This is a genomic window from Burkholderia sp. ZZQ-2, from assembly GCF_050768715.1.
Lineage (GTDB): Bacteria > Pseudomonadota > Gammaproteobacteria > Burkholderiales > Burkholderiaceae > Burkholderia > Burkholderia cepacia.
The window spans coordinates 1-54942 of sequence record NZ_LDVA01000261.1 but is presented as its reverse complement, the minus strand read 5'-3'; the positions used below and the strand labels follow the sequence as shown (position 1 = coordinate 54942).

Below are 54942 nucleotides of genomic sequence, written 5' to 3'. Positions count from 1 at the left end.
GTCACGCGGCAGCCGGTCAGCACGCGCAGGTTCGGATGCCGCAGCGCGTCGGCGAGATAGGTGGCCGCGGTACTGCCGCGCCGGCCGTCGAAGATCGTCGTGTGGTAGAACCCGACGCCCTGTTGCGCGGCGCCGTTGAAATCGTCGTTGTAGGCGATGCCGGTTTCCTGCGCGGCTTTCACGAAGGCGAGGCTCAACGGATGCCTGAAGCGCGTGTCGCCGACCTTCAGCGGCCCGTCGGTGCCGTGAAACGGCTCGGAGAGGCGCAGGTGCGATTCGGCACGCCTGAACACGGGCAGCACGTCGTCCCAGCCCCAGCCCGTGCAGCCGAGCGCGGCCCAGTCGTCGTAGTCGTCGCGCGTGCCGCGCACGTACAGCATCGCGTTGACCGAACTGCCGCCCCCGAGCGTGCGGCCCTGCGGCACGTAGGTCCTGCGGCCCGCCGCACCGGCTTGCGGCTCGCTCTCGAACGTGACCGTGCGGCGCGTGCCGAGTACGCGGATGAACGTCGCCGGTATCCGGATGAACAGGCTGTCGTCCTTCGGGCCGTCCTCGAGCAGCAGCACGCGCCTGCCGGCCTTCACCAGCCGGTGCGCGACCGTGCAGCCGGCCGAGCCGCCGCCGACGACGATATGGTCGTACGTCTCCATCCCGCTTCTTCTCCTTGCTGTCGGGCGGCGAAACGAGTGCCGCCGCGCAGGAAGCCAGCTTAGCGGCCGCCATGCGGCCCCGTTTGACCGGGACGGACGTGGTGTTTGCCTCGCAGGGACGCGGCGGCGGGTGGACGGTGGCGGGCTACCGCGCGTCGGCCGGCGCCGGCGCCGACGCGCGCGACTCGCTCGGCGTCTCGCCGAAGCGCGCGCGATAGCTGCGGCTGAAGTGCGCGCTGTTGTTGAAGCCCCAGCGGAACGCGATTTCGCTGACCGTCAGGTGCTTCAGCGACCGGTCGCGCAAGTCGGCGCGGCAGCGTTCGAGCCGCCGCGCAAGGATGTAGCGCGTGAGCGGCGTTCCTTCGATCTCGAAGACGCGCGCGAGCTGGCGCGGCGACAGGTTGATCGCGCGGCTCACCGACTGGCTGTCGAGATCGTCGTCGGCGAGATGGCTGTCGATGAACGCTTTTGCGCGCGACAGCGTGTGGACGGTCGACTTGGTCGGCGACGCGTCGCCGTCGCGCAGCCGCAGCATCGACTGCACGAGATCGAGGATCGCGGCGGCGCGCCGTTCGCGCGCACCGGGCGTCGGCTCCTGCGGCGCGGCGAGCAGCGCATACACCTGCCGCACGGCCCACGATGCGACGCCGTCGTCACGGTCGATCTTGACGAGGCTGCGGTAGCGCCACGGGCCGACGCGCGCCTCGAACACGTCGCGCGGCACGTCGAGCACGGTCATCGCCATGTCGGCGGGAAAACCGTGGCCGTACGGCATCGACGTGTCGTAGAGCACGAGGTCGCCGGGCCCGTGCTGCATGCAGTCGACGTCCTGGAACGTATAGCCTTGCCCTGCGTGCATCAGGCAGATGAACACGGCATCGCGCTGGTCCGCATGGATGTTGTGCGGCGTGCGCACGACCGCGTGCCGGTTCGCGACGATGTCGCAGGCGCCGAACAGCCCGAGATCGCGCTTGCGCAGCGTCGCGTCGATGCCTTCCGACGACTTGCCGCTGCATTCGATCCGCACGAGCGTGCGCGCCACATGGTCGACCCAGAAGTCGACGCGTTCGTGGCCGCGCACGGCGCGCGTCGAGATCGTGGCGATCTCCGTGCTGGTGTCCGGCATGACGTTCTCCCGATGACCGCCTGAGCGGCGCAGTCTCGGGTACGTCGGAGCGCGTGGTCAATCCGTGAAAGACCCGGGACACGCCTGTGACGCCCTTGCAGCGGGGCATGGCGGGCGCAGGCGCGATCGATGTCCGGCCGAGTCAAGGGAAGCGGCCGTGTGAGTCAAGACACGTGTGCGATTTCGGGTTAGGTCGTGCCGGGTTACTTCGACGAAGACGACGGCAGCCCGAGCGACACGTCCTGCTCGTAGCCCATCTTGCCGCCGCGGTATTCGACACTGACGTAGCCGGCCCGCCGCGCGTCGGCGACGTTCGCGTAGATAGACGTCATCACCATTCCGGCGTCGCAGTCGAGCGCGATCGTGCGGTCGATGCGGCCCGTCGCGATGTTCACGGCCCGCAGCGACTGCATCGCGAGGCCGCACTTGTCAGACAGCGCATAGACGCCGACCAGCATGTGCGTCTTCGTGCGATACCACATCGGAATATCGACGGTGCCGTCGAGCCGGACGTGATCCTGATCGTTGTCGTTCAGTCGCCCGACTTCATTCAGCGTGACGGGTAATGTCTTGCGGCCGTCGTCCCAGGTGCCGGTTGCCGTTTGACCGGCGACGTTCAGCGCGATCGGGCAGGGCTTCGGCCGCGACGGCGATGCGGCGGGCACGACCGGCGAGTCGGCGTTCGATGCCGGCGGCGATGCTTCGCACAGCGTCATGCGGCCATCGGGCTCACGGCGGCCCTGCAACGGAATCGGCTTGCGATGCGCATCGTAGTAGTAGCTGCCGTCGACGCGCCAGCGGCCCGCGTCGTTGCGGTTGATTGCGTCGTAGGTCTGCAGCGACACGTGGACCGGCGCGGTGCCGATCGTGCCGGTGTAGTTGACGACCTCGTACCAGCCTGCATAAGACGCGGCCGACGCGCAGGCGAGCGGCACGGCGAGCATGGCGGCGAACGGGCAGGCGTAGCGGGCGCGACGGGTGTTCCGGGGCATGGGCGCTTTTTGTGCGTGGTGTGGGTCCGGGCGTCACGGATATCGGTCCGGCCGTGTCGAGCCGTGCGGCGGGCCGCCCGTGCGCCGCCATTGTATCCATCCGCCCCACCCGAATGCCCTGCCTCCGCGCATGCGGTGACAAGGGCGCGTACGCGACACGCGCCGGTCGCGGAACCGCGCAGGCCGCGCGATCCGGTCGACCGGCCCGCTGCCGACGACTTCAGGCCGCGCTGGCCTCGTCGATCCGGCGGATGTCGTCCTGATCGAGCGTGACGCGGATCGCGTCGCCGAGCGATTCCAGCTGCGCCAGCGACGTCGCGCTTGCGATCGGTGCGGTGATTGTCGGCCGCGCGATCTGCCAGGCGAGCGCGATCGCGGCCGGCTGCGTGCCGTGTTTCGCGGCTACCGCATCGAGTGCCGCGAGGATGCGCAGCCCGCGTTCATTCAGGTAGCCGGCGACGCGGTCGCCGCGCACGCTCTTCTTCAGGTCGGCCTCGCTGCGGTACTTGCCCGACAGGAAGCCGCTCGCGAGCGCGTAGTAATTGACGACACCGAGCTTCAGGTCGCGCACGACCGGTTCGAGATCGCGTTCGTAGTCGGCGCGGTCGAACAGGTTGTATTCGGGCTGGATGACCTGGTACGCGGGCAGGCCGTCGCGCTGGCTGATGTCGGCGGCTTCGCGCAGCCGCGCGCCGCTGTAGTTCGATGCGCCGATGATCCGCACCTTGCCCGCTTCGATCAGCGTTTGATACGCGCCGAGCGTTTCCTCGAGCGGGGCCGTATCGGCGAGATCGCTGTGCGAGAAATACAGGTCGATGTAGTCGGTCTGCAGGCGGCGCAGCGAATCGTCGGCGGCTTTCAGGATGTTGTCTTTCGTCAGCCCCGCGCGCGCGGCCAGCAGGCCGACCTTGGTCGAGATCACGACCTGTTCGCGTTTGCCGGAGCGCTTGAGCCACTTGCCGATGATCGTTTCCGACTCGCCGCCGCTGTTGCCGGGGGCCCAGGCCGAGTAGACATCGGCCGTGTCGATGAAGTTGATGCCGGTGTCGGCGAGCGCGTCGAGCAGCGCAAACGACGTGTTCTCGTCGACGGTCCAGCCGAAGACGTTGCCGCCGAACGCGAGCGGCGAAACCTGGATGTTCGATGTGCCGAGGGGGCGGTGTGCCATGTTCTGCTCCGATTTCTGCGGGATGACGGAATTGAACTGCGGGATGGGCCGAATCGATCACCGCGAGACGATGGGTGCGTGCGGTCACGCCGTTGTCGCGGGACGCCGGACATTCTCGCCGATCGCTCCGATTCGTGCAGGCGGTGCGCCGTCGCGATGGTGGACGGCTTGACGCGCATGACGAACACGTCGTCCGTTTCGTGAGCGCTTTATATGGCTGCGTTCGATCGGGAACCGATTTTTGTTGCCGCTGGCGCAGTGGGGTGCGCAACGGCGTGTGGGTGGAAACTGGCGGGAGGGCGCGAAGGTGGATGTGCCGGCGCTGCGCCGGCGCGGGCGGGAACACGGGCGACAAGCGGCCGCCCGTGCGTCGGTGAGCCGGTCAGCGCAACTGCACGGCCGCGAGAAACAGCACCATGCTGCCGATCGCGCCGTCCAGCACGCGCCACGCAACGGCCTTGCGGAACCACGGCGCGAGCAATCGTGCCCCGTAACCGAGCCCGAGGAACCACACGACGCTGACCGACATCGCGCCGATCGCGAACGCGAGCCGCGCGCCTTCCGGTTCACGCGCGCCGGCCGTGCCGATCAGCAGGAACGTGTCGAGATACACGTGCGGGTTGAGCCACGTGAACGCGAGCGTCATCAGCACGATCGCGAGCCCGCTCTGCGGCGGCGGGGCGACCGCATCGCCGCGCACGTCGAGCGTTTCGTGGCCCGGCTTGAACGCGCGGCGCAGCGCGTTGATGCCGAACCACGCGAGATAGGCGAGGCCCACATACAGCACCGCATGGACGAAGGTCGGATAGCGTTCGACGAGCGCCGATGCGCCGCCGACGCCTGCGCCGATCAGGATCATGTCGGACAGTGCGCACAGCAGCACGATCTTGCCGACATGCGAGCGCATGATGCCCTGCCGCAGCACGAATGCGTTCTGTGCGCCGATGGTGACGATGAGCGACCCGCAGAGCGCGGCGCCGTGGGAAAAAGCGAGCCAGTTCATGATGGATGACAGCAGGAGAAGCAGTAGACGGATGAATCGGGTAGCGCTAGTCTGCGGTCAGCATGAAAATAAGAGAAGCTAAATCACCTAATGCAGATTAAGGAAATCTAATGCTCGACTACGCGTTGCTCGATGCCCTCGCGGCGGTGATCCGGCACGGTTCGTTCGAGCGTGCGGCCAAGGAGCTGAATGTCACGCCGTCGGCCGTGTCGCAGCGCGTGAAATTGCTGGAGGAGCGGGTCGGCAGCGTGCTCGTCAAGCGCGGGCAGCCGTGCGTCGCGACGACGTCGGGTGCGCTGCTGTGCCGTCACACCGAGCGCGTGCAGCTGCTCGAGGCCGAGCTGGGCGGGCGGATGCCCGCACTGCCGGGCCAGATCGCGAGCGCATGGCCGACGTTGCGCGTGGCCGTCAACGACGACAGCGTTGCGACGTGGTTCATCGACGCGGTCGGGCCGTTCTGCACGGAGCGCGAAACGTTGCTCGATCTCGTGATCGACGATCAGGATTACACGGCTTCGCGTATTCGCGACGGCAGCGTGCAGGGCGCCGTGACCGCGCAGGCCGAACCGATCCAGGGGTGCCGATCGGAGCGGCTCGGGCGGATCCGCTATCGCGCGGTATGCTCGCCGGCGTTTTACGAACGCTACTTCGGCGCGGGCATTACCCGCGATGCGCTGCGTCGTGCGCCGTGTGTGATGTTCAATCCGAAGGACGGGCTGCAGGCGCGTTTCATCCGGCGCGTGACGCGCGCGGATCTCGATCCGCCGCAGCACTGGATACCGCACGTCGCGGGCTATCTGCGCGCATGCGAGACGGGATTGGGATGGGGGATGTGTCCGGACCGGATGGTCGATCGCCAGCTGGCGGCGGGTGAACTGGTCGACATGTCGCGCGGGCGAACGATCGATATCGACCTTTACTGGCAGAGCTGGCGTTTGTCGATCGGCTGGCTCGACGATTTCAGCGCGGCGCTGAAGGCGCGCGCCGCGCTGTTCCTCGATTGACCGATCGCGTGACGCGGGCGGCGCGGCGCGCGAGATGCGCGCCGTGCGGGAGCACGTCAGACGTGGTGCAGGCCGTCGAAATCGACGATCTGGACGTGGCGGCCCTGCATTTCGATCAGGCCGCGCTTCTGGAATTTCGACAGCGTGCGGCTGACCGTTTCGAGCGTCATGCCGAGGTAGCTGCCGATGTCTTCGCGCGTCATCCGCAGGTTGAATTCCGACGGCGAGTAGCCGCGCTTCAGGTAACGCGACGATACGTCGAGCAGGAACGCGGCGACGCGCTCTTCGGCATTCAGCGAACCGAGCAGCATCGTTTGCGACGTTTCGCGCACGATCTGTTCGCTCATCAGCTTGTGCATGCGCAACTGCATCGAACCGGCTTCCGAGCACAATGCCTTGAGCGCGCTGTACGGAATCACGCAGACGGAGCTGTCTTCCAGCGCGACCGCGGTGCGCGGATGCGTGTCGTCGCAGATGCCGTCGAGGCCGAGCGCTTCGCCGGCGAGATGCAGGCCGGTGACCTGCTCGCGGCCGTCGTGGCGCGTCGCGACGGTTTTCAGCGAACCCGAGCGCACCGCGTACAGGTTGTCGAACGCGTCGCCTTCGCGGAACAACGCTTCGCCGCGCTTGACGGGACGCGCCGCGCAGATGACCGATTCGAGGCGACTGAGCGCTTCGGGCGCCAGCCCCTGCGGCATGCACAGGTGCCGCATCGCGCACGTCGAGCAGTGTGCGGCCTGGCGAGGCGCCCAGCTACCGGCATGAGGCGTGGCGGCGGGACGTGTGGCGACGGGCGTCAGCATGATCGTTTACTCCGGCGTTGAATCGACGGAATCATTGTCCCACCGCAACTTGCCGCTGTCGGGTGACAAAACGTCGCGACCGGCCGGGTATGCCGAACGCCGTTCACGCGGCCGGCTCGTCGACGTTGGCGGCCGCCGGGATCAGCAGCACAGGCAGCGTCGCGTGGCGCACGCATTGCTCGGCGATGCTGCCGAGCACGAGACGGCGGAACCCGCGGCGGCCGTGCGTGCCGAGCACCAGCAGATCGGCGCCGAACGCTTTCGCGCCGTCCAGGATCAGCGACGATACGTCGTTGAGCGACGTCGCTTCGCTCCGACGCGTCTCGCCCTTCACGCCCGCTGCCTGCATCAGCGTCGCGAAATCCTTCGCGAGCGCGTCGCCCTGCGCGACGAGCTGGTCGCGCAGCACGGACGGATCGTAGCCGGGGACGTTGTAGTAGATCGCGGCGTTCTCGACGACGTAGAACGGTTGCAGCTCGGCGCCGTGCGATTTCGCGAGCGCCAGCGCGGCATCGAACGCATGGCGGGACGTGTCGCTGCCGTCGACGGCAACCAGAATACGCTTGTACATAGTGTCTCCGAGTGGCGGGTTGAAACGAAGTCGGCCGGATGGCCGATCGGGCTGGGCGATGCGCGATGCTGCGAGGCAGGGTAAACCAATGGCCGGGACTTTGCAGCGAGGTGCCGGTCGTGCCGCGCGGCGGTGCCGCCTCCGATTTGCGGCGCATGCCATGCACGGGGTGCATGCAGTGACGTGCGGGACGTGTCGTGCGGCGTGGCCGCCGCCGTCGTCCGCATCGTCGGTGGACATGCATGCGCGGGCAGCGTTGTCGCGCGCGGCACATGCGCATGCATGTGCATCGCCACGCGCGCTGATCGAAGCGACACCGCGCGACGGTCACGCGGATGCATCGCCCGCATCGCCATTCAATCGCAATCGCGCCGTTTCGACATGACCTCGATCAACGCATCTGCATCGGCGCGATTCACGGCGTGCATGAGACCGCCGGCGCCGTCGCGCGGAATCGTTCGTTCCTGCATCGCGCGGTTGCCGGCCCATGGTCGGCGCACCGTCGCGTGCGCCGATCCTCGGCCATCGGCTGTCGGCCGATACCGGTTGGCAAACGAACGATCGATTCAAACGCCGCGCCGGCTATCTCGGGACGGCCGTCAGCTCGAATACGCGCTCCGGCCGCCGCTGGTGGCCGGGCCAGTACGTGCTGCCGTACATCCGGTGGACGGGGCCGAACGGCGCATCGCTCATCGCCGGCGGTGCGTCGAAGCCTTTCTCGATCACCATGTATCCGGCACGCAGCGCGAACGCCGGATGGTTGCCGCCGGGGCGGCTGTCGAACCCGGCGAAGCCGTCGCCGGCTTCCGGCATCGCATTGACGAGCGACGCGTTGCTGCGCGTGATCTGGTCGGGCGAGATCGGCCCGCCGCCGGCGAGGCGCGACGCCTCGCGGTTCTTGCCGTCGGTGTCGACCGTGCTGTCGTGCGTGTCGTCGTTGTCGAGCTCGATGCTGCGTGGGCGCAAGCGCTCGGTTTGACCGGATGATTCCATCGCGGCTCTCCTCGCGGCGAAGCGTTCCGGATCGAAGCAAATCCCGTTCCGGACATGACGGGAAAAGGCGCGCGGGCGATCGCCGCGGTCGCGCGACGCGCACTGATTTGTCGTGATTTATTTCAGCTAGAAGACGCGTTTTCTACAGAGTATGATTCTTTTCCTGCGAAGCGGCGACAGGGGATTGAGTCGCGCCGCCTCTGCCCGCGCCGGGGCGCTGCAGCACCCTTAAAGACGGGCAGTGAACAACAAAGCAAGGGACTAGAGGTGGCGGATTCATGCAAGCGACTACTGCCTTCACGCACCGCGGTTATCTGTTGAACTGTGCACCCGCGCGTGCCAGCGACGGTTCGTTCAAGCCCTACGTCGTGATCTCCCGATCGAGCGACGGAGAGCTCGTTGCGAACCGCTTTTTCCCGATCGAGCTCCAGTTCAACGACGAAGGCGACGCGATCGCGCACGCGCGCGACTGGGCCGTGCGATGGATCGACGCCAGCAGCATCACGATCTGACGCCGCCGCGATTCGGTGCCCTCGGCCGTCCGGCCGATCCCCGGCGTGCCGCTGCCGGGCACAAAACGCGGTAATCTTGCGGAACCCGTCACTTTATTAGCGGCCGTGCGACCGAGCGCGGCCGCCTGCATTGATATATGTCGACATCACCCGCCCGTCAGTGGGGCCTGGAAGAAATCGTCGCCGGCTTGCGTGAGTCGCGCGAGGAACTCCATCGCACGCGCCATCCGCGCGGCATCCGCGAACTGCCGTCACGCGATGCGATCTGCAAGATTGTGACCGGCCTGCGCGCGTCGATGTTTCCGACGCACTACGGCGCACCGGATCTGACCGACGAAAGCGTCGATTTCTACGTCGGTCACACGCTCGAAAGCACGCTGCGCATCCTGTCCGAACAGATCCGCCGCGCGCTGCCGTTCCTGCCCGAACATGCCGATACGCCGTTCGCCGAGCTCGACGAACGCGCGTTCGAGATCGCGCGCGAATTTGGCCGGCAGTTGCCGGCGGTCCGCGCGCTGCTCGTCAGCGATATCCAGGCCGCCTATGCGGGCGATCCGGCCGCGCAGCACATCACCGAGATCCTGCTGTGCTACCCCGGCGTGCTGGCGATGATGCACCACCGGCTCGCACACGCGCTGCACCAGCTTGGCGTACCGCTGCTTGCGCGATTCATCAATGAAATCGCCCATTCGGCCACCGGCATCGACATCCACCCGGGCGCGCAGATCGGCCCGAGCTTCTTCATCGACCACGGCACGGGTGTCGTGATCGGCGAGACGGCGATCATCGGCGAGCGCGTGCGCGTGTACCAGGCCGTCACGCTCGGCGCGAAAAGCTTCCCGGCCGATGGCGACGGTGCGCTGGTCAAGGGCAACGCACGGCACCCGATCGTCGAGGACGACGTGGTGATCTACGCGGGCGCGACGATTCTCGGCCGCGTGACGATCGGGCGCGGTTCGGTGATTGGCGGCAACGTGTGGCTCACGCACAGCGTGCCGCCCGGCACGAGCGTCGCGCAGGGCAAGGTTCGCGAAGGCGGGAGCACCGAGAAGCCGTAACGCGGCGCGCGGGCACCGGCTGCCTGCTGCCGCGCGCGTTGGTCAGTGCTTGCTGTCGGGCGCGCGGTGCTTGTACAGCACGTCCTGGTCGACGCGGATCAGGTTCTGCCCCGCATCGACGACGAAATCCACGCCGTTGTACGCGTTGCCCGTCAGCATCAGGATCGCGCTCGCGACGTCGTCGGGGCCCGCGATGCGCGCGAGCGGCGTCGATGCGCGGCTCGCGTGTTCGAAGTCGGCCTGCGTCTGGTCGTCGCTCGGCAGCATCAGCCCGGGGAACACCGCGTTCACGCGCAGCACCGGCGCGGACGACAGCGCGAGCATCTGCGTAAGGTTGCCGAGCGCGGCCTTCGCGACCGTATAGCTGAAATGGTCGCGGTGAAAGTTTTCCTTGATCTTCTGGTCGACCACGTTCACGACGACACCCTGCGTGCCGGCCGCGCGGGCCCGTTCGTAGAACGCGCGCGTGAGCAGGATCGGCGCGCGGCAGTTGACGGCCCACGCCTGGTCGAACGCCGCGAGGTCGAAGCTCGGGAAATGATCCTGCCAGAATACCGACGCGTTGTTGACGAGCACGTCGAGGCGCCCGAAGCGCGCATACACCTGGTCGATCAGCGCGGTGATCTGTTCGGCATCCGACAGGTCAGCCTGCAACGCAACCGAATCGTGCCCGCGTTCGGCGATCGCGCGGGCCGCGGCCTGCGCCGCATCGGCCGAACGGTCGTAGTGCACCGCGGTGCGATAGCCGTGCGCGGCGAAATACTCGGCGAACGCGCGCCCGGCCCGGCGCGCGGCGCCGGTCACGAGCACGACGGGCGCGTGCGCCGTTTGCTTCGTCGACTCCATTACGTATTCGTCAGGTTGACTGAAGAAGGATTCGCGACGATCGACAGGAATTCGCGCCGCGTCGACGGATCGGTGCGGAACGTGCCGAGCATGCGCGACGTCACCATCTCGACGCCCGGCTTGTGCACGCCGCGCGTCGAGATGCACTGGTGCGCGGCTTCGAGGATCACGCCGACGCCCTTCGGCTGCAGCACGTCGAACAGCGTGTCGGCGATCTGCACGGTCATCTTTTCCTGGATCTGCAGGCGCTTCGCGAACGCGTCGACGAGGCGCGCGAGTTTCGAGATGCCGACCACGCGATGATTCGGCAGATACGCGACGTGCGCGCGGCCGATGATCGGCACCATGTGATGCTCGCAGTAGCTCTCGAAGCGGATGTCCTTCAGCACGATCATTTCGTCGTAGCCGTCGACTTCGCTGAACGTGCGCGCGAGGATGTCGCGCGGCTCCAGCGCGTAACCGGCGAAGAACTGCTCGTAGGCGCGCACGACGCGCGCGGGCGTGTCGATCAGGCCTTCGCGTGCGGGATCGTCGCCCGCCCAGCGCAACAGCACGCGAACGGCGTCTTCCGCTTCTTCGCGGCTCGGACGGGATGCGGCCGGCTCGGGCCGCGCGGACTTCTTTTTAGCCATCTATCTGCTCCATCGAATGCCGCCGCCGGGGCGGCGCGGAATCCGGGCATTGTTTCATGCTTTCGCAGGTCGCGTGCGCGGCCCGGCACTCACTTCGGCCATTCGTCCTGCTCGTCGTTGAACAGCGACGCGACGACGCCGCGCAGCCACGCGGTGCGCGGATCGTTGTGGTACTTGCGATGCCAGTGCTGCTTCAGGTCGAAGCGCGGCAGGGCGAGCGGCGGCTCGACGGGCACGATGAACGCGTGCTCGGCTGCATACGCATAGCCGATCGCATGCGGCACCGTTGCGATCAGGTCGGTGCGGCTCAGGATGAACGGCAGGCTCATGAAGTGCGGTGTCTCGAGCACCGCGCGGCGCTGCATGCGCTGCTTCGCGAGATATTTCTCGAGCACCTCCTGGCTGCGCCCTTCGGCACGCACCACCGCGTGCCCGCAGGTGAGGAACTGTTCGACCGTGAACGGCGGCGCCTGTTCGAACGGATGGCCGCGCCGCATGAGGCAGACGAACCGGTGCGTGAACAGCCGCTGCTGGAAGAAGTTGTTGCCGTCGAGATCGGGGAAGTAGCCGACCGCGAGATCGATCGACCCGGCTTCGAGGCCGCGACCGACTTCGTCGTGCGCGAGCGAGACCGAGCGCAGGTTCGCGTGCGGCGCGCGCATCGCGAACGCCTGCAGCAGCTTCGGCAGGAACACGATCTCGCCCACGTCCGACAGCGCGATCGAAAACGTATGCGTGCTCGCGGCCGGGTCGAAGTCGTGCGGCGCGACGAGGCCGCGCTCGATCTGCGCGAGCGCGTCGCGGGCGGCCGGCAGCAGCGCGAGCGCGCGCGGCGTCGGTTCCATCCCGCGCGACGTGCGCACGAACAGCGGATCGCCGAAGTACTCGCGCAGCCGGCCGAGCGCCGTGCTCACGCGCGGCTGGCTGACGCCGAGCAGGTCGCCGGCACGGCTCACGTTGCGCGTGTCGTCGAGCGCGACGAGGTAGGGAATGAGGTTCAGATCGAGCGCTTCCATCGCCGGGCCAGTATCTTGAAAACGTATACAACATATCTCCTGAATCGCGTTGCCGCATAGTCGGGAAAGCGCTCAAATGTGTTCGACGATTCGAATTAATGTTCAGGAGACGAACAATGCGCACCCAGGTCGCCATCATCGGCGCCGGCCCGTCCGGCCTTTTGCTTTCCCATCTGCTGCGCCTGCAAGGCGTCGATTCCATCCTCGTCGAAGCGCGTTCGCGCGAATACTGCGAGAACCGCATCCGCGCGGGCGTGCTGGAACAGGGCACGGTCGACACGCTGAACGAGGCCGGCCTCGGCGAGCGGATGCGCCGCGAGGGGCTCGAGCATCACGGCATCGAACTGCTGTTCTCCGGGCAGCGCCATCGCATCGACCTGTCCGAATTGACCGGCGGGCGCGCGATCACCGTCTACAGCCAGCATGAAGTCGTGCGCGACCTGATCGCGGCGGGCGTCGAGCATGGCCACCAGATGCATTTCGAAGTCAGCGACGTCGCGCTGCACGACGTCGAAGGCGAACACCCGTTCGTCACGTTCAAGCATGCCGACGGCCGAGAAGACCGCATCGACTGCGACTACATCGCCGGCTGCGACGGCTTCCACGGCATCGCGCGCCAGACGATCCCGGCCGAGCGGCTGAACACGTTCGAGCGCGTCTATCCGTTCGCGTGGCTCGGCATTCTCGCCGACGCGGCGCCGTCGCTCGACGAGCTCGTCTACGCGCATCACGACAACGGTTTCGCGCTGTTCTCGATGCGCTCGCCGACGGTCACGCGCCTGTACCTGCAGTGCAAGCCCGACGAGGACCTCACCGAATGGTCCGATGCGCGGATCTGGGACGAACTGCACACGCGCTTCTCGAACGACACGGGCTGGACGCCGACCGAGGGCCGGATCACGCAGAAAAGCGTGACGCCGATGCGCAGCTTCGTGTCGGAGACGATGCAGCACGGGCGCCTCTTCCTCGCCGGCGACGCCGCGCACATCGTGCCGCCGACCGGCGCGAAGGGGATGAACCTGGCGGTGGCCGACGTCCGCGCGCTGTCCCGCGCGCTCGGCGCGCGCTACCGCAACGGCGACGCGACGCTGCTCGACACGTATTCGGCGACTTGCCTCGAACGCGTGTGGCGCGCCGAGCACTTCTCGTACTTCATGACGAACATGCTGCACTCGTCGCCGGAGGATTCGCCGTTCGTCAATCGCCTGAAGTTTGCCGAGCTGAAATACGTGACGCGCTCGCGGGCCGCCGCGCAGTCGCTCGCCGAAAACTACGTCGGGCTGCCGTTCGACGACGCGACGGCCCCCGAGGGAACCCGCCTTGACAACGCGCTGTGCGCGACTCTATGATCGGCCCATCGTTCGCTAATCGAATCTAGGTTCGATTAGCGAACAAATACCGGGATCGAGATCGGCCCCGGCGCGACACGCGGCACGCGCGTGTCCCCTCGACAGGCCGCGCATCGAGCCGCGGGTTCGTATCAGGAAGAGACATGGTCAACAAGATTTTCGAATCGCTTCAGTCGGCGGTGGCCGACATCCACGACGGCGCGACAATCATGATCGGCGGCTTCGGCACGGCCGGCATGCCGTCCGAGCTGATCGACGCGCTGATCGAACAGGGCGCGCGCGACCTGACGATCGTCAACAACAACGCGGGCAACGGCGAGACGGGCCTCGCGGCGCTGCTGAAGGCGAAGCAGGTGCGCAAGATCATCTGCTCGTTCCCGCGCCAGAGCGATTCGCAGGTGTTCGACGGGCTGTACCGCGCCGGCGAGATCGAGCTGGAACTCGTGCCGCAGGGCAACCTCGCGGAGCGTATCCGCGCGGCGGGCGCCGGCATCGGCGGCTTCTTCACGCCGACGGGTTACGGCACCAAGCTCGCGGAAGGCAAGGAAACGCGCGTGATCGACGGCAAGCCGTATGTGTTCGAGACGCCGATCCACGCCGATTTCGCGCTCGTGAAGGCGTACAAGGGCGATCGCTGGGGCAATCTCGTGTATCGCAAGACCGCGCGCAACTTCGGGCCGATCATGGCCAGCGCCGCGAAGGTCGCGATCGTGCAGGTGTCGGAAGTCGTGCCGCTCGGCGCGCTGAACCCGGAACACATCGTGACGCCGGGCATTTTCGTCCAGCGCGTCGTCGAGGTGCCGCAGGCCGCGCATGCGGCCGAGCTGGCTGCCGAACATGCTGCATCGCAAGCCGCTTGAGGGAGATATTCAGATGAAACGACTGACCCGCGATGAAATGGCCAAGCGCGTCGCCCAGGACATCCCCGAAGGCGCGTACGTGAACCTCGGCATCGGCGTGCCGACGCTGGTGGCGAACCACCTCGACCCGAGCAAGGAAATCTTCCTGCACAGCGAGAACGGCCTGCTCGGCATGGGCCCCGCGCCCGCGCCGGGCGAGGAAGACGACGAACTGATCAACGCCGGCAAGCAGCATGTGACGCTGCTCACCGGCGGCGCATATTTCCACCATTCGGATTCGTTCGCGATGATGCGCGGCGGCCACCTCGATTACTGCGTGCTCGGCGCGTTCCAGGTATCGGCGAACGGCGACCTCGCGAACTGGCATACGGGCGCGCCCGATGCGATTCCGGCGGTCGGCGGCGCGATGGACCTCGCGATCGGCGCGAAGCAGGTGTTCGTGATGATGGAGCACCTGACGAAGCAGGGCGAGAGCAAGATCGTCGCGCAGTGCTCGTATCCGGTCACCGGCGTGCAATGCGTGAGCCGTATCTATACGGATCTCGCCGTACTCGACGTGACGGCCGACGGGCTGGCCGTGAGCGAGATCTTCACCGACCTGTCGTTCGACGAACTGCAGAAGCTGACCGGCGTGCCGCTGATCGACGCGACGCAAAAGGCGGCTGCCTGAACCGCAGGCGTGCCGGCGCGTCCGTTTGCGCGCATGCCGGCACGCTTGGGTGGACAATAGGCGCACGCCGTTTCCCCAATCTGATGCCATGCTCGAAGACAGCGCCCGCCTGACCTCCCTCATCTGCGGCACCGAGCCGCTCAACCGGATCTGGTCGCCCCGCGCGACGATCCAGCGGATGCTCGACGTCGAGGCCGCGCTCGCGCGTGCGCTCGCCGCGCAGCAGGTGATTCCCGCCGCCGCGGTCGCGCCGATCGAGCGCGCGTGCGACGCAAGCCGGCTCGACGCCGACGCGCTCGCGCACGGCGCGGCGCTCGGCGGCAATCTCGCGATTCCGCTCGTGAAGCAGCTCACCGCGCAGGTGAAGGCCGACGACCCCGAGGCCGCGAAGTTCGTGCACTGGGGGGCGACGAGCCAGGACATCATCGATACCGCCACCGTGCTGCAGCTGCGCGACACGCTCGACGTGCTCGAGCCGATGCTCGACGAAGCGTGTGCGTCGCTCGCGGCGCTCGCGCGCACGCATCGCGCGACGCCGATGATCGGCCGCACGTGGCTGCAGCAGGCGCTGCCGATCACGCTCGGCCTGAAATTCGCGCAATGGCTCGACGCGCTGCTGCGCCATCGCGCGCGTTTCGCCGAATTGCGCGAACGCGCGCTGGTGCTGCAGTTCGGCGGCGCGGCCGGCACGCTCGCGAGCCTGCGCGAGCACGCGGCCGGCGTCACGGCCGCGCTGGCGGCGGACCTGAAGCTCGCCGCACCGGCCGTGCCGTGGCACACGCAGCGCGACCGCATCGCGGAAGCCGCGTCCTGCTTCGGGATGCTGACGGGTACGCTCGGCAAGATCGCGCGCGACGTGTCGCTGCAGATGCAGACCGAAGTCGGTGAGCTCGGCGAACCGGCCGCCGCCGGCAAGGGCGGCTCGTCGACGATGCCGCACAAGCGCAACCCGGTCGGTTGCGCGGCGGTGCTCACCGCCGCGGTGCGCGCACCGAACCTCGTCGCGACGGTGTTCGCGGGCATGGTCCAGGAACATGAACGTGCGCTCGGCGGCTGGCAGGCCGAATGGGACGCGTTGCCCGATCTCGCGCGCCTGACCGGCGGCGCGCTTGCGCAGATCGCCCAGATCGTCGCGGGCCTCGACGTGAACACCGAACGCCTTGCCGCGAATCTCGAACTGACGCGCGGGCTGATTCTCGGCGAAGCGGTGATGCTCGCGCTCGGCGACAAGATCGGCCGCCTCGACGCGCATCACGTCGTCGAGCATGCGTCGAAGGAAGCCGTGCGCACGGGCTCGACGCTGTTCGATGTGCTCGCCGCCGATGCGACCGTGTCGGCGCACCTGTCGCGCGACGCGCTCGCGCGGCTGCTTGATCCCGCTCATTACGTCGGCGAGGCGCAGGCCTGCGTCGACGCCGTGCTCGCGCTGCACGCGGGCACGCAATAACCAGGAGAACCTCGATGCCTTTCGCCACTGTCAACGGCGTGAAACTGCATTACCGGATCGACCGTGCCGCGCGCGACGACGCGCCGTGGCTCGTCTTCTCGAATTCGCTCGGCGCCGACCTGCAGATGTGGGCACCGCAGATCCGTCCGCTCACGCAGCACTTCAACATCCTGCGCTACGACACGCGCGGCCACGGCCATTCCGACGCACCGGCGGGTTCGTACACGATCGAGCAGCTCGCCGGCGACGTGATCGGCCTGCTCGACCACGTCGGCATCGATCGCGCGCATTTCTGCGGGATCTCGATGGGCGGGCTGACGGGCGCGGCGCTGGCTGCACGCTTCCCGTCGCGCATCGTGCGCGCGGTGTTGTCGAACACCGCGGCAAAGATCGGTTCGCCGGAAGTGTGGGCCCCGCGCGCGCAGAAGGCACGCGCCGAAGGGATGGCCGCGCTCGCCGACGCCGTGCTGCCGCGCTGGTTCACCGACGCATTCGTCGAGCGTGAGCCGCGCCTGTTCGATGCGATCCGCGACACCTTCGTCCATACCGACAAGGACGGTTATGCGGCGAACTGCGACGCGCTGAATGCCGCCGACCTGCGCGAAGAGGTGAAAGGCATCGCGCTGCCGGTGCTCGTCGTGACCGGCGCGAAGGACATGTCGACGCCGCCCGACCAGGGCCGCGCGCTCGCCGCCGCGATTCCGGGTGCGCAGCACGTCGAATTCGACGCCGCGCATATTTCGAACATCGAGTGCACCGACGGCTTCAACCGCGCGCTGCTCGATTTCCTGACCGCGTGAGGCACCGGCGATGAACGACCAGGAACGTTACGAAGCAGGGATGACGGTGCGTCGCGCGGTGCTCGGTGACGCGCACGTCGATCGTTCGATCGAGAACCGTACCGAGGTGACCGACGAATTCCAGAACCTGATCACGCGTTATGCATGGGGCGAGATCTGGACGCGCGACGGCCTGCCGCGCCATACGCGCAGCCTGCTGACCATCGCGATGATGGTGGCGCTCAATCGCGGCGAGGAGCTTGCGCTCCATCTGCGCGCCGCGCGCAACAACGGCGTGACCCGCGACGAGATCAAGGAAGTGCTGCTGCAGACCGCGATCTATTGCGGCGTGCCGGCCACGAATTCCGCGTTCCATCTCGCGGACAAGATCTTCAAGGAACAGGACGCGGCCGCGTAAGACGGTCGGTCAGGCGCGGCCGGTTGAGGGCGGCCGCAACCGATCGCGTGGCCCGCTGTCGCAAGCGGGCCGTCGACGACGGAATCGATGAACGCGCCGGCAGAGCATCGGCGCACGGCACACCGGATGATTGGTGGACGAACAAAGGAAGGGCGCGGCTGCCATGCCGTATTGCTCATACATTATTAGCGTTGCTTGGGACCGGAGTAAGCGCTGACGCGCCAACGCCGGTCGACCACGACGCATGGGATCCAGGTAGGCGCCAAGGCGTCAGCTTGGATCGACACAGGAGACTAGCGATGAATCGCGCACCCGTGGTCGATGTCCAGACCTTCATCAACGAGCAGCCGTTCGGCGGCTTTCAATGGCTCGTGTTCCTCATGTGTTTCGTGATCGTGCTGCTCGACGGTTTCGATACGGCCGCGATCGGTTTTATCGCGCCGTCGCTGCTCGGCGAATGGAACCTCACCAAGCCCGATCTCGCACCGGTACTCAGCGCCGCGCTGTTCGGCCTCGCGTGCGGCGCGCTCGTGTCGGGCCCGCTGTCCGACCGGCTCGGCCGCCGTTCGCTGCTGCTCGGCTCGGTATTCCTGTTCGGCGTCGCATGCCTGATGTCCGCATTCTCGACGACCATCGGGCACCTGACGATCCTGCGTTTCATCACCGGCGTCGGGCTGGGCGCGGCGATGCCGAACGCGGTCACGATGATGGGCGAGTTCTGTCCGGACAAGCGCCGCGCGACCGTGATCAACCTGATGTTCTGCGGCTTCCCGCTCGGCGCCGCGTTCGGCGGTTTCCTGGCCGCGTGGATGATTCCGCATTTCGGCTGGCGCAGCGTGCTGATCCTCGGCGGCGTGACGCCGCTGCTGCTCGGCGTGCTGTTGCTGCTGAAGATGCCGGAATCGGTGCGCTTCATGGTCGCGAGCGGCCAGCATGTCGACAAGATCCGCGCAACGCTTGCGCGCATCTCGCGCGAAGCGCTGAACGCCGGTTCGTTCGCGATGACCGAAGCCGCGCCGCAGACCGGCAGCAAGGGCCTCGGCGTCGTGCTGTCGCGCTCGTACATCGTCGGCTCGGTGATGCTGTGGCTCGCGTACTTCATGGGGCTTGTGATCTTCTACGCGTCGATCAACTGGATGCCGATCCTGCTGAAGGATGCCGGGCTGACGCCGAAGAGCGCGACGCTGATCTCCGCGCTGTTCCCGCTCGGCGGTGTGGGTGCCGTGCTGTGCGGCGTGCTGATGGACCGCTTCAACGCGAACCGCGTGATCGCCGTGTGCTACGCGCTGACGGCCGTCAGCGTGTATGCGATCGGGCAGGCGGCCGGCAACGTCGGGCTGCTCGTGCTGGTCGTGTTCGTGGCCGGCGTGCTGATGAACACCGCGCAATCGTCGATGCCGGCGCTCGCCGCCGCGTTCTATCCGACCGAGGGGCGCGGCACGGGTGTCGCGTGGATGCTCGGCGTCGGCCGCTTCGGCGGGATTGCGGGATCGTTCCTCGTCGCCGAGCTGACGCGCCGGCATTTCTCGTTCGCGGGCGTGTTCGCGACGATCGCCGTCGCGGGCTTGCTCGCGTGTGTCGCGCTGCTGATCAAGCAGATGGCGCGGCCGCACGGCGTGACGCAGCCGGCAGGCAAGATCGAATCGCTCGGGCATTGAGCGAAGCGCGGGCCGATACGGCGGCCGTCGGGCCGCCGGTTATTCTTCCGCGTCGTGTTCCTTCACGAAGTTGCGCAGATACGCGCGCAGCGCGGCCTCCCGGCTGCGATGATCGGAGAGGTTCGCGGCGCCCATGTCTTCCTCTTCGCCGAACATCGTCGGCGGCGCGCAATAGATGCCGATCTCGATGTCTTCGCGCAACACACGAATCTCGTGCGTGAGCGGGCGATACTCTGCGATCCAGTGCATCCCCTCGATGTGTTCACCCGCCCTCAGCAGTGGCTTCATCGGCACTCTCCCGGCAGCAGCGGCGCAACCGGCGAAGCGGTTGCGCGCGCCCGTACCAAAAGGGTACGCCTGCATGGCACGAATCTCAACGGGCGCGCCGTGAGCGCTCACTGCGGCAGCAGGTGCGCGATCAGGGGGTACAGCGACAGGATCAGCAGCACGGCCATCGTCACGTTGAAGAGGCGCAGCGCGCGGGGATTCGACAGGAAGCGGCGCAGGCCGAGCCCGAACGCGGCCCACAGGCTGATGCACGGAAAGCCGATCAGAATGAATACGACGGCCATCCACGCGGCGTTCATCCCGTAGTCGCCGGACAGGCGGACCGTCGTCGCGGCGGTCAGCACCATCATCCATGCCTTCGGATTGATCCACTGGAAAGCGGCGGCTTCGATGAACGTCATCGGCCGCGGCTTGCCGCCGTGTGCCTTCACTTCGCCAGACGTGCCGATGCGCCACGCGAGGTACAGCAGGTACGCGACGCTCGCGACTTCGAGGATCGTATAGAGCAGCGGCAGGCGCTTGAATGCTTCGCCGAGGCCGAAGCCGACACAGAGCATCAGGATCGCGACGCCGGTGCTGATGCCGAACAGGTGCGGCATGGTGCGGCGGAAACCGAAATTGACGCCGGACGCGAGCAGCATCGTGTTGTTCGGGCCGGGCGTGATCGACGTGACGAGCGCAAACAGCATGCCGGCGGGCAGCGCGCTCAGGGTGAGGAATTCCATCGCGGATTCTCCATTCTGTTCTGGACTGGGATGGAGGTCAGTTTAGCGACGGTTTTCTGTACAGAACCGGTACAGTTTGATTGACGATTGCCGGTACGGGGTTTGATCGCCCGTGCGCTGACGCGAGATAGCGCTTGCATGGCCGTGGTATAGGGCGCATTCTCGTGACGTTCGATGTGCGTGACCGATGGTTTTGCTCTGACTCCTTACGCTTCCCCCTGTCCGCACAGCTAAGCAGAAGGCTCACCACGACGATCCTGCGCGCGAACGTCGAAGCTGCGAACTTCGCGCGTCAACCGAGCCTCCCTCCGAGGTTTGATCCGCCAGTTCCGTGCGCGAGAGATGCCGTCGGCGGCAAGCCCGCGGGTCGTCGTCCGGTCCTCGTATAGGGCGGCCGACGACGAAATTCAGTCACCGCGACGGTCCTGAAATTTGAAATTCTCTTTTAGGAACCGGCATGCCTAAGCAAACCGCACTGAAGCCAGCCACGCCCGCCAGCCACAGCGATTACGTTGACGTGAAAAAGGCGCGTGCCTTGGCACTGAAGCGCGCGGACAGCGAGCGTGCCGAGAAGCGGCGCGAAAATGACGCCCGCATCGATGTCAACGCGAGCAAGTGGCGTTATATCTGTCAGGAGAGTTAGATGGCGAATAGCACCGTGACGCTCAACTTTCCGAACCCCAGTCGCTCCTACGACGCTTCCAGACACTGTGTGTGTTTCTGGGGCTACGACAATTCTCGCGAGATTACCTTTCTGGTCGACGATGCGATGCTGGCGAAACTGAACTCCGACATGGATTCTGGCGAGCCCGCCTTGCTTGCGGCCTTCGACCGCAATCGCGACCGGATTCTGGGACTCGCCCGAGACCTTTACAAGGGGGGACCTCAGAACCGGTACACGATCTCGTGAGGTCGGCCCCCGTTTGCACGTGTACCCTACGTGCGTCTTCTTTCTGACCTGCACTCGCCGCGTGTGCGGGTGTTGAGGGGGCATGGATCGGTCGAAGGTTGCGCTGCTTGATTATTACGAACGCAGCAAGCACCGTTTCGACTTCTACGCTCCTGCCGGACCCGCATCCATGCCATCCCGCCCGTACGGCAGCGTACCGACTTCAGACGCTCGCACGCGCAGGCTGACACATGACGCACGGACTGCAGATCGGCCGCAGACTTCATCGAGATGTAAACGCCGTGATCGAAGTGGGCCGTCGCGATCCGTATCGCTTGCGCAGTTTTATCTCGACTCGGGCGGCGCGAGCCAATCAATGACGAAACCGGGGTTGTGGAGGGAGCATGTTGATGAACGATGACCCGAAATGGGAAAAAAACGCGAAGGACGAGCAGCAAGAACAGGCGGAGGCACGCGCGACCGACGATGGAATGCCCGTGGTTCACCCGGAGCGGCAGAGAAGCCGTGCCCATTCGTGGAAAGCCGTTACACCCAGGCAGCGTATTTCCGATGCAAGGAAACGTCTGGGCATGGGTTTTCTGCCGAACCTATAGCGTATGTGTAGCAAAACTCCTCGCTCTCAAACAGAACGTGGAGCCGCCCCAGCAAGGCGGAACTCGAAGCCGGCCAAACGCCGGCTTTTTACTTTGGCGTGTCGCTCGTGACGACAAACGGCGCATGCATCACTGTCCCGCATCGGTGAAGCGACGCAACCCGGGCAGATGAATTCGCCGAGTCGCGTTCGGCAGCTACGCCAACACAAGTTCGTGGCAGGAGGACCGCAACGCTGGGTGGCCAATTCCTTCCGTACACTCGGCCACCAACGCTTCGCGGCTCATATGGCGCGATTTCGCCACTGCACCGATCTTTTCGACGAGCTGCTTGGAGAGGCATGGCAAGACCAGCACCGAACACGACGTCGGCCGGGCGATATCAATGAACCTCCAGATGCAAAATTGGTGCCGCTACGCGGAGCAAAGCGATGTCACCGCCATCGACGATTTTTCGGACCGGATGCCTTCACAAACAGACCTCGTTTCGAATAGGCTGCTGAGCGCGCCGTCTGCAAGGAATGCGCACGTTGGTGCAGTCAGAGAGTCGCCAGTATCCGGAGTTGATGTTCGCTTTCGGCCCCGCGAACCAGTGCGTAGGCCCGCATCTCCGTGCGCTCAAGGAGCGAAATGGATTCCGAGCCGGAGAAGTCGCTCCATGCGTCGTCCGCGATCGAGGTCGGCGCGCCGCGGGCTCTCGCGAACGCTCGCAGGAGAGGGCTTGCCGCGCGGCGCAGCACGAGGCGGTCAGCGTTCAGAACATACGGTGGGCAGTCAGTCCGTAAGACGAGGTAGTACGGAATCGCATTGCGATCACTTTGCATGGTGGCGATACCAGTGAGGAAGAATGCGTGCGTTCAGCTTCTCGTGTCGTCGTGGCCGACCGCTGCGTTTGACCGAACTACATGTCGATGACCGAAGCTCCACTCACCTTTCCGTCGATGATGTCCTTTCCTTGCTGCCGGGCGGCACGCCTTGCCATACCAAAGTCGGAGTATGTATGCGGTTGGCCCAGCCTGAAAATACGGCTCGCGGCGGAGGTTGCTATCGCGCCCGGGCGGCATATCCGTACCGCGATGTCATACCCTTCGGCGTAACGGGAATGCCCGTCAAAGCGACTGAATGTACGGGCGAAGACGAGGGGATGAAGTTCGTACCCCTTGTAGAGAAGAAGCAGGTGTGTCGACATGATGGCCACTCCGCAGGGGGCGACTTGCTATACGCTCGAACGAGCTTTTCATTTCCGCCGCCGCAGCCGGCTTAGCAGGTCAAGCGCCACCGTGTCAGCGTCGTTGTTGATCATTTCCGCTCGCAACAGCAGACCGCCAACACGGACGGCTGCATCCCAACTGTCTTCCGTCATTGCCTGATGGTTGCGTGCAAGCTGCTCGGCAAGAGCCTGGAGCGCCGCCATCCTTGCCGATTCGCCGGAAGTCCGGCGCTCCTCCCTCCCGGCAATGAGCCGGAACAGGCCCAGGACCGACTCGGCGGTAACGGAGGGGATAGTCATTCGAACTTTATACGCCCTTTCGGTCCGCTCCGCCCATATATTCGCGCTGGCCCCCGAGCCTGCCTAGTACCGCCTCGCATATCCCTCGCGATACAGCGAGGCGCCGATCGACGTCAGAACTGCGATCTCATCCTCACTCAATCGACTCCATGCCTCCGCCAACCAGCCGGCGAATCCGGCACAAGCATGATCCAGATCGGCGGCCGCCTTTCCCTCTGCGTTCCTACGCTCGAAAATCATCATCACGTCATGTGGCGTCATAGTCGGCTCCTCGTGAGCTTCCAGCATAGGCGATCGGTGGCGTCTGCCCTTACTCCTTCGCACGCTCGATGTTCGCTCTCCGGCGTGCCCGCAGCAACAAGCCTAAGCCGGCCAGTAGCGGTTCGACCTGGTGTCCTGTTCCGTTGACGTCAACATGCTGCGCACATATGGATCGGTTAAGGCCTACGTGCGCCATGTCATCGCCCGCATCGCCGATGCATCCCGTGAACCGCGTCGGTCAGTTGCAGCCATGGGCCGTCGCTGGTCAGCTCCGCTCCAATATCTTCCGAGTGCATGGTCATATCAATTCGTATTCCTGCATGATAAGTCGGTCATGGACGGAATGTCATTTGACTGAGGTGGATTCAACCGATCAAATGTCATGGCGACGTAGGCAGCCAACGACAGCCGATGGCCGGCTGTTGCCTGCCGCAGCGACGCACGGCATTTGATTCGACGAATGAGCGCTTCGGTCACGACTCTCATGGTCGTAATGGGACTACACTGAAGACGCCATAGCAGGAGGAGGCAGCGATGACAGACTCCGACCCCCAAAGCACCTTCCGGGGCCTGCCGCTAACCGCGGAGCAGGACGCGGAAGTGAAACACTACATAAAGGTCCGAACCCGGCGTGGCCTGCCATGGGACACGCCGGAGCTGAGGGCGATGCTCAAGGACATGCTGCTACCCCCGGGTGACGGCAACAGCGATGTCGACTCCGCGGAGGACGAAACCAAAGCGGCCGCCGAGCGCGCAACGGCGTCGGTTGACGAAGCGATGGACCCTATCGAGGCGAGCGAGGAGTGGAATGCGGCCATGGAGTCGGAAAGCATGAAAGGACCCAGACGATAAAACTGCAGGTGATGACGCCTGTTTCCCGGTAGCGCCGTATGTGGGGGATCGTGAGGTATTCCACATGAGTTCGGTATGCATGATTTCAACGCTCGAACGCGTGCCGTCGGCCGCATGACATCGAGTCGCGCGACGTCTCCGCTGAACACGAGGGGGCCGGATATGCGGCTGATCGAACCGGATGAACACAGAGACTTTCTGGCGACCTTGGAGCGCCGTGGCTTGGCAGAGGGCGATTTCGATCTTCAGGAAACGGATACGACCGACCCGAAGGGTGATGAGAACCTCGGTCTGCAGGGCTATGTCACCATCACCAGGCTCTCGACGCAGATTACGAAGGAATACGTGATCGGCGACGAAAGCGACTGGCTACAGCATTTCAGGAAAGATCTCGAAGCGGGTGCCTTCGACGGGCTGGAATGATATCCCGACGCGACGTGCCGCACTTGGGAGGAAGTTCGGCTCACGAGAGTCGCGGACTTCGAGGATGCGGAACGCATGCGGCCCGATCTGGCGGTGATGAATCCGTTGGAGGGCGTGCTTGCTGCCTTGGTCTGCGGCCCTCCAGGGATGGCCATCCTCTCGACCGACCTTCGACACCGCGTCAACCTGATGTGGCAGCAGCATGTATTGCCGTCGGCCTCGATCCCGGCGACGCCCTGATTGCTCGGGCGGCTGGCGTGCCACCCGGATTTCAATTCGTCAACGCGGGGAGATCGTCGGCCAAATGCGCGTCGAGCCATTCGTGCGCCCAGTTTTTCGCAAAGGCAATCGCATCCTCGCGCACGTCGAAGCCAGCCAGGTCTCCGCTCAGTTGAACGTCGCACGTACTGCCGTCTGCACGATCGATGCTGATCCGCGCGTGTGCCATGTATTCCCCGTCGGCCCTGCGCGGTGTCGGGTCGATATGGAATCGGGTTGAGTCGAGTTGCATTTTCCTTCCTCCTTCAGTTGCCGCGTGGCCCGTGGCCACCGCGAAGCGTATCGTCGCGACCAGAACAGTCAAAGCTTGAGGCGTGCCATGATCCGGCCTGCTTCCTGGTCCGATTCGCAGCTCGCCGTTCCGCCTTTGCGCAACAGCGCGCGGATCGAGAAAAACATCAGGAAGGCATCCTCATCGATTTCATGACGACGATCGAGAATGACGCCATCCATCTCGGCGCGAGCGTCGTACGGCAGGAACTGTTCGATGACACCGGAACCATTGCGCTGAATCCACTTCAGCAGGTCATTCCTGTTCATATCCAGCCTCCCGACGTTGCCGGCGCGCCATGCGCCAGGCGTGTTTGAGTCTGTGGCGGCGCCGCGGACGCAGAAACAGGATGGACCGAGGAAGGGATCAGGACGCGTTATCCAACACGCTCGTGTCCTGTAGGCAGGCATCGATCAGGCGCTTCGCATACGCAGCCGATACGCGGCGCGCTCGTCCGCATTGCGCGGTTTAGATGAGAGGCCCAATCACGTTCGGAGGGAGAGCGCCTTGAGTGGCGCGGGAATCGGTAGTGAGTCAGTCAACGAACCCATCCTACGCCCATTGGCGAACTTGTACAGCGAAAGTTCTGCGCGAACCGCCGCACGGCATGCCGCCCCGATCGGGCGCGGGACGGACTGGCTCAGCCACGTGTGAACAATCGCCGATACGCGGGGAGATGCGGCCCTGACGGTATCGTCGACATTTCAATTAGACATTCGAAGCAAATCGAAGCCGCGGCGCCAAGGGTATACAACCGGGGCGAGCCTCGCCGGTCGCGGCGTGTTCTTGCGCTGCCACCCGAAATGCGCCGACCGAAACAGCTTGACACGGTGTTGGGCCCCGCGTAGGGTGGGTGTCCGAAGCCTTCAAGAAGCGCGATTGCTGCTCATCACTGACCGCGGAACGCGGTATTCGTTGTCCTCTCCCTCCTTGATCCTTTTTCGTGCTCCCCTATCGGGGCGCATACATTTGTCCAATATCAGGAGAATTTCCATGGATACCGGTACCGTCAAGTGGTTCAACGACAACAAGGGTTTTGGCTTCATCACGCCTGACAGCGGCGGCGATGATCTGTTCGCGCACTTCTCGGAGATTCGCGGCGATGGCTTCAAGACGCTGGCCGAAGGTCAAAAGGTCAGCTACGAGACTAAGAACGGGCCTAAGGGGCTGCAGGCCTCGAACATCATTCCTCAGTAATCCACATCATTCGTCGGTCCTGCGTGCAGGATCGGCCGCGCAGTCAACGTCGGGGATCTTTCGCATCCGCGCGCAGGCGCCCACAGTCCTGCTGAGGCTACCGTTTCGCCTCGAGACGTACACCCCAAGGAAGAAAGTGGGGGATGCCGCGCATCCGGTGGCGAACGATCGGACGGCTCATTCATCGTGAGATCGCGATCGACGCATACAGAGGTAACTTTGACCAAGAGTCAATCGCGCAACAAAAGATCACTCGCGAGACCACGGCGCGCCAGGGATTTGCCGGTGCTCGGCACGGCGCTGAACTGGGTGCCGCCGAATGCACCCTCTGCGCCCATCAAATCGAGCGGCAAGAAGCGCTCCACCGAGACGCGATAACGCGACACGTTAACGCCCGGACGAGGCGCGGCCCGCATGTCGCGTTGGCACGCGCCCCCCGCGCATGGGCGTTTTCGATATTTGCACTCAAACCGCTCCCTGTCGGGGACCGGATATCCGCACGCCGCTGCGATTGCGGCACGTCACATTGATTGGAGAAATTGATTTGGCAAAGGAAGAATTGCTGGAATTGGACGGCGTCGTGGATGAGGTGCTCCCGGACAGCAGGTTTCGCGTCACCCTGGAAAACGGCGCGGTCGTTGCGGCGTACGCATCGGGCCGCATGCGCAAACACCGCATCCGTATTCTCGCCGGCGACCGGGTCAAGCTGGAATTGTCGGTCTATGACCTCACCAAAGGGCGTATCAATTTCCGGCACAAAGACGAACGGGCTTCGCCCGGTGTGCCTCGGAACCGATTTGTTCGACGTTAACCATGTAGCGCCGATACAGGATTGATTGCGCTCGTCTACGCAATTCGTCGCCATCAATCACCAGGAGTTCATCATGAGTATGCGTACCTATCGCGGATTCGAAATATATCCGCTGATTTATCCTCACTTTCACACAGGCTCTGGCCGTGCTCACAACTACGAAGCCGGTTTCGACGCGGCGGTCAAGGTCTGCCTGCGCGGCACTGACGCCACGCTGACCCGGAGCCAGACCTTCAAGCTTGTCGATGGTTCACCGTTTGCCAGTGCCGGTGACGCACGCCGGGCTTCGCAACGTTACGCAGAAGACATCATCGATCAGAACCGAGGCGAACATGGGATGTTCGACGCAGTTCTTTGACACGGCTCGCTGTTGAACAGCAACGCATCGGAGCGCGCATCAATCGGAGACACGCGTCCCGATCTGAAATTGCGCGAGCCGAAGCCATGCTGCCGGTCAGCGGGAAACTCGCGTCGTAACACCGACATTCCTTTCTGTCCCGTGTTCTCAAGGCAAATCAACGGACGAGCGGCCGCATCGTGCGACTGGCGCGCTACGCGCTGATGGACGTCGCGTTGCCGATCAACGTTGCGTAACGACCAGGCCGCCGACGCAGATTCGATCGATGCCTCGCGCCTTTTCATACCCCTGGATTTGCTCTTCGAGCAATCGGCGTGCGAGCGTTCGTGCGGCGTCACGCGCCTCCACGTCCGATGCAAAATCCCCTTCGGTATCGTGTTGCTCAGAGGTGCCGGGATCCTCTCCGATGCGGTGCAAGTGGACGATTCCGAGGTAGCGCCCAGACGTGGTCTGCATTACGCGAAGGCGTGCCACGTGCGTGTGGGTCGTACACACTTCATCATCCATGATGCCTTCCTTGCCAGGACCCCTGGCGAGACAACGACATGGCAGACTTCACCCGCCTGCCTGCATCCGTGTGTTTGGCCCCCGGTAAACTTCGGCAAGGCGGGGTTTATCGCCGCCAGCGTCGAGAGGTCAATGTTTGCGGTGCATCCACCCCAAGTGATGGGAGTCCAGCCACTGAACGACTTCCTTACTTGAATGTTCGCTCTGGTAACGGCGCGCCAACGCGACTGCAACCACCGCGACCACCGCAAGACCAACCACCCAACCAATCATCGACTGAGTCATGACAGCCTCCTTGTGGATGTGGAATGCAGCCATGATTGAATTCTAGGCGTCTTGGGGGAAGGATTCACAAGTTTTGCGCCACGCTGCGCGGACGAATCGGCTCCACATGCACGATCCCTGGGGGAGGTACGCTCGGCCTTCACCTGATCGGTCTTGCCCCATATCCAAGGATCTGGGGCGCAAGCGATTTAGCTGGTCGTACACTGGAAAATGGTCGCGTCAGGCGTCTTGCGACAGGCTGCGTTTGATCAGCCGCAGGGCCGACAGGCGCCATCCGATCGCTTCGACGCGGCCGACATCCAGAACGGATCGCTGCTCTCAGGTCGCCCCGGTGATAGGGGCACATGCTCGGTCGAATCCGGGATCTCTGTCGCCATGCGTCAGGTGTCGAGGCGGAAATCCTGTTGACGTACGAGCCGCGGTGAGGCGCTGACCGTCGCGCGGCCCACGCATCAAATGATCATAGAGCTGTACTCATTGCGTGAAGCGCTCGAAGCCAAGGCGGCGAGCCTGGCAGCGCAGCATGCGTATATACCGCCCCACTTCGGACAAGACACCATATGGCCGGGTCCTGCGGCAGGTCTGCCACTAAAGTCGGCACCAGAGAAGCCCTCCAGAACAACACCGCCGTGGTCCGTCAAGTCGCCCTTGCGAACAATAGCCTTCATGTGGCGGCTACTCCGTCCGATGCTTCTTTACCAGTTCCAAGGTCTCGCACGCTCGAAGAATCGTGTCTTCCGAGAATAGAGATAGCGGATGTTCGTTGAGCCAGAGAAGCCATTCGATTACAGCGTCGCACTCGACGTCTGTCAGCTTGGGCCAACGTTGCAAAAAATAGTCATCCCAGTATTCCACGACCGGCGACCTATCCAGCGACGCCATCAAGCTCTCGATGACCGTCAACGCGACCTGATTGTCTTCGATCGAGACGCGCATGATTCCGGGCAAAAAGTAGCAGAACGCTTCGGGAGTAAATCTGTAGACAGCGTCTGCGTAGTTTGTCCAGTCGTAAGCAGTCGTCTCGTCCCAGAGCAAGTTTGAGAAGTGCAATGCGTCGTAGTAGTCGTTCGTGTCGGGTGAGACTGTTGGAACGACCGACATCGGTCTCTTCCTCTCGGAAAAAGCCCGTCCAATATGTCCCATCACTAAACGCCCGTCATCAGCTGTTTGCATTTTCCTACCATCGCCCATGCGTCTGCCATTGCTTGTTGGTGGCCTTGGTCCCCACCGTTCCAACATCGTTGACCGCGTTGTGACCTCGCCTTCGCAAGACCAAGCCAAGCGTTGTAACGGACCGTCACGTCGTAGCCTCTCATAGCCGGTGTACACCAGCCGAGCTTGCCGACGACATCCTTTGCACGGTTCACCTCGCCATTCAACTGCTTGCATGGATCGTTCGGACAAGGCGCCGCATCTGTCGTCGGTTTTGCTTTCGCTTGACTCAGCGAGTTGCTGCCGGTTATGGCATTGTTGAGCGCACCGCCACAATGAATGCAGCGCCGCCGATGATCGTCACACCGGCCACGATACGCTACTCTACCGACGAGATATTCCAGGACGAACAAGTCGTCATGTCGTTTGTCGCCCGTCGGGAACTGACGTCAGGCAGCACCACGCTGGAAACCAACGACTACAAGGCGCCAGGCGCGCAGCGCCTCGTCGTTGGCGTCACCGGCGTCAATCAGGGTGACGTCGACGACTGTGAAATCTACGACTATCTCGGGGCGCACGGGTTTTCGGACAATGACCGTGGCGAGCAGCTCGTGCGCTTTCGTTCAGAGGCGCTGGCCACGCACAGCAAGTACTTTTCCGGTGTCAGCGACTGCTGACGCAGCGAGCCCGGTCGATACGTACAGATCGCAATAGATCAGGCTCAGCACGCTTGCACGTGTCCCAATTCAGCATTCAAGAAATGAGAAACCAATGTCATTGATCGCCATGCAACGAAGCCGATATTTCCCGGATGCCATGGGTTTGCTTGTTCTCATGATCCAGGTGACAATCCTGGCGACTTTTGTGTCGGCTTCCCAAATTTCCCGGCCCTTGTGGGTACCTATCTATGTCGCTTGGGCTGCGAGCGCGATTTTTGTTTGGCGCAAAGTTGAAGCGGAAACGAAGCCGTGGCTCATGACCGGATTGTGTTCGATAGGTGGCGCAGTTCTATGGTTCGCCGTGACCCGAACTGTCAGTCACTGGATATTTGGGGCCACGGAATCCGAGCTTTCTAAAGTCTTCGATGTGCTGGTTGCATTGATACTTTCCCCCGGTCTGACGTTTGTTGCGATCGCTGGTTGGGTTCGTGCAGTTATACGGCGGAAGTCCGGTTCCGTCCGGCCTGCTGCCGTCAATTGAATTGTGGTGCGTTCGTCCTGCGCCGTGATGAATTACCAGTAAGCTCCGGATTGCTCGCTTGCGAGCAGTCTTGAGATTCGATCGACGCCCTCAGGCTGGCCTTCACGCCGTCTCCTGAACGAGTCCCCCCGCGCGCTCAAATTCACGCACGCCCGAAAAAATGGCGCTCGACGGATCCGAAAGAACGGACATCCGTCGGCTTACTGGCGTGCGATCGATTCTCAACCGATCCGGGGAAGCCACGATGTCGAACTACCCGAACGGGTAGGGACCGTTCGTGCCCCCATCCCTAAACTGCTTTCCTGAGGATTTCGCGGCGAGCGATCGCTTGTCTGCGTATTCGATGACAGACCGACGCGCATTGAAGCGAGCCATCGGCACAGGCAGGCGAGTCACGGCCTTCCAACTTCGAAAAACACCAGGAGACGTAGTAGATGAAGCATGCCCTTTCCCCCGTCAACCTCGTCGTCACGCCTCTTATTTGCCTTGCCGTCGGCATGCCGGCCGCCCGTGCGCAAAGCAGTGTCACGCTGTACGGCGTCGTCGACGCCGGCATTCTCTATACGAGCAAGACCGTGAATCCCGCGACCGGGCAGAACGCGGGCCATCAGTTTTCGATGGTGACGGGCGGCATGACGCCGTCGCTGTTCGGCCTGAAAGGCACCGAGGATCTCGGCGGCGGGGTGAAGGCCATTTTCACGCTCGAAAGCGGGATCGATATCGCGAAAGGCAGCTTCACGGATTCGAACGGCAACATGTTCGGCCGGCAGGCGTGGGTGGGGCTCGCCAGTCCATACGGGACGGTGAAGGCCGGCGTGCAGTTCTCGCCGTTCGTGTTGTCGCTCATCTCGACCGATGCGCGCGATGTGTCTTACTTCGGCAGCGGCGTGCCGATCTACGTCGGTAGCGTGTTCGTGACCGGCATCTTCAATTCGAACGCGGTGTCCTATACGAGCCCGACGATCGGCGGGTTCCAGGGCGCCGCGATGCTCGCGCTCGGTGGCGTCGCGGGCGACTTCCAGGCGGGGCGGCAGTATTCGGCGAGCCTCAAATATACGTATGGACCGCTGCTGGTCAGCGCCGCCATGTACAACGGCAACGCGGGCGGCACCGCCGCGTCGACGCCCGTGCCGAGCACGGTGCCGTTTACGGGGCGCACGATCGGCGCCACGTATCAGTATCGCGACCTGACGGTGAAGGCGTCGTTCGTCGGCTACAAAATTTCCGGGTCGTTCGACAACCGTGTCTACAGCGGCGGCCTGAGCTATCAGATCACGCCCGCCGTGAATGCGGATGCCGGGGTCTGGTATACGAGCGACGGCAACGACACGCGCAACCACTCGATCATGGCTGCGACCGGCGTGACTTACAGCCTGTCGAAGGCGACCCTGCTGTACGGCCAGTTCGGCTTCGTCAACAACCACGGGAAGATGAATACCGGTCTGTCGACGAACGACGCGTTGTTCGGTGCGTCGGGTTCGACGTTCGGCTCGGCAGTCGGCATCCGTCACTTGTTCTGACCGGCACGCGCCGCATTCGCAACGCGGCGCGCAGCGTTCGGGCCGGCTCGGATTCTGCCGTCGACTTCGGCGGACGCTGCACCTGCCCGTTCGGTGCGATGGGCTGCATCCACGTCGGGACTGCGCGTGATGTGCCGCGCACCGCACCGCGTTTTTCCCAATCGCCGCGCCGACTTTCGGCGCGGCGTCCCCTCTCCCTATGCCACGCCGACGCGATGTCGGCGAACGGGCTTTACCCGTTCGTCGTCATTGATCCGGGCCGGCCACTCGGCACGGTGTGCCAGGCGTAGTCGCGGCGCGTGCACGCCGCGCATCTCCCGTTCTCTTCACTGCATCGCGCACGACGGCGCCGGGGCGCGATTCGACACGCATGTCCGACAAGGTCGCATACACACGTGCACCGCATACGGGCAATCCATGTCTCGAGACTACCCGGACGGGTGGCGTGGTGCGTCAAGCAGGCACCTAGACTGATTCCACGATAGACACAACAACAGGAGACGACATGCATTGCCCATTTCTCTCACCGCTGCGTGGTCGCCAGGCCGCACAGCCCGCGCCGCTAGACCTTCCCGCCGGCCCGCCGTCGCGGCGGATTCGCCAGGTCTGACCCGACCCTTCACCCAGCGAGACAGTTCATGACTCACTCATCCGATTTCACGCACGATGTGCGGTCGGGTTCGGCAAGTGCCGGGCCTGGGCGGCATCGCCTGATCAACATCGACAACGGCGGTACGCTGACCGACATTTGCGTGATGGACCGCGACAAGGTGGTGCGCACGAAGACGCTGACGACGCCGCACGATCTGTCGCAATGTCTGTTCGACGGTTTGCGTAAGGCATCCGAAGCAATCTACGGACGCGAGGATCTCGAGGCGCTGCTGCTGTCAACGGCGGCGATCCGCTATTCGACGACGCAGGGTACCAACGCGCTGGTCGAACGCAAGGGGCCGCGGCTCGGCCTGGTGGTCGGCGGCACGCTGACGGCCGATCGGGTTCGCGACGCGGACGGTGCGGCGAGCCTGTTCGACACGGTGATCGGCGAGCGCACGGTTTCGCTGGGCAGCGAGCCGTCCGAAGCGGAGATCGTGCGCATCGTCGGCGAGCTCGCGGCGGCGGGCGCGAACCGGCTGGTCGTGGCGATCGGCGGTCCGCGGCGGGCGGAGCTCGAACAGCGGCTGAAGAGCCGGCTGCTGCGCAGTTTTCCGCCGCACCTGCTCGGCGCGCTTCCGATCCTGTATGCGCACGAAGTCGCCGACGATGCCGACGACGTGCGACGCACGTGGACCGCGCTGTTCAACGCGTTCCTGCATCCGGCGATGGAGCGCTTCCTGTACAGCGCCGAGCAGAAGCTGCGCGACGCGCGAGCGCAAAGTCCGTTGCTGGTGTTCCGCAACGACGGCCATGCGGGCCGCGTCGCGAAGACGATCGCGCTGAAGACCTACAGTTCGGGCCCGCGCGGCGGGATGGAAGGCGCGCGCGTGCTGGCCGCGCACTATGGACTGACACACCTGCTGTCGATGGATATCGGCGGCACGACGACCGACATCGGCGTTGTCGACGAACACGGCGTGCGCGCGAACCGGTACGGCAACGTCGAGGGCGTGGCGACATCGTTCGCGCTGTGCGACGTGGTCAGCGCGGGCGTCGGCGGCAGTTCGATTATTCGTGCGGACGGCGACAGGATCGTGGTCGGACCGGAGAGCGTCGGCAGCGCGCCAGGGCCGGCGTGCTTCGGCCTGGGCGGTACCCGGGCGACGATCACCGATGCGTTCGCGCTGGCGGGATTGCTTGATCCGGCGTCGTTCTTCGGCGGCAAGCTGCACCTCGACAAGGCGCGCGCACGGCAGGCCATTCATGCGCATGTCGCCGATCCGATGAAGATGGGTGACAAGGAGGCGCTCGCCGCGATGGAAGCCGCGTGGGTGAAGAAGGTTGCCGACAGCCTCGTTGCCTACACGGAAATTCGCGCCGATACGACGCTCGCCGCATTCGGCGGCGCGGGCGCGTTCGTCGCGTGCCGGGTCGCGGACGCGATCGGCGTGAAGCGCGTGTTGATTCCCGGGCTGGCGGCAGTGTTCTCCGCATACGGAATCGGCTTTTCGGATGTGGGCCATGGCTTCTCGGCGCCGCTGGCCGACACGACCGGGGAGGCGCTCGCCGCGACGATGGACGTGCTGCTCACGCAAGCATCGCGCGCGATGTTCGGTGAAGGTGCGGCGATCGAAGACTGCCGGCTCGTCTACACGCTCGAGGCTACCGGCGCCGACGGCAAGACGGTCGAACACGCGTTGACGGGCCCGGCGTTGCCGCCGGGCGTCGCGCCGGGCGCCACGCTGTCGGTGACGCTGACCGCGATCAAGCGTATGCCGCAGGCGGTGCTCGACGGCCGGTTCGGCGAGGGTGGCCAGCAGGCAGCGATCGCGCGCGGCACGCGCCTGGTGGTTGTCGATGGCCGCGAAGCCGAGCTGCCGCTGTATCGCGTGGAAGACCAGCCGAAGGGCGTCGCGGTGTATGCGGCCGGCCCGGCCGTGCTCGAGGAGGACTTTTTCACCGGGCGCATCGACGCGGGCTGGCACTTCGAAATCAACTCCACCGGAGACATCCTGCTCAGCAGCGGCAAGGAGAGCAAATAATGAAAGTTCTGATTACCGAAACGCTGCGCATCGACCTGGATGCGGAGCAGTGGGAATGCCGGCGTTGCGGTCATGCGCACGGTAGCGCGCGCGACAACTACAAGCGCGGGCTGCTCGTCCACGATCGCGACCCGCGCGAGATCCACAAGCCGCTGCTCGATCCGGCGCAATACGAGCGTACCTATTCACCCGATCCGGACTGGTGCCGGATTCTCGAGTACTACTGCCCGGAGTGCGGCGTTCTGGTTGAGGCCGAGTATCTGCCGCCGGGCCATCCGCCGCTGCACGACATCGAACTCGACATCGACGCGTTGAAGGCGCAATGGAAGGACCGGCCGGAGATGATCGAGCCCGCGCAGGCACCCGACCTCGCGCTCGAGCGCGTGAAGCTGCAGCGCGCGTTGCATGCGGCCGCGCATCATCGGCATGCGCTCGCCGGTGCCGCCGATGAATCGTCCACTTGAGATACGGGGAGAATCGCTCATGAAACGTGTTTCCGTCGACATCGGCGGCACCTTCACGGATTGCTTCGTCGCGTGGGGCGAGCAGTGCGTCGAGGGCAAGTCGCTGACCACGCATCACAATCTCGCGGTCGGCTTCAACGACTCGCTCGCGGACGCGTGCCGCCAGCTCGAACTGACGCCGACGCAGCTTCTGTCCGAAGTCGATTCGGTGCGTTATGCGACGACGCTCGGCACCAATGCGCTGATCGAGCGCAAGGGGCCGCGGGTCGGCTTGATCGTGACCACGGGTTTCAAGCACACGGTTCCGTTGTCCCGTGCGCGTGGTTACGGCGAAGGGCTGTCCGAGCCCGAGCAGATGGATATCCCGAATGCCGCGCGGCCGGAGCCGCTCGTCGCGATTCCGCTGATCCGTGAAGTCCGCGAACGCATCGACTATGCGGGGCAGGTGTTCTGGACGCTCGACGAGGACGACGTGCGGTTGCGCATTCGCGAACTCGTCGATGCCGGTGCGCAGGCGCTGGTCGTGATGTTCACGAACAGCGTGGTGAATCCGGTGCACGAACTGCGCGTGCGCGAAATTTTCCTCGACGAATATCCGGCGCACATGCTCGGCGCGATTCCGATGCTGTTGTCGCATCAGGTCGTCGGGCGCAAGGGCGAATACTCGCGAGCGACGTCGTCGATCATCGACGCGTTCCTGCATCAGATCATGTATCACGGGCTCGGCACGCTGGAGCTGAACCTGCGCCAGCAGGGCTACGCGAAGCCGATGCTGGTCAATCACAACTCGGGCGGGATGGCGCAACTGAACTCGACAGATGCGCTGCAGACGGTCCATTCGGGACCGGTTTCGGGGATCGCCGCCAGCGAATACCTGGCTGCCGCCGCCGAGCTCGGCAACGTGGTCGCAACCGACATGGGCGGCACCAGTTTCGACATCGGGATTGTCGTGAGCGGCGGGCAGAAATTTTACGACTTCAACCCGGTGATCGATCGCTGGCTCGTCAGCGTGCCGATGGTGCATCTCGTCGCGCTGGGCGCGGGCGGCGGCTCGATCGCGCGCTACGAGCGCATGTACAAGACCGTCGAGATCGGCCCGCAATCGGCCGGCTCCGATCCCGGGCCTGCCTGCTACGACCGCGGCGGCCAGCATCCGACCGTGACCGATGCCGATCTGCTGCTCGGCTATCTCGACCCGAACAACTACGCGAACGGTCGCATTCCGTTGAACCCGCGACGCGCGAAACAGGCGATGCAGGACGACCTGTGCGACGAGCTGGACCTCGACGTGATCGAGACCGCGAAGCTGATCAAGAAGCAGGTCGACGCATCGATGGCGAACGGCATCGCGACCGAGCTGCGCACGCGCGGCTACGAGCCGAAGGATTTCACGGTGCTCGCGTACGGCGGCAACGGCCCGCTGCACGCGTGCGGGATCGCGGCCGCGCTCGGCATCGGTCGCGTCCTCGCGCCGCCGTATTCGTCGACCTTCTCCGCGTGCGGCGCCGGCACGGTGAACCAGATGCACATTCACGAGATGAATACGTGGACCGTGCTGTTCAATCCGAACACGAAAGCGTTCTTCGCGGATTTCGACGCGTTCAACCGCGGCGTCGAGGAACTGGAGCGGCGCGGGCGCGAGGATCTCGAACGGCAGGGCATGGATCCGGCACAGATCCGCTATCGGCTCGAACTGGACATGCGCTACGGCAACCAGCGCGTGCAGACGGCGGTGGTGACGCCGCTGTCGAGGCTGAAGAACCAGCGTGACGTGCTGACGCTGATGGAGCTGTTCCATGAAAGCTACGGCTCGCGCTTCGGCGAGGGCTCCCAGAGCCCCGAGACGGGCGTGCGGATCAATACGCTGCGCGTGTGCGCGTACGTCGAACAGCCGTCGGTGAAGTTTGCGAAGCTGACGGTCAGCGACGATCCGCTGCCGCCGCCGGAGCCGGTCGGTCATCGAGACTGCCACTTCGTCGGGCACGACGGGCCGCTGCGCACCGCGATCTACGACGACCGCGCGCGCGCCGAGCGTACGCGGATCGAAGGGCCGGCCGTCATCACCACGCGCGCGACGACGTTCCTCGTCGAACCGGGCTGGATCTACCAGGCGACGGCCCAGGGCGGCGCGTGGTTCCTGCGCAAGTAAGCAAGGAGTTCGACATGCAAAACGACATCAATGCGGAAGACCGGGCGTTGCTCGACAAGTTCATCGCCGACAACACGCTGTTCCTCGGGCCGGATCCCGAGATCATGCGCAACCACAGCATTCTGCCGCGCTCGAAGGCCGAGCAGGAAGTGCTCGAGCGCGGCGTCGATCCGCACCAGGTTCACCATGTGCGCGGCTTGATCAACTCGGCGCTGTCCGAGGCGTTCACGATGGTGAACCAGATGGGGGCGGCGCCGGGTGCGAAGTGGGGCGACCTCGTGACGGCGATCTACACCGCGCAGGGCGACCTGTCGATGATCGCGCCGCACGGGATCATCGCGTTCGCCGCGTGCTGCTTCTATCCGATCCGCTTCATCATCAAGAACTGGACCGACGATCCGACCGTCGGCGTGAAGGACGGCGACGGGTTCATCCACAACGACGCGCGTTATGGCGGCATTCACAACACCGACCAGTCGATGATGATGCCGCTGTTCTACAAGGGCGAACTCGTCTGCTGGCTGTCGTCGACGATCCACGAGGGCGAAAACGGCTCGACCGAGCCGGGCGGCTTGCCGGCCAAGGCGGAGAGCAAGTACGACGAAGGCATCAAGATGCCGCCGTTCAAGATCGTCGAGAACTTCGAGCTGAAGCGCGATCTCGTCACGTTCCTGCAGAACTCGGTGCGCGATCCGCGGCTGCAGCTCGAAGACATGAAGGTCAAGCTGCATGCGGTGCTGCGGCTGCGCGACCGGATCATCGCATTGCTCGACCAGTATGGCCGCGATGCGCTGATCGGCACGCTGCGCTCGCATCTGGAAGACGTCGAGACGGAGATGCGCCGGCGGATTCGCGAGCTGCCCGACGGCACGACGCGCGTGCTGCAGTTCATGGATTCGAGCCTGCGCGAGAATGCGCTGCAGAAAATCTCCTGTGCGATCACCGTGAAGGGCGACCGGATGATCATGGATTTTCGCGGCTCGGCCCCGCAGTTCATGAATCGCTCGGTGAACACCAACATCGCCTCGTTCAAGGCGGCGCTGTGTACCGGGCTGTTGCAGAACATCTGGCCGGATCTGCCGCACACGATGGCCGTGTTGTCGCCGATCGAGATCATCACCGATCGCAACTCGATCCTCGACGCCGAGGGCGAGATGCCGCAGGCGATGAGCCTGATGCCGCTGTTCAAGGGCTGCGTGGTCTGGACGATCCCGATGAACAAGCTCAGCTATAGCCTGCCGCATCGCTACTCCGCGGTGATCGCGTCGCAATACGATCAGGCGGCGACGTTCATCTACGGCGGCCTCACGCAACACGGCGACGTGACCGGCAACTTCTGCGCGGACATCAACGGCAACGGGCAGGGCGCGCGCAGCCACGCGGACGGCGAGCACTCGATCTCGCCCGTGTTCGGCTTCATGTGCGACACCGGCGAGCACGAGATTGCCGAGGAGGATACGCCGATCATCCGCCTCGGCGCGCAGCGGCTCGCGAAGGACCGGATCGGCTGGGGCAAGTATCGCGGCGGGATGGGCTACGAGCAGATCGCGACCGCGCGCGGGTCGGGCCTGTGGGGTTTCATGACCGGATGCGAGGGGTCGAAGTTCCCGTCCGCGCAGGGCCTGTTCGGCGGCTATTCGTGCCCGAGCTATCAGCTGATGAAGATCAAGGGCATCAACATCTTCAAGGTGCTGGAGGAAAATCCGAAAGCCGTCGAAACGTTCGACATCGTCGACCTGATGAACAACCGCCCGATTCCGGGGGCGAAGTACAGCAGCCACGACATGGGCATGACGTTCGAGATCTGCAACGAAGGCGAGATCTACATGATCTGCCAGGGCTCGGGCGGCGGTTACGGCGACGTGCTCGAACGCGATCCGGCGCTCGTGATGAAGGATCTGCGCGAGGAACTGATGTCGCACGAGAATGCACGCGACATCTACAAGGTCGTCTACGACGAGCAGACGCTGGTCGTGGACGTCGAGGCGACCGCCGATGCACGGGCTTCCGAGCGGCTTGCGCGGATCGCGCGCGCCCGGCCGTTCGATGCGTTCTGCGCGGAATGGGTGACGCCCGAGCCGCCTGCTTCGTTGCCCTACTTCGGGAGCTGGAGCGACAACGCGGAGATCTACGCGACGACGCTGGGCCAGCGCGTCACGATGCCGGCTGACCGGCTTCAGGGCGCGTACATGCTCGATCCGAAGGACGTGCGAATCGCGGAACTGGAAGCGCGTCTCGACGCATTGAACACGGAGGCGTCATCATGCCCGGGTTGACGCAAGCCAGCCGCTCGCGTCGGCTGCTGTGGCTCGATCACGCCGGCTATAGCGCGCCGCTGCTCACGGGTGACGCGCCACCGTGGCTCGACGGCGCCGCGTGCGTCGCGTGGGCGCGGCACGCGCAGGGCCTGCTGCGCCCGGACGTGCTCACGCTGCCGCTCGCGGATGTGGCCGACGCGTGGCTCACGCGCGATTCGGCGCTTGCCGCCGAGCTGATCGGCAAGACGAAGCGCGCGCATCTGCCGCTGAAAGCGTATCTTTCAAGCGAGCCGGTGCGTGCGCACGTGGCGGCGCTGGCGGTCGCGCTGCGCGCCGCGTTGCCCGACGCGATCTTCGTGCTGGAGCTGCCGTCGCCGCGCGACTGGGCGGCGCGCGCATTCGCGTTCGCGAGCGGCACGCAGCGCGTCGAAGTCGACGAAGACGCAGCCGACGCGGCAGCGGCGTGCGTGGCGGATTTCCTGCGCACGTTCGCGACGGCCGGAGTGGACGCCGTGCTGATGCGCGAATCGCTCGGACGGGATGCCGACGGTGCCGCGCACGGGCTGGCGCTGCTTCAGCCGGTCGCGAACGTCGCGCGGCATTATGGCTGGGAATGGGGGCTGCGGATTCCGGCGTCGGTCGCCTTCTCGGGCGCGTCGGCGCCGGACTTCGCGATCGCGCCGGCGACGTGCGGCCCGGGGCCGACCGGCGTTGTCGTGCCCGCGGCGTTCTGGTTTGGCGAAGACGATTTGCCGGCGGCGCGGCCCGACACGTTCGACGTCGCGGAAATCCCCGCGTTGGCACATCCCGAAACGGTTCTCGCGCGCATTACGCGCTTACGTGAAAGGCATTGACATGACGAACGAAGGCGAACTGATGTGGACGCCGGATGACGCGTTCATGCGCGGTTCCAATCTGGCGCGTTTCATGGACTGGCTCGCGGCCGATCGCGACCTGGCGTTTGCCGACTACGATGCGCTGTGGCGCTGGTCGACCGGCGAACCGGACGCGTTCTGGGCGTCGATCTGGCAGTGGTTCGACGTGCAGTTCGACGGTTCGGCGCGTCGCGTGACCGACGGCGCGCCGATGCCGCACACGCGCTGGTTTCCCGATGCACGCGTGAACTACGCGGAACACGTGTTGCGGCATGCCGCGCATGCGGACGCGGCGCAGCCGGCATTCCACTACGCGAGCGAAACGCAACCGCTGCGTACGCTGTCGCTGGTCGAGCTCGCCGGCCGGGTGCGGCGCGTCGCGACGCGCTTGCGCGAGATGGGCGTGCAGCCCGGCGACCGCGTCGTCGCGTATTTGCCGAACGTGCCCGAATGCGCGATCGCGATGCTCGCAGCCACCAGCATCGGGGCAGTATGGTCGTCGGCCGCGATCGATTTCGGTGTGCGTACGGTGGTCGACCGCTTCCGGCAGATCGCGCCGAAGGTGCTGATCGCGGCCGATCGCTACAGCTTCGGCGGACGGGTGTTTGAGCGCACGGAGGAAGCGCTGCAGATCGCGCACGCGCTGCCGTCGCTGGAGGCGCTCGTGTGGTTGTCGTCCGACGTCGATGCGCTGCCGGACGGCGCCGCGTCACTGCCGTGTGCGACGCATCCGTGGCATGCGCTTCTGGATGGCCCCGACGTGCCGCCCGACGCATTCCGCTTCGAACGTGTCGGTCCCGATCATCCGCTCTGGATCGTGTTCTCGTCGGGAACGACCGGTTTGCCGAAGGCGATCGTCCACAGCCACGTCGGCATCCTCGTCGAGCACCTGAAGCTGATGCACCTGCACATGGATCTGCGCGCCGGCGACGTGATGTTCTTCTACAGCACGACCGGCTGGATGATGTGGAACCTGCTGGTCGCGTCGCTGATGACGGGCGCGGCCGCGGTGCTCTACGACGGCAGCCCGATGCACGGCGGGCCGGGTTGCCTGTGGCAGCTCGCCGCCGATGCGGGGGCGACCTGCTTCGGCGGCAGCCCGACTTTCGTGCAGATGATGGAGAAGGCCGGCCTCGAGCCCGGCCGCGAATTCGACCTGTCGCGCGTCAGGAGCGTGATCCTGAGCGGTGCGCCAAGCACGCCGGAAACGTTCTCGTGGTTCTATCGCTGCGTGAAACCGGATTTGTGGGTCACGTCTCAATCCGGCGGCACCGAGCTGTGCAGCGGGCTCGTCGGTGCCGTGCCGCTGCTGCCGGTGCGGGCGGGAGAGATCCAGGCGCGCATGCTCGGCATGGCGGTCGACGTGTGGAACGATGCCGGCGAGCCGGTCGTCGACGAAATCGGCGAGCTCGTCGTCACGCGGCCGGCGCCCTCCATGCCGATCTGCTTCTGGAACGACGACGGCGGCACGCGTTATCGGGAGTCCTATTTCGACTATTTCCCCGGCGTGTGGCGGCACGGCGATTTCATGAAGATCGTGCCGCACGGCGGTTGCTACATCTATGGGCGGGCCGATTCCACGCTGAATCGACACGGCGTGCGCATCGGCTCGGCGGAGATCTATCGCGTCGTCGAGGAGATCGAAGTGGTGGCCGACAGCCTCGTCGTCTGCTGCGAACTGCCCGGCGGCCGCTACTTCATGCCGCTGTTCCTGCGCCTGCGCGATGGCGCGGCGCTCGACGATACGCTGCGCGCACGGATCGCGGAGCGTCTGCGCACGCTGTGCAGCCCGCGCCACGTGCCGGACGTGATGGTCGCGATGGAGCAGATTCCGTACACGCTGACCGGCAAGAAAATGGAGGTGCCGGTGCGCAAGATCCTGATGGGGCAGCGCGCCGAAAGCGCGGCGAGTCGCGATGCGATGGCCAATCCGGCGGCGCTCGACGCATACGTGGCTTTTGCCGGCGCGGTGCCGCGATGACGGCGTCGCTCGTAACCGGCGCGCGGGCGGCGGGGGCCGACAGCCTGGACGACGGGGCGTCGCACGATGCAGGTTGCCTGCGTCCGTTCTGCTGCAATCCGTTCGCGGCGTTCTCGGCATTTTCGCGCGTCGGCGGCTGGACGCCGCCGCTGCCGGACGAGCGCGCGGCAGAGCCGACGGCCGGCGATGCTTGAAGCGGCTTTACGATTGAGGCACGATGCCTTCTCTTCCACGCCATCCGGACGATCGTGACTGCTTCCCTGAATTCGACGCGACGCAGGCCACGCCGCCACGGCGCGGACTTGCTCGAACACAAGTTCTTTCCGCCGGTCGCGCGTCGCGGCGCGATCGTCCGGCGTGCGCTGCTCGATCGCGTGACGGGGCTCGGCGTGCCGCACATCGTGATCCTGCAGGCCCCGCTCGGCAGCGGCAAATCGACGTTGCTGCAGCAGATCATGGAGGCAGGGCGCGCGAAGCGCTGGACGATGGCGTGGCTCGCGCTCGACGAGAACGACAACGATCCACGCCGTTTCGAAGCGTATTTCATCTCGCTGATCGCACAGATGGTCGAGGAGGCCGGCGTGGCCGCGAGCGGGCAGGCGGTGCGCCCGTCCGACAACATGCTCGACTGGGTGTTCGGCCAGCTCGCACGAATCGACGGTCCGATCGGCATCTGCATCGACGATTTCCAGTGGATTCACGAGCCGGCGATTCTGCATTTCTTTCGCGATCTGCTGGACGCGCTGCCCGGGCGCTGTCGCGTCTACATCGGATCTCGCAACCTGCCGGACGTCGGCGTGAGCGCGTTACAGGTTGCCGAAGAGGCGCTCGTGCTGCGGATGGAGGATCTGCGTTTCTCGACGGACGAAGCGGCGGTGTTCCTCGCGGATGCCGCCGACACGATCGATGCGGAAACGGAGGCGTTCATCCAGTCGCGTACCGAGGGATGGCCGGCGGGGCTGCAACTGTTCAAGCTCGCGCTCGCGCGCGACGAGATCCGGGACGCGCTTGACGAGATGCGCGACTGCACGCCGCTCGAACTGGTTCGCTACCTGTCGGAGAATACGCTGGCGCTACAGCCGCCCGCCGTGCGGACGTTCCTGCTGAAGACGTCGCAATTGCGGCGCCTGAACGGCTCGCTCTGCGGGGAAGTGACCGGGTTTGAGCACGCGGACGCGGTGCTGCGGCAGCTCGAACGCGACGGGTTGTTCGTGGAGGCGCTCGACGGCAGCCCGGGATGGTATCGCTATCACGGGCTGTTCGCGCGCTTCCTGTCCGATCGGCTCGCGCATGAGGATGCGGCGCACATGATCGACGTGCACCGCCGCGCCGCGCACTGGTACGTGCGCCATGGCGTGCCGGAAGAGGCGATGTTCCATGCGGTCGAGGCACGGGAGTATTCGCTTGCGATCACGACGCTGGACGACTGGGCGTCCCGACTCGTCGAGGGCGCCGAGTTGGTGACGGTCGCGTACTGGTTCGACCGGCTGCCGTTGCAGGAGGTGCTCGGCTGCCGGAGCCTCGCGGTGAAGATCGCGTGGGCGCTGGTGTTCCTGCGGCGCGGCGGGCCGACCCATCCGCTGCTGTCGTATCTCGCCGATACGCGCGACGGGCACGGCGCGGACGTCGTGCTCGCGATGGCCTTGCTGTTCGGGAACGACCTGCGCGGCGCGGCGCGGCTCGCCGACGTGCCCGCGCTGCGTCAGCCGGCGTCCGGCCTGTTCGAGGCGTTCGAGCTCGGCGCGGCGGCCAATCTCCTTGCGTTCAGCGCGATGGCCGAGTGGGACGACGAACGGGCCCATCACCTGCTGGTGCTGGCGAACAGCCACAATGACCATGCACAGGCCGCGTTCAGCCATGGCTATACGCTCGCGTTGCGCTGCATCCTGCAGGTGATGAGCGCGCAGCCGCGGCTGGCTACTGACGCCCCGCATGCGACTCGCGGCGTGCGACGCGACGCGGGCAGTCCGTACGTGAACCGGGGCATGTCGGCCGCGGCGCTGGCGGCGTCGCGCATCTGGGCCTGCTATGAGGCAGACCAGTTCGACACGGTCGAGCGACTCTCCGCGCAGTTCGGCGAGGATATTGCGCTCGCGACGGTGCCTGAATTCATCGCGTTGTCGATGGTGTCGATCGCGCGCGTGCATGTCGCGCGCGGCCGGATGCTTCAGGCGCGCGACGCGCTCGACACGCTCGAGCGTCTGAGCTTTCACAATCGCTGGTCGAGCGTGCGGGAGATGATTGTGTGGGAGCGCCTGTATCTGGCGGCGCGCAGCGGCGAGACGACACGCATCGATGCGTTGCTGTCGCAGGTATCGGGTGATACCGCAGCGCCGGACCCGGGGTGGATCGAGGTGACGGAACTGCTGAGCGGCCCTTTGCTCGGCCGCATCCGGCTCGCGTTGCAGCAGCAGCGGCTCGACCGGGCCGCCGAGTTGCTGAAGGCGGCGCTCGGCATCGTGCCGGCGCGACCGCTGCTGTCTGTCAAGCTGCAGGTCTTGCAGGCGCTGGTGCAGCATCGGCAAGGGCACACGCGGCTGGCGCTGCGCACCTTGCAGAGTGCGCAGGACGCCGCACGAGCGGGCGGCTGTACGCGTGCGTTGCTCGACGAGGGCGGCGAGCTGGCGGCGATGCTCGATGGCACGGAGCGGGCCGAGCCGCTTCCGAAGGCGAACGTCCAGAAGGCGGCGTGGTCGAGCCTGTTGTCGCAGCGGGAGGATGAAATCCTGCGGTTGCTGTGCAGCGGAGCGTCGAATCGCGAGATCTCCGAGAAGCTGTTCCTGTCCGAGAACACGGTGAAGTTTCACCTGAAGAATCTTTATCTGAAACTGGACGTCAAGAACCGGGCGCAGGCGATTCTCAAGGCGCAGTCGGACGCGCGGTAACCGAAGGGGCGGCGGGGACGGATTTGCCGGCACGGTTCGAGAAGGCGGTACCGGGCGTCGAGCGCTTTCGCACAACCGGATTTGTGCAAAACGACAAAGCCCTGCGTAACGCAATTTTGCGAACGTCGCGGGCAATCGATCAGGATTCCCGTGCAAAAATTCCGTTTGTCCAAAACGGAAGAAACCATGGTCACGCTTCAACACATGCGCCTGTTCGTTGGCGTGGTCAACGCCGGCGGATTTTCGGCGGCGGCCCGGCAACTCGGCGTGAGCACTACCCGGGTTTCCCGCATGGTGTCGGATCTCGAACGGCACCTGACGGTCCGATTGTTGAACCGGACGACGCGCCGCGTCTCGTTGACCGAGGCCGGCGAACGATACTGGAGGCGATGCGACCAGATACTCGCCTACCTCGAACAGGCAGAGGCGGAGACGTGCGGCGCCCATGCGCGGCCGTCCGGAAAGCTGAAGCTGCATTGCGCGAACGGGTTGGACCGGCGCTATGTGATGTCGCTCGTCGCAGCCTATCGGCAGCGTTTTCCGGAGGTCAGGATCGACTTGCTGACGACCGGGCGGCGGCCCGACCTGATCGGGGAGGGCCTGGACGTGTCGATCTCACTCGAACGCCATCCGCCGGAATCCGGCCAGGTTTCCGAGCGAATCGGCGCGACCTTCGGCATCCTGTGCGCGTCGCGCGGATATGTCGACACACACGGTGTGCCGGCCACGCTTCAGGATCTCGAACGGCACGCGTGTCTCGGCCTGATGACGACGTCGACATCGCACGACGCATGGAACCTGATCGGCCCGGACGGTGTACAGGCGACCGCGCCGGTCACGCCCGCCTTTCGCGTCAACGACGCCGACGCGCTGGCGGCAGGCATTCGGGGCGGCATGGGCATCGGTCTGCTGCCGCTTTACTCGGCGGTCGACGGGTTGCGCGATGGGCAGCTCACATGCGTGCTGCCGCACTATCGCACCCATGACATGAATGTGTACGTGCTGTACTCGTCGCGCCAGTATCTGGATGTGAAAATCCGGACTTGGGTCGATCTGATGCGCGACGCGGTGCCGTCGATGCTGGCACGTGACGAGCAGACGTTTGCCGCGTATGCCGGGCCGGGTGTTGACGTCGAGCCGGCAAGACTTGCGGAAGACGCGGATGCCTGCGCAGATGCGCGGTACGCGGGCGCGCTGTGAGCCGCGCGTACGACAGCATGGCCTTCCTTCGACACGGCGGGGAGCCGACTTGAATCCACTGACCGCCACCGTTCCCATTACCGTCGTGAACGGCTTCCTTTCCGGCGCCGAGCGGGAGACGATTGCCAGGCTGGCCGAGCTGTCGGGCATTCCGCACGAGTTGCTCGGCAAGCCAGGGGCCCGTGTGACGCAGGAGCAATTCTCCACGCTCTATCGTCTGCTGGCCGGTGAACTGGACGACGAAATGCCGGGCATTTTCAGCCGACGGTTGAGAAAGGGCACGCTCAAATTTCTCTGTCTGAGCTTGCTGGACGCGCCGCGGCTCGAAGTCGCGCTATATCGGCTCACGCAGTTCTTTCATATCCTCCTCGAAGAATTCACACTCGAATCCACGCAGGACGGCAAGGCCGGCATGGTTCGATTGATCATCGAGCCTCAAGGCCCGGGTGTGAGCGCGCTCGGATGCGAACTGGTGCTGAAGCTGATTCATGGCATCGCATCCTGGCTGATTCGCCAGAAGATTCCGCTGATCGAGGTGAATTTCCAGTTTCCGCGCTCGGCACAGGCGGGCGATCATCTTTACCTGTTTCCCGGCCCGGTGAAGTTCGATCAAGCCATGACCTGTCTTCGCTTCGATGCGAACTATCTCGCGATGCCCATCAGGCAGCGCAAGCCGGATCTTCAGGCGTTCCTGAAGCGGGCGCCCGAAGACTGGATATTTGTCACGTTTGCGGACCAGATGGTGTGCCACCAGGTCTGGCGTTACATGGCGGATTGCCTGCCCGCGACACCGACGATCGATCAGGTCGCGCATGCGCTGAATTATTCGACGCGTACGCTCGGCCGGCGTCTGGAAGTCGAAGGCACGACGTTTCAGGCCATCAAGGATGAAGTGCGGCGCGACATCGCGATCCAGCGGCTGACTCACTCCAACGAGACGATCGCGGGAATCGCGTACGACGTCGGGTTCGACAACCCGACTGCATTTCATCGCGCGTTCCGTCACTGGACGGGCAGTACGCCGGCCGCGTATCGCCATACCGAGCGATCCGTCGGCCGGTGACGGCGCAGGCGCCGGGAGCGCGAACGCCGTGCCGCCCGGGTAGCGTCAGCGGGCGCTGAAGCTGGCGACCCGCTTTTCGAGGAACGCCGACGTCCCTTCTCGTTTGTCGTCGGTTGCCGCGCAGATCGAGAACAGTGCGCTTTCCAGCAGCATGCCCTGGTCCTGGCTCATGTCGAGCCCGCGGTTGATGGCCTGAATCGCGAATCGGGTCGCGAGCGGCGCGTTGGCGACGATCTGCGCGAGCAGCGCTTCGGCGCGCGCGAGGAGCGCATCGGCCGGCACCACCTCGTTGACGAGGCCGATCCTGTAGGCTTCGGCGGCGTCGATCATGGTCGCGGTGAGGATCAACTGCATTGCGCGGCCCTTGCCGATCAGGCGCGGCAGGCGTTGCGTGCCGCCGAACCCCGGGATGACACCGAGCTTCACTTCAGGTTGCCCGAAGTGCGCACGTTCCGTCGCCAGACGGATCGTGCAGGCCATCGCAAGCTCGCAGCCGCCGCCGAGCGCAAAGCCGTTGATCGCCGCGATGACCGGCTTGCCCAGGTTTTCGATCAGATCGAACGTGGTTTGTCCCTGACGCGTGAACGTCGCGGCATCGACGGCGCCGAGCGGCGCGATTTCGCTGATGTCCGCGCCGGCAACGAACGCCTTGTCGCCGGCGCCCGTCAGGATCACGCCGTGAACGGCGGAATCGTCGCGCGCGTCTTCCATGACCGCGCGGATTTCGTCGAGCGTCGCATGGTTCAGCGCGTTGAGCGACTTCGGACGGTTCACGGTGACGTATGCGATGCCCGCGCGCTTTTCGTATGACAGATTCAGAAGAGGTTGCATGAGGGGGGATGATCGAGGGGGAAAGAGGCCGCGGCGATCTGCGCGGCGGCCGTCGGATGCATCAGCGTTCTTCGGAGCGCAGCGCGAGCAGGCCAAGCAGCACTTCATCGCGACGTGCGGCCAGTTGGTCGATCGACCGGCCGGCAACTTCTTCCCGAACACCGGCGGTCATTTTCTGCCGTACTGCCGCCGTGATCTGCGGCGAGCCGAGCACTTCCCACCACGCGGTCATCGGGCCGGTGAACTGGTCGAAGAAGTGTTCGATGCCGCCCTGGCCGCCGCCGAGATGGAACAGCATGTTCGGGCCCATCACACCCCAGCGCAGGCCGGGTCCCCAGCACACCGCGGTATCGGCATCCTCGACGCTCACGACGTCCGTGGCGACCAGGTGGACGATCTCGCGCCAGAGCGCGGCTTGCAGGCGGTTCGCGACATGGCCGGGCACTTCCTTGTTGAGCCGGATGGTTTTCTTGCCGAGGCTCGTATAGAACGCGATCGTGCGTTCGATGGTGTCCTGCGAGGTCTGCTTGCCGCCGACGATCTCGACGAGCGGGATCAGGTGCGGCGGATTGAACGGATGGCCGATCACGCAGCGCTCGGGGTGGCGTTCGCAGGCCGACTGGATCTCGCTCATCGTCAGGCCGGAAGAGCTCGACGCGATGATCACGTCGGCGGGCAGCGTTTCGTCCAGCAGCGAATAGAGCGCCTGCTTGACGGCAATCCGCTCCGGGCCGTTTTCCTGGACGAGGTCCGCGCCGGCGATGGCGGTCCGCGTATCGGCGGTGAACGTCAGCCGGTCGCGCGACGCGCCGGGGGCGAGGCCGAACTTTTCGAGGGCCGGCCATGCGTTGTCGACGTACTGACGGAGCCTGGCTTCGGCATCCGGCGCAATGTCGGTGGCGACGACATCCAGACCCTTCGCGAGAAACAGCGCGGTCCAGCTCGCGCCGATCACGCCGGTGCCGATCACGGCAACACGCTTGATTTGCTTCGACATCTTCAACTCTCCAGAGTCGTTCTTGATGACGCGGGTCGCGGCATCAACGGAATCGATGGTCATGACGCGACGGCGCCAGGTAGTCGTGCACGACTTCGCCCGCACCCAGGGTGAGATCCGTGAGGATGTGCGTCGCCGAGAGCACTTCGAGCACCGGCAGCTGCGCGACGGGCGCAAAGCAGTGCGGATGCAGTTCGAGCGTGGCGGGGCCCGTCCATGCGCCCTTGACGACCAGGTCGCTCAGCCGGTACTTGACCAGCTCGCAGATGCGCGGCTTGCCGTCGACGTGCGGAATGATCTTCAGCAGGTAGCCGGGGCCGTCGAGCGAACGGCGGACTTCTTCCGTGTCGAGCGCCTGATACTTGTAGCCCATCGTGGCCGTCGCGACGCGCACGCCGTTGTAGTCGAGCGTGCCGACGAGCGTATCGCTGCGCACCTCGAGCTTCGGCTGGGCGAGGGTCTTCGGAAAACCGAGGAGCTCGCGTCCCGCCGCAATGCCAGGCAGGTTGTCGAGGTACATCGCATGGGTGTAGCCGCCCGCGACGCCGTCGAGCGTCACCGGGATGACCTGGCCCGATTCGGTGTAGGAGCCGAGCCCCGACGAGTCAGGCATCTTGATGAATTCGTATTTCACGATCGGTTCGACGATCTTCAGCGGCGCGGGAACGAGCCGCTCGAGCGCGGCGGGATCGGTCCGATACGTGATGATGATGAATTCGCGATCGACGAAGCGATACGGCGGCTTCGCGTAGGCCGGGCCGACGAGCGGCATCGCATAGGCCTGTTCGAGCAATTCCTGTTCGGTCACTTTGTTGTCCTGTCAATTCGAGGGAGAATCGGACGGCTGGCGCGTCATGCGCGCGTGCCGTGCTTCGATACGACGCCTTCGGCCAGCAGCCGGGCGATTTCGTCGGCGCCGTAACCGAGGTCGGCAAGCACGCTGTCGCTGTGTTCGCCGAGCTGCGGCGCGGGCCCGGGCGAGACCTTCTGCACGCCCGCGACCTGGACGGGGCTGTTCACCGTGTGCGTCGCGCTGCCGGTCGGCTCGGCGAGCGGCACGAAGATGTCGTTCTCGTACATTTGCCGGTCGTTGATGATTTCGTCCGCGATCTGGACGACGCCGTAGATCACGCGGCCTGCGTCGAAGGTCTTCTTCCAGTACTCGAGCGGTTGCCGGGCAAACGCTTCGTCGAGAATGGCGACGAGTGCGGCCGCGTTTTCCGCGCGGGCCGCCTCGTTGGCGAAGCGCGGATCGTCGAGCAGCGCGGGCAACTGCATCGCGTCGACGAGCAAGGGCCAGTCTTTGCTCGCCGGCAGCACGACCAGCAGCCACCGATCGTCGGCGGTGCGGTACGGGTTCAGCAGCGCATTCGGCGGCGACTTGCGGCCCTGCCGCTCGCGATAGCGTGCGCCGTTGAGCCCGCCTTCGATCCACGCGGCGGCGGCCCATGCGCCTTCGGCGATCAGCGAGGTGCTGACGTGGCTGCCCTTGCCGGTTTTTTCGCGTCGATAAAGGCCTGTCACGATCGCGGAATACAGCGTGCTCGCCGTCGCGTGATCGCCGATGCCCGGCACCGGCAGCGTCGGCGGGCTGTCGCCGTCGCGCGTGACCTGCATCAGGCCGGTGCGCGCCCAGTAGGCGGTGATGTCGAAGCCGGGCTTGTCGGCTTCCGGGCCTTTCGTGCCGTAGCCGGTGAGGTCGGCGTAGACGAGGCGCTCGTTGAGCGGCGCGAGTGCCTCATAGGTGAGGCCGAGCTTTTCCTTGATCTTCGGCGGGAAGTTGACGACGATGACGTCCGCCCATTGCGCGAGGCGGGTGACGATGTCGCGAGCGGCGGGCGACTTGAGGTCGAGGGCGAGGCCGCGCTTGTTGCGGTTGGTCAGTTGCCACGCGTAGTTGTGTTCGCTGATCGGGTTCGGCGGGATCGCATAGAAATGCCGATAGGGGTCGCCCGTGCCGGGCGGCTCCACTTTGATGACCGTGGCGCCGAAATCTGAAAGAATCGTCGTCGCTGCCGGTCCGGCAATGTAGCTGGCGAAATCGACGACCTTCAGGCCGGAAAATATACTCTCGGGGGTTTGCATGGGGCCTCTGGCGAGTGACACGGGGACATATCCGTCAATCGGGACGCAATGTCCGATCGACCTGTCGAGAACGTTATCCGGTCGCCCCGGGCGGTGAAATGGGAGAACTGGGCGTTCCGAATGGAACTTTTCACAACGCCCCGTCGGGCGACGGGTGTCGTTCGGCGCGTGGCGTCGACCCGATTGCCCCTGGATGCCCGCGATGGCGGCCGAGCGCCGCCGAACCGAAAGAAGAGGAAAGATGCATACAGGACATGTCCAGATTCCGGAAACGTCGGCGCTGATGCGGGACAAGATTCGGGAATTGACGCTGAATCCGACAGACGTGATCGATCGGACCTATGCGGCCCTGATTCGCATCGAGGGCTACGAGGATCTGTCGGCCGCGGTCAGGCAGGACATCATGGAGTCGATTGCGTTATCGGAGCGACTGTGGTTCGAGTCCGTATTTACCGGCGCGTTTCCGTCGGACAAGGATCTCGAGGTGTTCCAGGAATGCGGCCGACGGCGCGTCCACCAGGGCATTCCGCTGCCGTCGCTGCTGCGCGCGTTTCGCGTCGGGGTGAGGGAGGTGTGGCGTAGTTGCGCCGAACTCGGCAGCGCGTGCGACGAGTTGCGCGACGAGCTGTTCTTCGTGATCTCGCCGTACCTGATGGATTTCTTCGACGAGATGGCGCAACTGATGTCGCGTGCCTATCTCGACGAGCAGTATCAGCAGGCGCGCTGGAAGGAGTCGCTGCGCTATCAACTGCATGAAATCATCTTCAACCCCACGGTCGACGACGACGCATTCCGCAAGGCCACCAAGGCGCTGGGGCTCGATCCCACGATGCGCCGAATCGCGATCGCGATCGAATCGGCGCACCTGGATCGCAGTGCGCTGCACGCGGAGGAGGAGACCGACCGACTGGTGCTCGCCGTCGCACGTCACCTGAAAACACCCCGGGACAGCCTGCTCGACGTCTGGCATCGCGACCGGCTGATCGTATGGGCGCCGTGCCTCCACGACGAATCCGCCAGCGCGAGCGACAGGCGGGTCGCGGGCAGCGTGGCTGCATGGCTCGACAGCGCGTCGTCCGACGCATCGGCCGGCATCGGTCTGGCGAGCACCGGGGCGAAAGGCTGGGCGGCGTCCGCGGAGGAGGCGATTCGCGCGCTGGCGTTCGGCCGGAGCGCAAATGCAGGGCATCGCGCGCATCGCTACTCGGACATCGTCCTCGAGGAGTGCGTGCGCGGCAATGATGGCGCGTTGAACTACCTGCTGTCGTTGATCGAGGAACTGGCGGGGGAGCCGGAAATCATTGCGACGCTGGAGACGTTCTTTGCGAACCGGCAACGCCGCAAGGTGACGGCCGCCGCGCTGGATATCCACCCGAACACGCTCGACCATCGGCTCGAACGTGTGGAAAACATTACCGGTGCGAAACTCGACGACGCCGCCTGGATCGCTCGGCTCGAGATCGCGCTGAAGCTGCGGGGCGCACGCGCGTAGCGGCTCGACGCGCGGCGAGGTCTTCGTCGAACCGCCGGCAAATCGAGGCATCAATTGTCATATCACGCGATCGGCCCGGCCGCGAACGCGCACGGATGACCGTGTCGCGTGCGGCCACCGGCCGCAAGGCTTGTAGCACTCCACGCCAGTTGCCGTGCTGCGCGGCAACGCGTCGCGGCCGCCGGGCGCGACGCGCTTTGCCGCGATTGCCTCGCGCCCGTTTCTCCATTCCTTCTCCATCGCATGGCAGTCGAATCGGCTCAACGTGCGGATGTGCCGGCGACGGCTGACCGACGGAGCGCGTTCGCCGTACCCGGTATCCGCATCCGGAAGGGGCCGCCGGCAGTGACTGAATCGGTCTCGGAAGTGACAAATCGCGTCAACCTGTGCGCAGGTTTGACGAATCGCATTGATTTGGCGTGTTTTGTCAGTCAATGGGCAGGTTTGGGTATCCGGATAAGCCGGGGCCGAGACTAGGATGAGCGCATCAATCAGACGCGCTCGACCCATAGCGCGTCTTCCCGCGTGTTGTTGCACGCATCACACAATGTGGAGATGTGCGATGAGCTATATCGCCCCGGTCAAAGACATCCTCTTTGCGATCAACGAACTGGCGAACCTGGAGCAGATCGCCACGCTGCCTGGCTTCGAAGATGCAACCGCTGAAACTGCGCAAGCCGTCATTGAGGAGTCCGCGAAATTCTGCGGCGAAGTCGTGGCGCCGCTCAACGTGTCGGGTGACCGAAACGGGACGACCTGGAAGGACGGCGCCGTGACGGCATCGCCGGGCTTTGCCGACGCGTTCCGCCAATTCACGGCAGGCGGCTGGCAAGGTGTGAAGCATCCGGTCGAATTCGGTGGCCAAGGCCTGCCGAAGCTGCTCGCGACGCCGTGTGCCGAGATGCTGGATGCGTCGAACCTCGCCTTTGCTCTGTGCCCGCTGCTCACCGACGGCGCAATCGAGGCGCTGCTGACGGCCGGCACCGACGAGCAGAAGCAACGCTATCTGCCGAAGCTGATCTCGGGCGAATGGACCGGCACGATGAACCTGACCGAGCCGCAAGCGGGCTCGGATCTCGCGCTGGTGCGTTCGCGTGCGGAGCCGCAGGGCGACGGCACGTACAAGGTGTTCGGCACGAAGATCTTCATCACGTGGGGCGAGCACGACATGGCGGACAACATCGTCCACCTGGTGCTGGCACGCACGCCGAACGCGCCGGAAGGCGTGAAGGGCATTTCGCTGTTCATCGTGCCGAAGTTCCTGGTGAACGAGGACGGCTCGCTGGGCGAACGCAACGACGTGCACTGCGTGTCGATCGAGCACAAGCTCGG

General features: G+C 65.0%; 63 protein-coding genes and 1 pseudogene (1 of these 64 only partly in view). 35 read left to right on the top strand and 29 right to left on the bottom strand.

The features are described 5' to 3' along the window. The 5 genes from ABY44_RS19155 to ABY44_RS19135 all read right to left on the bottom strand — a co-directional run. Positions 1–650, bottom strand: the start of a protein-coding gene (locus ABY44_RS19155) for a GMC family oxidoreductase (protein WP_060175072.1). It extends 916 nt beyond the left edge of the window; 650 of the gene's 1566 nt are visible here — the first part of the coding sequence; its start codon is at positions 648–650; its stop codon lies beyond the left edge, outside the window. A gap of 145 nt (positions 651–795) precedes the next feature. Next, complete coding sequence (locus tag ABY44_RS19150; protein WP_027790110.1) at positions 796–1776, bottom strand: helix-turn-helix domain-containing protein; 981 nt, start codon at positions 1774–1776, stop codon at positions 796–798. A 203-nt stretch (positions 1777–1979) separates the two neighbouring features. Then, positions 1980–2768 (bottom strand): hypothetical protein, encoded by a 789-nt coding sequence (locus ABY44_RS19145; RefSeq protein WP_060175073.1) that lies wholly within the window; start codon positions 2766–2768, stop codon positions 1980–1982. 220 nt (positions 2769–2988) lie between these two features. Continuing rightward, the gene (locus tag ABY44_RS19140) at positions 2989–3936 is read right to left on the bottom strand and encodes an aldo/keto reductase (protein ID WP_060175074.1); all 948 of its coding nucleotides are present in this window, start codon (positions 3934–3936) and stop codon (positions 2989–2991) included. Between the two features lie 382 nt (positions 3937–4318). Next, positions 4319–4939, bottom strand: coding sequence for a LysE/ArgO family amino acid transporter (locus tag ABY44_RS19135; protein WP_021157577.1), 621 nt, complete (start codon positions 4937–4939; stop codon positions 4319–4321). Positions 4940–5049: 110 nt separating this feature from the next. Here ABY44_RS19135 and ABY44_RS19130 point away from each other — a divergent pair, with 110 nt between their 5' ends. After that, the gene (locus tag ABY44_RS19130) at positions 5050–5943 is read left to right on the top strand and encodes a LysR family transcriptional regulator ArgP (RefSeq protein ID WP_039344521.1); all 894 of its coding nucleotides are present in this window, start codon (positions 5050–5052) and stop codon (positions 5941–5943) included. A 56-nt stretch (positions 5944–5999) separates the two neighbouring features. On the opposite strand, the gene fnr is transcribed toward ABY44_RS19130, so the two are convergent. The 3 genes from fnr to ABY44_RS19115 form a co-directional block, all read right to left on the bottom strand. After that, entirely contained in the window at positions 6000–6746 is a 747-nt protein-coding gene (fnr, locus tag ABY44_RS19125; protein ID WP_059523493.1) for a fumarate/nitrate reduction transcriptional regulator Fnr, read from the bottom strand. Between the two features lie 103 nt (positions 6747–6849). Beyond that, the gene (locus ABY44_RS19120) at positions 6850–7317 is read right to left on the bottom strand and encodes a universal stress protein (protein WP_059699216.1); all 468 of its coding nucleotides are present in this window, start codon (positions 7315–7317) and stop codon (positions 6850–6852) included. Between the two features lie 582 nt (positions 7318–7899). Next, positions 7900–8310 (bottom strand): DUF3005 domain-containing protein, encoded by a 411-nt coding sequence (locus ABY44_RS19115; RefSeq protein WP_059684808.1) that lies wholly within the window; start codon positions 8308–8310, stop codon positions 7900–7902. A gap of 278 nt (positions 8311–8588) precedes the next feature. Here ABY44_RS19115 and ABY44_RS19110 point away from each other — a divergent pair, with 278 nt between their 5' ends. Both ABY44_RS19110 and epsC read left to right on the top strand, forming a co-directional pair. Next, a complete protein-coding gene (locus ABY44_RS19110; protein WP_011356723.1) occupies positions 8589–8822 on the top strand; it encodes a hypothetical protein in 234 nt (77 codons plus the stop codon). Between the two features lie 137 nt (positions 8823–8959). Continuing rightward, complete coding sequence (gene epsC / locus ABY44_RS19105) at positions 8960–9880, top strand: serine O-acetyltransferase EpsC (RefSeq protein ID WP_021157582.1); 921 nt, start codon at positions 8960–8962, stop codon at positions 9878–9880. 42 nt (positions 9881–9922) lie between these two features. Here the strand turns inward: epsC and ABY44_RS19100 are convergent, their stop codons facing one another. The 3 genes from ABY44_RS19100 to ABY44_RS19090 all read right to left on the bottom strand — a co-directional run bounded on the left by ABY44_RS19100 (position 9923) and on the right by ABY44_RS19090 (position 12374). Then, positions 9923–10726, bottom strand: coding sequence for an SDR family oxidoreductase (locus ABY44_RS19100; protein ID WP_060083160.1), 804 nt, complete (start codon positions 10724–10726; stop codon positions 9923–9925). After that, complete coding sequence (folE, locus tag ABY44_RS19095) at positions 10726–11358, bottom strand: GTP cyclohydrolase I FolE (RefSeq protein WP_021157584.1); 633 nt, start codon at positions 11356–11358, stop codon at positions 10726–10728. The genes ABY44_RS19100 and folE overlap by 1 nt, the downstream gene beginning before the upstream one ends. An 89-nt stretch (positions 11359–11447) precedes the next feature. Continuing rightward, entirely contained in the window at positions 11448–12374 is a 927-nt protein-coding gene (locus ABY44_RS19090) for a LysR family transcriptional regulator (protein WP_059489708.1), read from the bottom strand. A gap of 116 nt (positions 12375–12490) precedes the next feature. Between ABY44_RS19090 and pobA the strand changes: the two genes are divergently transcribed. The 7 genes from pobA to ABY44_RS19055 all read left to right on the top strand — a co-directional run bounded on the left by pobA (position 12491) and on the right by ABY44_RS19055 (position 19555). Further along, positions 12491–13723: a 4-hydroxybenzoate 3-monooxygenase gene (pobA, locus tag ABY44_RS19085; protein ID WP_060175075.1), complete on the top strand. Its 1233-nt coding sequence runs from the start codon at positions 12491–12493 to the stop codon at positions 13721–13723. A gap of 143 nt (positions 13724–13866) precedes the next feature. Then, positions 13867–14583, top strand: coding sequence for a 3-oxoacid CoA-transferase subunit A (locus tag ABY44_RS19080; protein WP_021157587.1), 717 nt, complete (start codon positions 13867–13869; stop codon positions 14581–14583). Between the two features lie 13 nt (positions 14584–14596). After that, complete coding sequence (locus ABY44_RS19075; protein WP_006482308.1) at positions 14597–15253, top strand: CoA transferase subunit B; 657 nt, start codon at positions 14597–14599, stop codon at positions 15251–15253. An 88-nt stretch (positions 15254–15341) separates the two neighbouring features. After that, a complete protein-coding gene (locus tag ABY44_RS19070) occupies positions 15342–16700 on the top strand; it encodes a 3-carboxy-cis,cis-muconate cycloisomerase (RefSeq protein WP_060175076.1) in 1359 nt (452 codons plus the stop codon). A 14-nt stretch (positions 16701–16714) separates the two neighbouring features. Beyond that, on the top strand, positions 16715–17500 hold the full coding sequence (pcaD, locus tag ABY44_RS19065; RefSeq protein WP_027790095.1) for a 3-oxoadipate enol-lactonase: 786 nt from the start codon (positions 16715–16717) through the stop codon (positions 17498–17500). 10 nt (positions 17501–17510) lie between these two features. Then, positions 17511–17897 carry a 4-carboxymuconolactone decarboxylase gene (gene pcaC, locus ABY44_RS19060; RefSeq protein ID WP_431641592.1) on the top strand — a complete coding sequence of 129 codons (387 nt, stop codon included), beginning with the start codon at positions 17511–17513 and terminating at the stop codon, positions 17895–17897. A gap of 299 nt (positions 17898–18196) precedes the next feature. Then, positions 18197–19555: an MFS transporter gene (locus tag ABY44_RS19055; protein ID WP_060083163.1), complete on the top strand. Its 1359-nt coding sequence runs from the start codon at positions 18197–18199 to the stop codon at positions 19553–19555. A 39-nt stretch (positions 19556–19594) separates the two neighbouring features. On the opposite strand, the gene ABY44_RS19050 is transcribed toward ABY44_RS19055, so the two are convergent. Then, positions 19595–19843 (bottom strand): hypothetical protein, encoded by a 249-nt coding sequence (locus ABY44_RS19050; RefSeq protein ID WP_027790093.1) that lies wholly within the window; start codon positions 19841–19843, stop codon positions 19595–19597. Positions 19844–19950: 107 nt separating this feature from the next. Continuing rightward, positions 19951–20568, bottom strand: coding sequence for a LysE family translocator (locus ABY44_RS19045; RefSeq protein WP_021157593.1), 618 nt, complete (start codon positions 20566–20568; stop codon positions 19951–19953). Between the two features lie 457 nt (positions 20569–21025). Here ABY44_RS19045 and ABY44_RS19040 point away from each other — a divergent pair, with 457 nt between their 5' ends. The 3 genes from ABY44_RS19040 to ABY44_RS19030 all read left to right on the top strand — a co-directional run bounded on the left by ABY44_RS19040 (position 21026) and on the right by ABY44_RS19030 (position 22071). Further along, positions 21026–21211: a hypothetical protein gene (locus tag ABY44_RS19040; RefSeq protein ID WP_027790092.1), complete on the top strand. Its 186-nt coding sequence runs from the start codon at positions 21026–21028 to the stop codon at positions 21209–21211. Continuing rightward, on the top strand, positions 21212–21478 hold the full coding sequence (locus tag ABY44_RS19035) for a DUF1488 domain-containing protein (RefSeq protein WP_059684822.1): 267 nt from the start codon (positions 21212–21214) through the stop codon (positions 21476–21478). It begins immediately after the preceding gene. Positions 21479–21861: 383 nt separating this feature from the next. After that, the gene (locus tag ABY44_RS19030) at positions 21862–22071 is read left to right on the top strand and encodes a hypothetical protein (protein ID WP_230948771.1); all 210 of its coding nucleotides are present in this window, start codon (positions 21862–21864) and stop codon (positions 22069–22071) included. A 536-nt stretch (positions 22072–22607) separates the two neighbouring features. On the opposite strand, the gene ABY44_RS19025 is transcribed toward ABY44_RS19030, so the two are convergent. From ABY44_RS19025 to ABY44_RS19010, 4 genes are all read right to left on the bottom strand, one after another. Then, positions 22608–22892, bottom strand: a complete 285-nt coding sequence (locus tag ABY44_RS19025; RefSeq protein ID WP_059699230.1) for a hypothetical protein — start codon at positions 22890–22892, stop codon at positions 22608–22610. A gap of 77 nt (positions 22893–22969) precedes the next feature. Further along, the gene (locus tag ABY44_RS19020; protein WP_027790089.1) at positions 22970–23257 is read right to left on the bottom strand and encodes a hypothetical protein; all 288 of its coding nucleotides are present in this window, start codon (positions 23255–23257) and stop codon (positions 22970–22972) included. A gap of 48 nt (positions 23258–23305) precedes the next feature. Then, positions 23306–23578 (bottom strand): hypothetical protein, encoded by a 273-nt coding sequence (locus tag ABY44_RS19015; RefSeq protein ID WP_027790088.1) that lies wholly within the window; start codon positions 23576–23578, stop codon positions 23306–23308. Between the two features lie 63 nt (positions 23579–23641). After that, positions 23642–23839, bottom strand: a complete 198-nt coding sequence (locus ABY44_RS19010; protein ID WP_041489505.1) for a hypothetical protein — start codon at positions 23837–23839, stop codon at positions 23642–23644. 534 nt (positions 23840–24373) lie between these two features. Between ABY44_RS19010 and ABY44_RS19005 the strand changes: the two genes are divergently transcribed. The 3 genes from ABY44_RS19005 (at position 24374) to ABY44_RS18995 (ending at position 25354) form a co-directional block, all read left to right on the top strand. After that, on the top strand, positions 24374–24691 hold the full coding sequence (locus ABY44_RS19005) for a hypothetical protein (protein WP_027790086.1): 318 nt from the start codon (positions 24374–24376) through the stop codon (positions 24689–24691). A gap of 162 nt (positions 24692–24853) precedes the next feature. Next, on the top strand, positions 24854–25114 hold the full coding sequence (locus tag ABY44_RS19000; RefSeq protein ID WP_060175077.1) for a hypothetical protein: 261 nt from the start codon (positions 24854–24856) through the stop codon (positions 25112–25114). Between the two features lie 75 nt (positions 25115–25189). Beyond that, positions 25190–25354 (top strand): hypothetical protein, encoded by a 165-nt coding sequence (locus ABY44_RS18995; protein ID WP_155638038.1) that lies wholly within the window; start codon positions 25190–25192, stop codon positions 25352–25354. Positions 25355–25385: 31 nt separating this feature from the next. On the opposite strand, the gene ABY44_RS18990 is transcribed toward ABY44_RS18995, so the two are convergent. Then, positions 25386–25625, bottom strand: coding sequence for a hypothetical protein (locus tag ABY44_RS18990; RefSeq protein ID WP_027790084.1), 240 nt, complete (start codon positions 25623–25625; stop codon positions 25386–25388). A 68-nt stretch (positions 25626–25693) separates the two neighbouring features. Then, the gene (locus ABY44_RS18985; protein WP_060175078.1) at positions 25694–25933 is read right to left on the bottom strand and encodes a hypothetical protein; all 240 of its coding nucleotides are present in this window, start codon (positions 25931–25933) and stop codon (positions 25694–25696) included. A 724-nt stretch (positions 25934–26657) separates the two neighbouring features. Here ABY44_RS18985 and ABY44_RS18980 point away from each other — a divergent pair. Beyond that, positions 26658–26861: a cold-shock protein gene (locus ABY44_RS18980; protein ID WP_431641588.1), complete on the top strand. Its 204-nt coding sequence runs from the start codon at positions 26658–26660 to the stop codon at positions 26859–26861. Between the two features lie 230 nt (positions 26862–27091). On the opposite strand, the gene ABY44_RS18975 is transcribed toward ABY44_RS18980, so the two are convergent. Next, the gene (locus ABY44_RS18975) at positions 27092–27214 is read right to left on the bottom strand and encodes a hypothetical protein (RefSeq protein ID WP_260428913.1); all 123 of its coding nucleotides are present in this window, start codon (positions 27212–27214) and stop codon (positions 27092–27094) included. Between the two features lie 191 nt (positions 27215–27405). Between ABY44_RS18975 and infA the strand changes: the two genes are divergently transcribed. Continuing rightward, a complete protein-coding gene (gene infA / locus ABY44_RS18970) occupies positions 27406–27672 on the top strand; it encodes a translation initiation factor IF-1 (RefSeq protein WP_027790083.1) in 267 nt (88 codons plus the stop codon). A 73-nt stretch (positions 27673–27745) separates the two neighbouring features. Then, on the top strand, positions 27746–28030 hold the full coding sequence (locus tag ABY44_RS18965; protein ID WP_059699281.1) for a hypothetical protein: 285 nt from the start codon (positions 27746–27748) through the stop codon (positions 28028–28030). A 222-nt stretch (positions 28031–28252) separates the two neighbouring features. Here the strand turns inward: ABY44_RS18965 and ABY44_RS18960 are convergent, their stop codons facing one another. The 5 genes from ABY44_RS18960 to ABY44_RS18940 form a co-directional block, all read right to left on the bottom strand. Continuing rightward, entirely contained in the window at positions 28253–28537 is a 285-nt protein-coding gene (locus tag ABY44_RS18960) for a hypothetical protein (RefSeq protein WP_230948772.1), read from the bottom strand. A 129-nt stretch (positions 28538–28666) separates the two neighbouring features. Continuing rightward, entirely contained in the window at positions 28667–28855 is a 189-nt protein-coding gene (locus ABY44_RS18955; protein ID WP_034195989.1) for a hypothetical protein, read from the bottom strand. A gap of 419 nt (positions 28856–29274) precedes the next feature. After that, positions 29275–29490, bottom strand: coding sequence for a PAAR domain-containing protein (locus ABY44_RS18950; RefSeq protein WP_081072676.1), 216 nt, complete (start codon positions 29488–29490; stop codon positions 29275–29277). Positions 29491–29497: 7 nt separating this feature from the next. Next, complete coding sequence (locus tag ABY44_RS18945; protein WP_060175080.1) at positions 29498–29923, bottom strand: hypothetical protein; 426 nt, start codon at positions 29921–29923, stop codon at positions 29498–29500. 44 nt (positions 29924–29967) lie between these two features. Beyond that, entirely contained in the window at positions 29968–30267 is a 300-nt protein-coding gene (locus ABY44_RS18940) for a hypothetical protein (RefSeq protein ID WP_431641610.1), read from the bottom strand. Here ABY44_RS18940 and ABY44_RS18935 point away from each other — a divergent pair. The 13 genes from ABY44_RS18935 to ABY44_RS18875 all read left to right on the top strand — a co-directional run bounded on the left by ABY44_RS18935 (position 30259) and on the right by ABY44_RS18875 (position 48205). Further along, complete coding sequence (locus ABY44_RS18935) at positions 30259–30651, top strand: phage late control D family protein (RefSeq protein WP_196487935.1); 393 nt, start codon at positions 30259–30261, stop codon at positions 30649–30651. The genes ABY44_RS18940 and ABY44_RS18935 overlap by 9 nt on opposite strands. A gap of 94 nt (positions 30652–30745) precedes the next feature. Then, the gene (locus ABY44_RS18930; RefSeq protein WP_155633694.1) at positions 30746–31174 is read left to right on the top strand and encodes a hypothetical protein; all 429 of its coding nucleotides are present in this window, start codon (positions 30746–30748) and stop codon (positions 31172–31174) included. A gap of 497 nt (positions 31175–31671) precedes the next feature. Further along, complete coding sequence (locus ABY44_RS18925; protein WP_124535780.1) at positions 31672–32694, top strand: porin; 1023 nt, start codon at positions 31672–31674, stop codon at positions 32692–32694. A gap of 638 nt (positions 32695–33332) precedes the next feature. Continuing rightward, on the top strand, positions 33333–35330 hold the full coding sequence (locus tag ABY44_RS18920) for a hydantoinase/oxoprolinase family protein (RefSeq protein ID WP_081072679.1): 1998 nt from the start codon (positions 33333–33335) through the stop codon (positions 35328–35330). Beyond that, entirely contained in the window at positions 35330–35794 is a 465-nt protein-coding gene (locus ABY44_RS18915; protein WP_059699243.1) for an acetone carboxylase subunit gamma, read from the top strand. Before ABY44_RS18920 ends, ABY44_RS18915 begins: the two co-directional genes overlap by 1 nt. A gap of 19 nt (positions 35795–35813) precedes the next feature. Next, a complete protein-coding gene (locus ABY44_RS18910) occupies positions 35814–37943 on the top strand; it encodes a hydantoinase/oxoprolinase family protein (protein ID WP_060175082.1) in 2130 nt (709 codons plus the stop codon). Positions 37944–37957: 14 nt separating this feature from the next. After that, entirely contained in the window at positions 37958–40219 is a 2262-nt protein-coding gene (locus ABY44_RS18905) for a hydantoinase B/oxoprolinase family protein (protein WP_060175083.1), read from the top strand. After that, a complete protein-coding gene (locus ABY44_RS18900) occupies positions 40207–41055 on the top strand; it encodes a hypothetical protein (protein ID WP_060175084.1) in 849 nt (282 codons plus the stop codon). The genes ABY44_RS18905 and ABY44_RS18900 overlap by 13 nt, the downstream gene beginning before the upstream one ends. Position 41056: 1 nt before the next feature. After that, positions 41057–43057, top strand: coding sequence for an acetoacetate--CoA ligase (locus ABY44_RS18895; RefSeq protein WP_060175085.1), 2001 nt, complete (start codon positions 41057–41059; stop codon positions 43055–43057). Further along, positions 43054–43251 carry a hypothetical protein gene (locus tag ABY44_RS18890; RefSeq protein ID WP_060175086.1) on the top strand — a complete coding sequence of 66 codons (198 nt, stop codon included), beginning with the start codon at positions 43054–43056 and terminating at the stop codon, positions 43249–43251. Before ABY44_RS18895 ends, ABY44_RS18890 begins: the two co-directional genes overlap by 4 nt. A 108-nt stretch (positions 43252–43359) precedes the next feature. Further along, positions 43360–45942 carry a LuxR C-terminal-related transcriptional regulator gene (locus ABY44_RS18885; protein WP_431641584.1) on the top strand — a complete coding sequence of 861 codons (2583 nt, stop codon included), beginning with the start codon at positions 43360–43362 and terminating at the stop codon, positions 45940–45942. A 186-nt stretch (positions 45943–46128) separates the two neighbouring features. Beyond that, positions 46129–47142, top strand: a complete 1014-nt coding sequence (locus ABY44_RS18880) for a LysR family transcriptional regulator (protein WP_081072680.1) — start codon at positions 46129–46131, stop codon at positions 47140–47142. Beyond that, positions 47105–48205, top strand: coding sequence for an AraC family transcriptional regulator (locus ABY44_RS18875; protein ID WP_230948773.1), 1101 nt, complete (start codon positions 47105–47107; stop codon positions 48203–48205). Before ABY44_RS18880 ends, ABY44_RS18875 begins: the two co-directional genes overlap by 38 nt. A gap of 45 nt (positions 48206–48250) precedes the next feature. Here ABY44_RS18875 and ABY44_RS18870 read toward each other — a convergent pair whose 3' ends face one another. The 4 genes from ABY44_RS18870 to ABY44_RS18855 all read right to left on the bottom strand — a co-directional run bounded on the left by ABY44_RS18870 (position 48251) and on the right by ABY44_RS18855 (position 52118). Further along, positions 48251–49036 carry an enoyl-CoA hydratase-related protein gene (locus tag ABY44_RS18870; RefSeq protein ID WP_124919647.1) on the bottom strand — a complete coding sequence of 262 codons (786 nt, stop codon included), beginning with the start codon at positions 49034–49036 and terminating at the stop codon, positions 48251–48253. Between the two features lie 61 nt (positions 49037–49097). Continuing rightward, positions 49098–50033 (bottom strand): 3-hydroxyacyl-CoA dehydrogenase NAD-binding domain-containing protein, encoded by a 936-nt coding sequence (locus ABY44_RS18865; protein WP_060175089.1) that lies wholly within the window; start codon positions 50031–50033, stop codon positions 49098–49100. Positions 50034–50076: 43 nt separating this feature from the next. Next, complete coding sequence (locus ABY44_RS18860; protein WP_059699259.1) at positions 50077–50841, bottom strand: acetoacetate decarboxylase; 765 nt, start codon at positions 50839–50841, stop codon at positions 50077–50079. Positions 50842–50885: 44 nt separating this feature from the next. Then, entirely contained in the window at positions 50886–52118 is a 1233-nt protein-coding gene (locus ABY44_RS18855) for a CaiB/BaiF CoA transferase family protein (protein ID WP_060206207.1), read from the bottom strand. 193 nt (positions 52119–52311) lie between these two features. Here ABY44_RS18855 and ABY44_RS18850 point away from each other — a divergent pair. The 3 genes and pseudogenes from ABY44_RS18850 to ABY44_RS18840 all read left to right on the top strand — a co-directional run. Further along, positions 52312–53268 (top strand): annotated as a pseudogene (locus ABY44_RS18850) (PucR family transcriptional regulator); the annotation flags it as partial. Positions 53269–53463: 195 nt separating this feature from the next. Continuing rightward, a complete protein-coding gene (locus ABY44_RS18845; protein ID WP_371141958.1) occupies positions 53464–53610 on the top strand; it encodes a helix-turn-helix domain-containing protein in 147 nt (48 codons plus the stop codon). A gap of 562 nt (positions 53611–54172) precedes the next feature. After that, the coding region (locus ABY44_RS18840) for an acyl-CoA dehydrogenase family protein (protein WP_431641581.1) at positions 54173–54942 on the top strand (770 nt) is incomplete at its 3' end.

Coding starts and splice junctions, on each gene's coding strand:
- ABY44_RS19150 (WP_027790110.1), bottom strand. CDS start 1,776: ATGCCGGACACCAGCACGGAGATCGCCACGATCTCGACGCGCGCCGTG.
- ABY44_RS19145 (WP_060175073.1), bottom strand. CDS start 2,768: ATGCCCCGGAACACCCGTCGCGCCCGCTACGCCTGCCCGTTCGCCGCC.
- ABY44_RS19140 (WP_060175074.1), bottom strand. CDS start 3,936: ATGGCACACCGCCCCCTCGGCACATCGAACATCCAGGTTTCGCCGCTC.
- ABY44_RS19135 (WP_021157577.1), bottom strand. CDS start 4,939: ATGAACTGGCTCGCTTTTTCCCACGGCGCCGCGCTCTGCGGGTCGCTC.
- ABY44_RS19130 (WP_039344521.1), top strand. CDS start 5,050: ATGCTCGACTACGCGTTGCTCGATGCCCTCGCGGCGGTGATCCGGCAC.
- fnr (WP_059523493.1), bottom strand. CDS start 6,746: ATGCTGACGCCCGTCGCCACACGTCCCGCCGCCACGCCTCATGCCGGT.
- ABY44_RS19120 (WP_059699216.1), bottom strand. CDS start 7,317: ATGTACAAGCGTATTCTGGTTGCCGTCGACGGCAGCGACACGTCCCGC.
- ABY44_RS19115 (WP_059684808.1), bottom strand. CDS start 8,310: ATGGAATCATCCGGTCAAACCGAGCGCTTGCGCCCACGCAGCATCGAG.
- ABY44_RS19110 (WP_011356723.1), top strand. CDS start 8,589: ATGCAAGCGACTACTGCCTTCACGCACCGCGGTTATCTGTTGAACTGT.
- epsC (WP_021157582.1), top strand. CDS start 8,960: ATGTCGACATCACCCGCCCGTCAGTGGGGCCTGGAAGAAATCGTCGCC.
- ABY44_RS19100 (WP_060083160.1), bottom strand. CDS start 10,726: ATGGAGTCGACGAAGCAAACGGCGCACGCGCCCGTCGTGCTCGTGACC.
- folE (WP_021157584.1), bottom strand. CDS start 11,358: ATGGCTAAAAAGAAGTCCGCGCGGCCCGAGCCGGCCGCATCCCGTCCG.
- ABY44_RS19090 (WP_059489708.1), bottom strand. CDS start 12,374: ATGGAAGCGCTCGATCTGAACCTCATTCCCTACCTCGTCGCGCTCGAC.
- pobA (WP_060175075.1), top strand. CDS start 12,491: ATGCGCACCCAGGTCGCCATCATCGGCGCCGGCCCGTCCGGCCTTTTG.
- ABY44_RS19080 (WP_021157587.1), top strand. CDS start 13,867: ATGGTCAACAAGATTTTCGAATCGCTTCAGTCGGCGGTGGCCGACATC.
- ABY44_RS19075 (WP_006482308.1), top strand. CDS start 14,597: ATGAAACGACTGACCCGCGATGAAATGGCCAAGCGCGTCGCCCAGGAC.
- ABY44_RS19070 (WP_060175076.1), top strand. CDS start 15,342: ATGCTCGAAGACAGCGCCCGCCTGACCTCCCTCATCTGCGGCACCGAG.
- pcaD (WP_027790095.1), top strand. CDS start 16,715: ATGCCTTTCGCCACTGTCAACGGCGTGAAACTGCATTACCGGATCGAC.
- pcaC (WP_431641592.1), top strand. CDS start 17,511: ATGAACGACCAGGAACGTTACGAAGCAGGGATGACGGTGCGTCGCGCG.
- ABY44_RS19055 (WP_060083163.1), top strand. CDS start 18,197: ATGAATCGCGCACCCGTGGTCGATGTCCAGACCTTCATCAACGAGCAG.
- ABY44_RS19050 (WP_027790093.1), bottom strand. CDS start 19,843: ATGAAGCCACTGCTGAGGGCGGGTGAACACATCGAGGGGATGCACTGG.
- ABY44_RS19045 (WP_021157593.1), bottom strand. CDS start 20,568: ATGGAATTCCTCACCCTGAGCGCGCTGCCCGCCGGCATGCTGTTTGCG.
- ABY44_RS19040 (WP_027790092.1), top strand. CDS start 21,026: ATGCCTAAGCAAACCGCACTGAAGCCAGCCACGCCCGCCAGCCACAGC.
- ABY44_RS19035 (WP_059684822.1), top strand. CDS start 21,212: ATGGCGAATAGCACCGTGACGCTCAACTTTCCGAACCCCAGTCGCTCC.
- ABY44_RS19030 (WP_230948771.1), top strand. CDS start 21,862: ATGTTGATGAACGATGACCCGAAATGGGAAAAAAACGCGAAGGACGAG.
- ABY44_RS19025 (WP_059699230.1), bottom strand. CDS start 22,892: ATGCAAAGTGATCGCAATGCGATTCCGTACTACCTCGTCTTACGGACT.
- ABY44_RS19020 (WP_027790089.1), bottom strand. CDS start 23,257: ATGTCGACACACCTGCTTCTTCTCTACAAGGGGTACGAACTTCATCCC.
- ABY44_RS19015 (WP_027790088.1), bottom strand. CDS start 23,578: ATGACTATCCCCTCCGTTACCGCCGAGTCGGTCCTGGGCCTGTTCCGG.
- ABY44_RS19010 (WP_041489505.1), bottom strand. CDS start 23,839: ATGACGCCACATGACGTGATGATGATTTTCGAGCGTAGGAACGCAGAG.
- ABY44_RS19005 (WP_027790086.1), top strand. CDS start 24,374: ATGACAGACTCCGACCCCCAAAGCACCTTCCGGGGCCTGCCGCTAACC.
- ABY44_RS19000 (WP_060175077.1), top strand. CDS start 24,854: ATGCGGCTGATCGAACCGGATGAACACAGAGACTTTCTGGCGACCTTG.
- ABY44_RS18995 (WP_155638038.1), top strand. CDS start 25,190: ATGCGGCCCGATCTGGCGGTGATGAATCCGTTGGAGGGCGTGCTTGCT.
- ABY44_RS18990 (WP_027790084.1), bottom strand. CDS start 25,625: ATGCAACTCGACTCAACCCGATTCCATATCGACCCGACACCGCGCAGG.
- ABY44_RS18985 (WP_060175078.1), bottom strand. CDS start 25,933: ATGAACAGGAATGACCTGCTGAAGTGGATTCAGCGCAATGGTTCCGGT.
- ABY44_RS18980 (WP_431641588.1), top strand. CDS start 26,658: ATGGATACCGGTACCGTCAAGTGGTTCAACGACAACAAGGGTTTTGGC.
- ABY44_RS18965 (WP_059699281.1), top strand. CDS start 27,746: ATGAGTATGCGTACCTATCGCGGATTCGAAATATATCCGCTGATTTAT.
- ABY44_RS18960 (WP_230948772.1), bottom strand. CDS start 28,537: ATGGATGATGAAGTGTGTACGACCCACACGCACGTGGCACGCCTTCGC.
- ABY44_RS18955 (WP_034195989.1), bottom strand. CDS start 28,855: ATGGCTGCATTCCACATCCACAAGGAGGCTGTCATGACTCAGTCGATG.
- ABY44_RS18950 (WP_081072676.1), bottom strand. CDS start 29,490: ATGAAGGCTATTGTTCGCAAGGGCGACTTGACGGACCACGGCGGTGTT.
- ABY44_RS18945 (WP_060175080.1), bottom strand. CDS start 29,923: ATGTCGGTCGTTCCAACAGTCTCACCCGACACGAACGACTACTACGAC.
- ABY44_RS18930 (WP_155633694.1), top strand. CDS start 30,746: ATGTCATTGATCGCCATGCAACGAAGCCGATATTTCCCGGATGCCATG.
- ABY44_RS18925 (WP_124535780.1), top strand. CDS start 31,672: ATGCCGGCCGCCCGTGCGCAAAGCAGTGTCACGCTGTACGGCGTCGTC.
- ABY44_RS18920 (WP_081072679.1), top strand. CDS start 33,333: ATGACTCACTCATCCGATTTCACGCACGATGTGCGGTCGGGTTCGGCA.
- ABY44_RS18915 (WP_059699243.1), top strand. CDS start 35,330: ATGAAAGTTCTGATTACCGAAACGCTGCGCATCGACCTGGATGCGGAG.
- ABY44_RS18910 (WP_060175082.1), top strand. CDS start 35,814: ATGAAACGTGTTTCCGTCGACATCGGCGGCACCTTCACGGATTGCTTC.
- ABY44_RS18905 (WP_060175083.1), top strand. CDS start 37,958: ATGCAAAACGACATCAATGCGGAAGACCGGGCGTTGCTCGACAAGTTC.
- ABY44_RS18900 (WP_060175084.1), top strand. CDS start 40,207: ATGCCCGGGTTGACGCAAGCCAGCCGCTCGCGTCGGCTGCTGTGGCTC.
- ABY44_RS18895 (WP_060175085.1), top strand. CDS start 41,057: ATGACGAACGAAGGCGAACTGATGTGGACGCCGGATGACGCGTTCATG.
- ABY44_RS18890 (WP_060175086.1), top strand. CDS start 43,054: ATGACGGCGTCGCTCGTAACCGGCGCGCGGGCGGCGGGGGCCGACAGC.
- ABY44_RS18880 (WP_081072680.1), top strand. CDS start 46,129: ATGGTCACGCTTCAACACATGCGCCTGTTCGTTGGCGTGGTCAACGCC.
- ABY44_RS18875 (WP_230948773.1), top strand. CDS start 47,105: ATGCCTGCGCAGATGCGCGGTACGCGGGCGCGCTGTGAGCCGCGCGTA.
- ABY44_RS18870 (WP_124919647.1), bottom strand. CDS start 49,036: ATGCAACCTCTTCTGAATCTGTCATACGAAAAGCGCGCGGGCATCGCA.
- ABY44_RS18865 (WP_060175089.1), bottom strand. CDS start 50,033: ATGTCGAAGCAAATCAAGCGTGTTGCCGTGATCGGCACCGGCGTGATC.
- ABY44_RS18855 (WP_060206207.1), bottom strand. CDS start 52,118: ATGCAAACCCCCGAGAGTATATTTTCCGGCCTGAAGGTCGTCGATTTC.